The following is a 56,196-nucleotide window of genomic DNA, read 5'->3' as shown; positions in this document are numbered from 1 at the left end:
GAGCTTCGAGCCCGGGCCGATTCGCGGCGGCGAGTACCGCTTTGCCATTGGTACCGCCGGCAGTTGCACACTGGTGTTGCAGACCTTGCTGCCCGCCTTATTGAGGGCGCCGCAAGCCAGTCGGATTTGGATCAGCGGTGGCACCCATAACCCATTGGCGCCACCGACCGATTTCCTCACCCGAAGCTGGTTGCCGTTGTTACGACGCATGGGCGCCGAGGTTGATCTGAAGCTGCTGCGTCATGGATTCGTTCCTGCGGGGGGCGGCGAAATCGAGGCTACGGTGCAGCCGTCGAAACTGTCAGCGTTGCATGTGTGCGATCGCGGCTCGCCGCTTTCACAAAAGGCGTTTGCGCTGACGGCAGGTCTCGCTTCGGACATCGCCAGACGTGAGCTTGACCGTGTGGCCCGGCGTTTGAATATGCCGCCAGCGGCGATGAACGCGATCAGTCTTGATCCGGAGTGCGGGCCGGGTAACGTGCTGTTGCTGGAATATGCGTTTGAACACGTCACGGAAGTATTCAGTGCGTTTGGCCAGGCTTCACTGCGCGCAGAGACCGTTGCGGACGTTGCGGTCAATCAGGCAGACGCTTGGTTGCGCAGTGGTGCGGCGGTGGCTGAGCACCTGGCCGATCAATTGTTGTTGCCGATGGCGCTAGCCGGAGCTGGTTCGTTTACGACGCCCGGGATGACCGAACATTTGCACAGTAACATCGCAGTGATCGAGCGCTTTCTGCCAGTCTCCATTGAATGTCGTGAAGAAAGCACCGATAGGTTGAGGATCGAAGTCAGCCCCCGAGACCAATAGGCGGCAAACTGCTGGCCCCCGAATGTTTCCGGCACCGGCAAACTCGCCTTTTTTCAAAAGGTTAGGCTGGCCCTATGCGGACGACTGTCATCACCGTTGCAACGCTTTCCCTGGCTCTCTTCGCGCTGGGCGCCCAGGCGAGGGAACTGAGCAAGAGCCATCGTTTTGCTTGTACCTGGGGTTCGGACATCGCAGCCGGCGCGCAGCAATCGAAGCTGTCGGGGATTTCCCTCTATGGCGCCCGCAAGCGCTTGCAGGTACGCAGGTTTCAGCAACCATGGATGCGCATGACTGCGATGGGCATCACCGAACAGACCTACAACAGTACCTCGCGCCTCAAGCCTGCAGCCGTCAAACAGACCTATTACGAACAATGCGTGAGACATGAACTGGCTCAGCGATAAACACTAAGCCCGACCTGAAGAGGTCGGGCTTTTTCATGTCCGGCGCAATGGCTGCATCACTTGTCGCTTTCGCAATTGACCATCCATGACACGCCAAAACGATCCACCAGCATGCCGAAACGCGCGGCCCAGAAGGTCGCTTCCAGTGGCATGTCTACTCGACCGTCTCTGGCCAGGGCATTGAAGACTCTTTCAGCCTCGGCGACGGTGTCGACGTTCAAGGACACCGAGCAACCGCTCATGCCCTGGGTCGGACGGTCGGGCGTGGTGTCCGATGCCATCAGCATCTGATCACCAACCTTCAGGCAGGTATGAATGATCAGATTGTGATGCTCTTTCGGAACATGCTCTGCGGCGGGCGTTTCGCCGAAAGTCATCATCGCTTCAAGCTTGCCTTGCAGGCATTGCTCGTAAAACGTGAAGGCCGCACGGCAATCGCCGTTGAAGATCAGGTACGGGTTGATTTTCATGGTGGTGCTCCCGAACAGGCAGTGAAACGCAGCGCGGCCGGGTGTGCCGAAGCTGCGTCATGGATTGACTCCATCCAGCAAAGCGTTAGATCGACGGATTGCCAGTCAGTGCTGCAATTATTTACGCCGGGATGACCGATGGTCTCTGTTTTCAGGAATCGCGCGCGCCTTGCAACAACGTTGCGCCTGCGACGCGTGCGGCGGGCTTGGTTTGCATCAATGCATCGATCGCCTTGCGATAGTTTTGTCCGCCAAGTGCCATGCTGTTGTTGTGCGTCCCGCCGGGTACCAGCAGCAATCGTTTGGGTTGGCTGGCGGCCGCGAACAGTTGCTCGCTGAAGCGTGACGGCACAAACGCATCGGCCAGGCCGTGCACGACCAGCAATGGCATATGGATGTCGGCAATCTTGTCGATGGAGTCGAACTTCTGCGACAACAGCCAGCGAACGGGCAGGGACGTGTTGGCCACCGCAGCGGCGACGTCGGCCAGTGAGGTAAAGGTGGACTCAATCACCAGACCCCGGACCGGCAGCGGTGTATGGTTTCTGGCGGCGTCCCGGCCCAGCTCGGCAGCCAGGTCGATGGCGACCGCACCACCGAGGGAATGTCCGTAGATCAGGCGTTTGCTCGGGTCGGGTTGAAGTTGCTGGAAGCGTTCCCAGGCCACCCGTGCATCCTCATAAACGGTGCTTTCTGACGGCAAGTCACCATGACTCTGACCAAAGCCTCGGTAATCGATGGCCAATACCGAATACCCCGCCGCGCGCAGCTGTTCGATGCGAAACAACTGCCCGGTCAGGTTCCAGCGCACGCCATGCAGATAAAGAATGGCCGGGGCATTGGCCCGTTCCGCCGGCCACCACCACGCATGAATGTTCTGCCCGGCCTTGAAGCTTTTGGGTTGCAGGTCAAGTTCCTGAACGCTGCCGGGCAAGCCGTGATACCAGCCGGCCGTGCCCGGTTCGATGCGAAACAGCAGCTTGCGTTCGGTGTGTTCCAGTACGGCGCAACTCGCCGGCAGACCGATGATCAGGGCGGCCATGCACGCAAACGCCAGGCGCCGGCGTCGAAGTCGGGTCATGAAGGCAAGGAACATTGAACGTTTCACCAGTGCGCGGACAAAGAAGGCTTTTTACCAGATGCCTCGGTCCGCGCGTGACATTTTCGACCGTCGTTCGCCTGCAATGATTACAAAACGATGCTGTGGCTCACGCCACGTTCAGCACGATCTTGCCGATGTGATCACCGGCTTCCATGTGCGCATGGGCCTGGGCCGCGTCGGTGAGCGGGTAGACCTTGTCGATGATCGGCAGGCAGCGCCCGGCGGCCAGTACCGGCCAGACGTGCTCGCGCAATTGATCGGCGATGGCAGCCTTTTCCGCAGAAGTGCGTGCGCGCAACAAGGAACCAGTGACCACGGCTCGTTTGCCGAGAATGGTCAGCAGATCGACATCGTTGGCACGGGCGCCGCCAAGAAAGCCGAGCATCACCACGCGGCCATCCATTGCCAGTGCGTTGAGGTTGGCGTTCAGATACGAGCCGCCCATGATGTCGAGAATCACATTGACGCCCTGGCCGTTGGTTTTCTCGGCGATGACGGCAGCGAAATCCTGCTCACGATAGTTGATCGGCTCACCGCCCAATTCACGGATGGCCTCACATTTATCGGTACTGCCGGCGGTGGCGAAGGCTTCGATACCAAACTCGCGGCACAGCATCAACGCGGTGGTGCCGATGCCACTGGTGCCACCGTGAATCAACACACGCTGCCCTCGAATCGCACCACCGAGACCGAACAGATTGGCCCATACCGTGAAAAAGGTTTCGGGGATTGCCGCAGCCTGAATCCAGTCCATCCCGTCGGGGATCGGCAGGGCCTGGCCCGCCGGAACCGTGCAGTATTCGGCATAACCGCCGCCATTGGTCAGCGCGCAAACCCTGTCGCCCACGGCAAAAGTGCTGACACCTGCACCCAGCGCCACGACTTCACCGGCCACCTCCAGACCGGGGATCGGGTTCATCCCGGGTCTCATCGGGTACTTGCCTGCACGTTGCAAGGCGTCCGGCCGATTGATGCCGGCGGCGTGCACGCGGATCAGCAGTTCGCCTTCTGTGGCGACCGGCAGCGGGACTCGTCTGGATTGCAGAACCTCGGGCCCGCCCGGTTCAGTGATTTCGATGCGGGTCATTTCAGTGGGCAACGTCATTTTCGATTCCTCTTAATACAAGTGATCAGTAGATGGGAGCGCACTCAGGGCGCAATGATTCCCGTCATTGGGCGCAGCAGCGTTGCTCGACGGAGGAGGGCAGCAGTTTTATGGCGTGCTCAAGTATCAGAGCGATCACAATGGCACCGCCGGCAATCACGAAGAGCAGCACGTGCTGTCCGCCCATGGCGTTGAACAGCGCCGAATAGGCGAATCCGGCCAGCGCCTGAAACGTGGCGAACGACACCGTGGCGCGGCTCCACGCCACCTGTTGGCGATGATGATCCGGCATCAGCTCATGCACCCGGGCCAACGCCAGCGGAACGATGCCCGGTGGAAACGAACCGAGCACTACCGCCAGCAGCGCCAACGCCAGGAACGAATGCGAAATGGCCAGCAAGCCAAGGGTGATCGCCTGGACCACCAGCACCAGACGAATGCCGGTTCGTGCGCCGAGATGATCGGCGAGAAAGCCATAACTCACCGGGCCGACGATGGCACCCAGACCGTACATGACCCAGATCAGCGCGCCGACGTGCGCCCCGGCGCCCAGTCCACGGGCGACGTAATCCACCAGAAAGACCATGGCCGGCACCAGCCCGGCGGCCATGAATGCGTACTGGGCAAACAGCAGATAAACAGCAGGCGGTGTCGGCTCGACCGGCTCCACCTGAGCCGTTGCGGTGGTTACATGGGGCAGCTCCGAGGGCCAGCCGAACCAGCTTAATGCCGTCAGCGCCAGCGACAGCACGCCCAATCCAAGCCAGGTCGCTTGCAGGCCCAGACTCAACAGCAGCGGAACGATCGTGCCCGAGCCGGCGATGCCCAGACCGATGCCGAGGAAAATCGCCCCACTGGCCAGGCCCTTGCGCGCGGCCGGTACATGGGGCAATACGGTCGAGGCAACCAGCACCATGATCGCGCCGCCCGCGATTCCGGACAGCAGACGCCAGCCGAAATACCAGCTCACCGACACGGGGTACGCACAGGCGAAAAACGCCACGGTCACCGCCAGCATCATCAGACGCAGAGCGTTTCTCTGGGTAAACCTGCGTGCCAGCGGGCGGCCGAGGAGGGCGCCGATCAGGTAACCGACCAGGTTGGCCGCGCCGAGATAGACCACATCATGGGCGGAAAACCACTGCGCCTGAATCAGCGAAGGGATCAGCGGCGTGTAGGCGAAACGCGCCAGACCGATGCTGACCAGGCTGGCGCAGAGTCCGGCGAAGATCGCCAGCCAAACACTCGTGTCCGGACGCTCGGGCAAAGTAGTTGAAGTGTGCATGACGGCAATCCTGTGAAAGGTTTATGGCGCCCAGCATATCGGCTATCTTTGCTGCGTTAATGCAGCGAGTTTACGTTATGGTGATGCGTTTATGCATCAGTGGAGAATGGTATGAACTGGGATGACGCGCGGGTGTTTCTTGCGGTCTGCCGCGAGTCGACATTGCGTGGCGCTGCGCGTGTACTGGGCGTGGATCAGGCGACGGTCGGGCGACGCATCACAGCACTGGAAAAGTCGCTGGGCGCGACCTTGTTTCTGCGCACCTCCGAGGGCTATGCACTGACGGCAGTCGGTGAAGCCGCGCTCAAGTCGGTGGAAAAAATGGAGCATTCGGCGCTGGAGCTGGAGCGGCGTATCCAGGGCCTGGACGATCGCCTGACCGGCAGTGTACGAATCAGCACCACCGATTCGCTGGCCATCGATTTCCTGATTCCGGCCATTGCGCAGTTGCACGAACAGCATCCGGACGTGCGCGTGCACCTGGACGCCTCCACGCAGATCCTCAGCCTGGCCAAACGTGAAGCGGACATCGCGGTGCGCAATACCCGCCCGGACAACCCGGACCTGATCGCCCGGCGCATCGCGCGCTGGCCGGTGGGGCTGTTTGCCTCGCAGAGCTATGTCGACAGCCATGGCGTGCCGGCGCCAGGCAGTGCGTTCGAGGGCCATGATCTGGTGGTGTACCAGCCGTATCTGCAAGGCAACAAAGACTTGACCCTGGTGACCGAACCCGTGACTCGCGGGCGTATCGTCGCCGGTCTGAGCTCCAGTCTGCTGGTACGACGCTCGATTGCCGCCGGACTGGGTGTAGGAGAAATCCCGGTCTACATGGGCGAACGCGACGGTCTGGTCAGGCTGTGGCCGGAGCGCACGCGTCCGTTGCCTTATGAAGTGTGGCTGGTGACCCACGCGGATTTGCGCCATACCGCGCGGGTCAGGGCGGTGATCGAGCAAATTGTCGAGGCGTTTGCGCTGGAGAATGAGTAGTCCTTGATGCTGTGTAGGACGGCTACATCAGCTGACGATCTTGCCTACAACAGCGCCAGAATCCGCTGGCTTGTGAGTTTTTTGGCCGGGTCCTATCGTTTCTCACACCCGGAGTGAGCAGGTGAAACCCTCCGAGGTGATCAATCCAGGGAAGTATTGATAAACGTCAGAGGTGCGGAATTGATTGCAAGGGAAGTCAGCCAATTTCAAGCAAGCGACATGGCCGGGCAAACGGATAGTACGGAGTCTATGACCTACATAACGCGAGACGAATTCAGCGCCAGGATCGAAGTCATCGAGACAAGAATCGATGCGAGGATCGAGTCCATGTCCGCCAAGATCGATGGCTTTCTGACCCAGCAGGCCGAGCGGGACCAGGCACGGCTGGAGGTCGAAAAAAGTCAGGAGCAGGCCCGGCTGGAGCAAAAACGATCCATGGAGGAAGCCCGGTTCGAGTGGGAGCGGTCTCAGGAGGCGGCGCGGGTGGAGCGGGAGCAGGCTCGGGAGGCGGCGCGGCTGGAGCGGGAGCGGTCTCAAGAGGTGGCGCGGCTGGAGCAGAAGCGAGAGCAGGAGGCTGCACGGCAGGGATGGGAGAAGGCTCAGGCGGTAGCGCGGCTGGAGCAGAAGCGAGAGCAGGAAACTGCACGGCAGCAGTGGGAGCAGTCTCAGGAGAAGTCGCGCCTTGAGCGGGAGGAGGCTCAGAAGAACGTTTGCCTTGAGCGCGAGCAGGCTCGGGAGAAGGTGCGTCAGGAGCGGGAGCAGGCTCAGGAGAAGGTGCGTCAGGAGCGGGAGCTGGCTCTGGAAAAAATTCAGCTGGCGCATGAGCAGAATCTGGAAAACCTGCGGCAGGAGCGCTTGAAGGCTCGACTGGGGCATGAAAAGGTCTTGGAGACGGCCCGACAGGAGCGGGAAACGGCTAGGGTCGAGCGAGAGAAAGTCTACGAAAAAGTCAGACTGGAGCAAGAAAAGGCTCACCTGGAACGCGACCAACGTTACGCGGTCATCTCGGCTCGCATGGACAGGTCTCTGGAGCGAATTGACGAAGCAATCAGGCAGGTCTCGACGATCAAGGCGAATTACTGGGCGGCAACGGCCGTACATTTTCTCGGGATGGTTGCCATACTCGCGGGTTCTTACTACGCGAATCAGGCAAACGTGCTTGTAACGATGCAGACCACTCTGGCCATGATTCAATCGGTGAAAGAGGCTGGAAATTCTGCGCCGGCAGTGCTGATGACCCTGCCTGCAGAATGAAAAACGGCCTTCAACGAAGGCCGTTTTTTGTGAGCGATGAACACCAACGACTCATGGCATTTCCGGCAACTCCTGCGGCCGCAGATCAAACACCAGCACTTCGGCATCCTGACCATTGCTCAGGGTCAGTGCCTGTTCTTCACGAACCCGCACACCGTCGCCTTCCTTCAACTGCACGCCGTTCAGTTCAACGCTGCCGCGAGCAACATGCACATAGGCGTAGCGGTTTGCAGGCAGCTCGAGTGTGGCGCTTTCCTGGCCATCGAACAGCCCGGCATACACGCGTGCATCCTGGCGCACTTTGAGCGAGCCGTGGGTGCCTTCGGGCGAGATGATCAGTTGCAGGCGACCGCGTTTTTTCTGCTCGCTGAAGTGCTCCTGTTGATAGCGTGGTTTGGCACCACTGACGTCCGGCACGATCCAGATCTGCAGGAAGTGCACAGGCTTGGTCGCCGAGTGGTTGAACTCGCTGTGGGCCACGCCGCTGCCAGCGCTCATCAGTTGCACATCGCCCGGGCGGATGACTGAGCCGGTGCCCAGGGTGTCCTTGTGTTCCAGCGCACCTTCGAGCACATAGGAGAAAATCTCCATGTCGCGGTGCGGGTGCTGGCCGAAGCCTTTGCCGGCGGCGACGCGGTCATCGTTGATCACCAGCAGGTCGGAGAAACCCTGCTCACGTGGGTCGCGATAACTGGCGAAAGAAAAGGTGTGGAAGGACTTCAACCAGCCATGATTGGCCAGACCACGGTCGGAAGCTTTGCGAAGGGTCAGCATGATGAAATCTCCTTTCAGGACGTTGATTCGTCCGAGTGAGGAGAAGGTTACTGGTTACTCTTGGGTGCAATAAGTAGATGAAAATTGAAATACTGTCCCCTCAGGGTTGACAGTTGTGTGAGTCAGTTCACGCATTCTTCTCCAACGTTTGCGCTGTACTTGGTCATAATGCGCAAACTTATAACCGTTCATTGATTTCAGTGATGTCTGCTCATGAAAACCGTGGCAATGGTGTTGTTTCCCGAGTTTCTTCTGCTCGATATGGCCGGGCCGCTGGAAGTGTTTTCGGTTGCCAACCGATACCTGAAGCCGGACGCCCATTATCAACTGACGCTTCTGGGCACTGAGCGTGGTCCGCTGCGTGCCTCCAACGGCGTGCTGGTGCACACAGACCGGCACATCGACGAAGCCAGTGAGCGATATGACCTGCTGTTGGTGCCGGGCGGTCCCGGGGCCTACAACGAAAAATGCCCGCCGTTGCTGGCCTGGCTCCAAGGTGCGGTCGGCCGTGCCGAGCGCTACGGTTCGATTTGCACGGGGGCCTTTGTGTTGGGTTATGCCGGGTTGCTCGACGGTTATCGCGTGACCACCCACTGGAATTACACCGAACGCTTGATCAAGGGTTTTCCGAACGCGGATGTCGCCACCGACCAGATCTTTGTCGAGGACCGAAACCTGATCACGTCCGGCGGCGTCACGGCCGGCATCGATCTGGCACTGGCAGTGGTGGCCCGCGATCACGGCAAGAAACTCGCCCAGGACGTGGCCAAAGTGCTGTTGGTGGTGACGAAGCGTCAGGGCGGACAGGCGCAATTCAGTCCGCTGATGGCGGCGGTTTCGCCCCAGGAAACGCCCATCACCCGGGTACAGAATCACGTTCTGGAACACCTTGAAGAAAGCTTCACCATCGAACGCATGGCAAGCCTTGCGAACATGAGCGCTCGTCATTTCGCCCGGGTGTTCGCTCGCGAAGTCAACATGACGCCCATGGAGTTCCTGCAAAGTGCGCGCATCGATTGCGCTCGCAATCTGCTGGAAACCAGCGATCTGCCGTTGAAGACGGTGGCCTACAAAAGTGGTTTCGGCAGCGTGCGCCACATGCGTTTTCTGTTCGGCGAAAAGCTCGGGCTGACCCCGGCCCAGTATCGCGAACAGTTCAGCTAGAGCGATTCTGTCCGTTACACGCACCCGGATGTCCGTGCTGCGCCCCGTGTGACGGTTGTACCGTCATCGTGGCCTGCCAAGATAACGGACATGAACAGCCTCAACGAATTGAACTCGGCGTCGGTCCTGCATTTCGGCCCGTACGCGTTCCATTTGCGCCAACGGCTGATCCTCGAAGGGGATCGGCAACTGCGCATGGGCGGTCGTGCGCTGGACATTCTGCAAGTGTTGGTCGAGCGTGCCGGCCGGGTGGTCAGCAAAGAGCAATTGATCGCGCTGGTATGGCCAACGTCGGTGGTCGAGGAGATCAACCTGCGGGTGCACATCGCGGCGTTGCGCCGGGCCCTGGGCGATGGCGAGAACGGACAGCGCTACATCGTCAACGTGCCGCAATGCGGGTACAGCTTCGTTGCACCGGTGCACGGCGACAGCGTTGCCCAGGTGGTGTTCGAAAGTCTGCAAGCTCCGCAGCACAATCTGCCCGCACGGCTGACGCCTGTCACCGGCCGCGATTCATTGGTCGGTGGTCTGGTGCGACAATTGCCGCTGTCCCGACTGATAACGGTGACGGGACCTGCCGGCGTCGGCAAGAGCACCGTGGCGCTGAGAGCGGCGGAGTTGTTGCTGCAGCATTTTCGCGATGGCGTCTGGCGGGTGGATTTATCCCTGATCGACGAGCAAACCTCACTCGTCGATCATCTTTTGCAAACCCTCGATATCGATTTCGCCACACTGGCGGCGCGCCACGCTTTGCTGGTGCTGGATAACTGCGACCCTCTGCACGAAGCCTGCCGGGGCTTGCTGGAGACTTTGCTCGACGCAGCGCCCCGTCTGTCGATCCTGGCCACCAGCCGCGAGCCGTTGCGTCTCGCCCTGGAAGTCCTCCAGCCATTGCCGCCTCTCACCATTCCTAAAACTTCGGCGCTCAACAGCGTCGATGAAGTCATGGGTTATTCGTCTGTGCAACTGTTTGTCAGTCGCGCCCGTGCCCGTCAACACGGCTTCTGTCTGCGTGAGCAGGATCTGGAAACGGTGCGCGATATCTGTCGACGACTCGACGGCCTTCCACTGGCGATTGAACTCGCGGCGGCGCAGATCGACGCACTGGCACTGGTCGGGCTTCAGGCGCAACTGGACCACAGCCTGCAAGTCTTGAGTCACGGCCGCCGGACCGCCGTGCCACGTCATCAGTCGATGATGGCCGCGCTGGACTGGAGTTATCAACGCTTGAGCGAGCACGAACAACGCGTGCTGCAGCGGTTATCGGTGTTCAAAATGGCGTTCACGCTGGATGCCGCCATCGGCGTGATCAGTTGCGTGCAACTGCCACCCTCTACGCTGGTGGCTGTCGTTGAACAGTTGGCGGCCAAGTCGTTGCTGACGGTGGATCGATCCAGCGGGACGCTGCGTTACCGAATGCTCAACACCACTCGCCGCTATGCTCGTGAGCAACTGGAGCAGGGCGGCGAGCTGGGTGATGTCGAGCGTCGGCATGCGCGTTACCTGGGACGCACGCGATCGAACTCACGCCCGCAACTGACTGCGCAATTCGTCGAGCAATAAGCGCACCTTGCGCAAGTCCGGGGTGGCGTAACCTTCGGTGAAGCGCTGGTAGATCGGTGTCAGTAACTCCAGTGCTTCGCGGTAGCGCGACTGGCGCTGCCACAACTGAGCCAGCGATGTCGCACTGCGCAGTTCCCAGGCCAGGGCGCCTTGCGTCTTCGCAATCACAAGCGATTGCTGCAAGGCGCTTTCGACGGTGTGATGGCAGGGCGATTCAGCGGCCAGCAATCGCTCGGCCCGAGCTCGCAGGATTTCCGCGGTGCTCCAGCCAGCCGCGCCGCTTTGTGCTCGTTCGAGCAATGCATCATCAACGAAACCGGTGTCCAGTGTGACCATGATTTCCCTGACCAGGCCGCTATCGGCGGGCGGTATCGCGGGAGCCTTGTCGGCGTCGATCACCTGCGCATAGTGCCGCGCCCACGTGTAGAACAGCAGCACCGAATGTTTCTGCGCCTGTTCGAGCAGCAGTTGCAGCAACGCGCGCGCGTTTTGCCCGTCGCCGTTGTAATGGGCGATCAGGCACGAGGCGAGTGCCAAGGTGTAGCAGATCGAGGTGCCGTGGTTGATCTGTACCGCGATGTCCAGCGCCTGCCGCGCCGTGCGCCAGGCCTGCTCGGGAAATCCTTGCAGCCACAACACCCGTGCGAGAACGGTCAGCGAAGCAACGCTCTGATCGTATTGCACGCCGAAACCGTGGGTGAAGCGGTTGAGGTGGCCGCTGTGGGCCATGCGCTGAATGACTTGTTCGGCATGGATTCGCGCCTGATGCTGATCGCCGGCGTAATGCAGGGCGAGCACCCGCAAACGGTGGGTGCTCAGGGACAACTGCGCATCGCCGTGCAGGCCGAGGCTCTCGAATTGCTCGCTTTGTTCCAGCGCCATCCGGTAATGCCCGCAACTGAGATTGACCGCCATGTGCCCGGACACCGCACGCAATTGCCCGGCCTTGTCGTCGTGCTGTTGCGCCAGCAGGCGGGCGCTGACGAAGGCTTCGATGGTTTCCGGTGTGCCGCCCCAGGTGTGGTAGCAGGCACTGCCGAGGGCCAGTTTCAAGGCGATTTCCAGTCGCGGGCAGGGCTCGTCGGATGACGCCAGCAACGCGAGTGCCCGGCGCACATGAACGCCGTACTCTTTGAGCAGGGACAACTCTTGCCACAACGGTGCCGAAGTCGCCGTCAGGCGCACGCCGAGCGGGCGCGAGCCTTCATCGTTCAGCGTCCACTCCAGCGCCGCCCGTAGGTCTTCGAGGCCACGGGCGTAGCGCTCGATCCACACCTCGGTCGGCGTGTTCTCCCAATCGGCCTGGGCCTGATGCATCAACGCCAGGCAGCGCTCGGCATGACGTTCACGGGTTTCGCCGAGTTCGGCGGCCTGGTCGAGTTTTTCCAATGCATAGCGACGGGTGGTGTCGAGCAGGCGATAGAACACCTCTTCATCGCCGACCTCGACGTTGAGCAACGACTTGGCGACCAGTTGCGTGATCGAGGCGAAGACTTCACCGGGCTCGATGTGCTGGCCGACGATGACCGCTGCCGCAGATTCCAGCGTGAACGCGCCACTGAACACGCCCAGTCGGCGTAGACCGGCCTGTTCGCAGCCGTTGAGCAGGTTGAAGCTCCAGTCCAGCGTGGCACGCAAGGTTTCATGTCGGCCGAGGTGAGTCTGGTTGCCCGCCGGCAAGCTTCCCTGAAGCTGACTCAGCACACCGTCCAGCCCAAGGCTCGCCACCTGCGCGGCCGCCAGTTCCAGTGCCAGCGGGATGCCATCCAGCCGCCGACAGATTTCGACGATCGAGGGCAGATCGGCATTACCTGGCTCGAAATGTTCGTGGGCGGCCATTGCCCGTTCGACGAACAGCTGCAGCGCGGAAAATCCCATCGCCTGATCGCGGTCCAGCACCGCAATCGGCGGCGGACAGTCGAGGGATTCCAGACGCTGCACGTACTCGCCCTCGGCGCGCAGGCTTTCGCGGCTGGTGGCCAGGATGTGCACCTGCGGCGCGCCACGCAGAATGCTTTCGCTGAGCAGTGCTACGGCGTCGATCAAGTGCTCGCAGTTATCGATCACCAGCAGCATCTGGCGCTCGCGCAGGCTGTTGATCAGGCACGCCATCGGTTCACTGTCATGCAGCGAAAGGTCCAGCAGGGCGGCGAGGTGCCAGCAGATCGAGCCGGGATCGTTGAGCGGTGCCAGATCCAGCAGACGAATGCCATCGCGATAACGGCCGATCAACTGTTCGGCGACGCGCAAGGCCACGGTGGTCTTGCCGATGCCGCCGGGGCCAACGAGGGTGATGCAGCGTTGGCGCGGCAGTTGCGTCATCAGGCTGTCGACCACCGGCTGACGGCCGATCATCCGCGTGCGACGCAATGGCAGGTTGTGCCGACCGATGGGGTCGGTTGCGGGGCGTTGTTCGATGGATTGCAACAAGATCGGCGCGACGAAACTGTAACCGCGCTGCGCCACCGTGACGATGTAGCGCTGCCCGGCCTGACCGTCGCCGAGTGCCTTGCGCAGGGCGGCCATGTGCACTCGCAGGTTGATGTCTTCCACCACGCTGTCCGGCCAGATTTCGGCGATCAATTGCTGCTTGCTCACGACCTCGCCGGCGTTGGCCAGCAGGATCAGCAGAATGTCCATGGCGCGGCGGCCCAGGCGCAAAGGCTGGTCGCCTTCAAGCACCAGCCGCTGGCCGGGGTGGATCCGATAGGGGCCAAATCCGATGGCCTGATTCGGGGAAAGACTCAACCGCCCACTCCTTCGATGTTTTTTATGATCCTGACCCGAACAGGGTGAAAAAACCGTGACGGGGTGGTCGGACAGCGACTCGATGGGCATGCAAGCCGTCTAATCCGCAGTATCCGAGCATATTCTTCAGGAATGGGCGTCAACGCAACTTGATTGAAGACCTGACATTTGAGCGTCTGTCCGTGTCGGGTGCTGACATCACTGTATTTAAAGGCTGGAACCTGTGCCGGTTCGCCCGACAGCCGGGAAAAATTAACAACGATTAACTCGTCCGCGCCCGTTCTAGAGCCAAAACTCCAAGGCAATGGAGTGCATACGTCCGGAGGACGCTGCGATGAGCAAGGTAGTGGTGGTCTATCACAGTGGCTACGGGCACACCCGCGTCATGGCCCAGGCTGTGGCGCAGGGTGTGGAACGCCACCTGGGCAGCATCTGCCTGTTGCTGGCGGTGGAAGACGTGGAAGCCCACTGGGACGACCTGCACCGCGCCGACGCCATCATCTTCGGCGCACCGACCTACATGGGCAGCGCTTCGGCGGCGTTCAAGCAGTTCATGGAGGCCACGGCCTCGTTCTATCTTGCCCGGCCGTGGCGCAACAAACTCGCGGCGGGCTTCACCAATTCCGGCAGCCTGTGCGGTGACAAACTCAACACCCTGCTGCAAATGGCGGTGTTCGCCGCCCAGCATTCGATGATCTGGGTCGGGCTCGATCTGTTGCCGGCGCGTGCACGCGAAGGTGTTTTCGACGGCCAGTTGAATCGCCTCGGCAGCTCCCTCGGCGCCATGTCCCAATCCTCGGTCGAGCAACCGCCCGAACAAGCCCCTCCGCTGGAAGACCAGTTGACCGCCGCGCACCTGGGCGAGCGGGTAGCACGACTGGCTCAGCGTATGGCGCGGGAATGAAACCGCCTCAGCGGTTTTTCATGACCTGACACCGCCAGGCAAACGGATTGATTCCTTCGCTGCGGGTGAAGATGTGACAGAAGTGCGCTTGATCGCAGAAGCCGCATTCCAGGCTGATCTGCGTCAGGCTGTGGTTGGTGTGCTGGATCAACAGCTTGGCCCGGGCGATCCGCTGGGTGCGGATCCAGTCTTGTGGCGAGAGCCCGGTGCTGCACTTGAACGCCCGGGAAAAGTGACTGCGTGACAATGAGCAGGCGCTCGCCAGTTCGGTGACTTCAAGGCTGTCACCCAGGCGTTCGAGGATGAGTTGTTTCACCAGCCGCTCGCGCTGCGGGCTGAGGCCGCCGGTGCTGGTTTTGCGGGGTTCGCTGGCAGGGGCGAGGGCGACGGTTTGCTGTGAGTGAGCCATGGCCAATGTCCGTGTCGAGGGGGGAAGGCACGGTCAGCGCTTTCCCTCAGGTCAATAAAACAACGCTGCGCAGAGGGATTCATTGTTTGGCGAGGGGCGAAGGCTGACGAGTTAAACGTTGTTAATTCCGTTACCAAAGCTGATTTCGAATGGCCGCCGATCAAGTAAAGTGCGTAGCACTTGCGCCTGGCCAAAAAGGAAAACACGCCCATGAACCGAAACGATCTGCGCCGCGTCGACATGAACCTGCTGGTGATTTTCGAAGCCCTGATGTTCGAAAAGAACCTGACCCGCGTCGCCGAGAAACTGTTCATGGGCCAACCGGCGGTGAGCGCGGCACTGGGCCGCTTGCGCGATCTGTTCGACGACCCGCTGCTGCTGCGCAACGGTCGCGGCATGGAGCCGACGGCGCGGGCGTTGGCGATTCTTCAGGAACTGCAACCGGCGATGGACGTGATTTCCGGCGCGGTCAGTCGGGCCAAGGAGTTCGATCCGGCCACCAGTTGCGACGTGTTCCGCATCGGTCTGTCGGATGACGCCGAGTTCGGTCTGTTCCCACCGCTATTGCGCCAGTTGCAGGAAGAGGCACCGGGCATCGTGGTCGTGGTGCGCCGAGCCAACTACCTGCTGATGCCGACGCTACTGGCATCCGGGGAAATTTCCGTCGGCGTGAGTTACACCACCGATCTGCCGGCCAACGCCAAACGCAAGAAACTGCGCGACATTCCCTGCAAGGTCCTGCGCGGCGACAACCGCCCGGGCCCGTTGACCCTCGACGAATACTGCGAGCGGCCCCATGCGATGGTGTCGTTCTCGGGTGACCTGAGCGGCAACATCGATGTGGACCTGGCCAAGGTTGGCCGCAGTCGCCGGGTGGTACTCGGTGTACCTCAGTTCAGCGGCCTGCGCGCGCTGTTGGCGGGCACCGAGATGATCGCCACCGTGCCGGATTACGCGGCGTGTGCGTTGGTCGAAGGCTGTGCGTTGCGAGCTGAAGATCCACCGTTTCCAATTGATGCGGCGCAACTGTCGATGGCGTGGAGCGGGGTGCATGACAACGACCCGGCGGAGAAATGGCTGCGGTCGCGGATCAGTCAGTTCATGTCGGTGACGCTGGATATTCCGGTTGCCTGATGCAGCACTGAGAAAACGGCCTGTGGGCCGTTTTGTATTCCTGCAGGAAAACGAGTTTGTACGTCAGAGAGGGCCAAAAACACCACGTTGACCAGTCGTCGCTACTGTCAAAGTTGACAGTGGCGCAATGCTCTCTCGATGGCGCTCCATGGTGCATGCCTGCTGCTGTTTCGACAGAAACATCTGTTCTCGGAAGGAGTGTCTGCCATGAAGAAAATGCCAGAAAAACAAAAGTCCAAAAAGAAAAAGCCAAAAAAACAGAATCCGTTTTTCTCTTTTTTCACGTCTTTTCCTGGTGGGACCCCTTACAAAAATCCTGACAACACTTTACTCAGAGGGCTCGATATGGGCGCTGACGGTCCGCCTGGAAGCCCTCTTGAAATAACCCACACACATAACGGCATTCTTAAAGTTCTGACGCCTCCCGGGAGTGTGTTCAATCCCAGTGGCAGATTCCTGTTACAAGTACTGAATCTTTTTGATGGGTCGCACACCTTCGGCTTGCGTGCAAACTCCAGTTCGTCGCCTTTCCACGAATGGTTATTGAATGTGGGTGCGGTCGAGAAGTTGACGATCGATTCGCTGAAAGGCTTGAACAGCGGAGTGGAGATTCCCTCGGGCACCAGCACTTCCGAAAAGCTGTTTGCACTTAGTGGACAAGCAAGGGCGAGCGCCACCGTTGATTTGTACGACAACGGCATTCTTGTCGCAGGACCGATCGCCGTGGGTCCGCTTGGCAACTGGACCTATAACACCGGCCCTCAGACGCCAGGGCCTCATAGCTATACGGTCAGAGGAAAATACGACTCGGGCCCTGAGTCGACTCCGCCGAGAACATTGACTGTCAGCCTTCCACTCACTGTCGACACATCGCCGATGATCCTCGATGGGGTGATGATCCGGAGTAGTCACTGTCCGTATCCCAATGGCGTCCAACCACCGCGCAATTTTGAAGAGCGAAAAGCTACTGGAGGTGTCGAGCCTTATACCTACCGATCATCCAATACGGCTGTTGCGGTTGTGAGTCAACAGGCTGTAGTCGTGGGTATGAATAATGGTCGGGTCACGATTACGATCGAAGACCAGGTCGGTGCAAAGGTCAGTTTTGACGTAATAGTTTCAAATATTTACGACGTCACCATTTTTCATCGCACGGATTTGACCTACCCCGTTTACACGCAACAGTTGATCCAGAATAACTGGATTGGAATCACCCCGCAGATTCGCGCCGCCCTGCAGACCTGCTACAACCCTCCCTATTTCAATTGGACGGTAAACCCTGATCCTCGCGGTAACCGCGCCTGGACAGGCGTTACCAACGGGGCGGCGGGGGAGGTCTATGACATCACTCTCCGTCTCTTCACCTGGGACGATCAGATCGTGAATCATCCCCTTAGGGGGCTTGGCTTCTGGCTGAAAAAGTAGGATTGGCTAACCTGCTGGGGGTACCGAGATGATCGGCACCGTGCCGGATTACGCGGCGTGTGCATTGATCGAAGGCTGTGCGTTGCGCGCTGAGGATCCACCGTTCCCGATTGACGCGGCGCAATTGTCGATGGCCTGGAGCGGGGTGCATGACAACGACCCGGCAGAGAAATGGCTAAGATCGCGGATCAGTCAGTTCATGTCGGTGACGCTGGATATTCCGGCGGTTTAGTGCGGTGTTGAAAGGTCTTTAGCGTTACTTCCGGTAAGCCACAACGCCTTGCGCCTTTGCCTACGTGTACGCCAGAATCCGCCGGCTTGTGCGCTTTTGGGGTGGGTCTTATCGTTTCCGGGTCGCTGACGAATCAGCGATCGGGTCTCGCAGCCCGCGATCTCTGGACGCACAACATCCTCCGGTTTTATGGCGGCTGTACGTGGGAGACCTTCGGGTCTGCCGGTTCTAGAGTCCCGGTCTGCGACCCGCGTATGGCTGCCACCCCTTCGTATCGCAGCGAATCGTGGCAGCTCAATGACTCTGGAGATGCAACCATGATCAAACCCACGCCAAACCCGCTTGAAACCGACACAACCTCGCCCTACGAAACCCTCGACTCCAAGAAATTCCACGAAGCCGCCGAGCGCGCCCTCGACCACTACCTCAATCCGCTGCTCTCCAGAAAACCGCTGCTCAAACCCAACACCCGCTACCTCATCGCCCCCGGTATCGACAGCGAAGAACTACTGGCCGACGCCTGCGAAACATTGACCTCGGCCAAAATCATGGCCACCGACTTCGCCGGGCTGGTGGATGGCTCGCATCGTCATGTGCTGTTGGGGATTGCGCAATTGATCATGTTGGGGGAACTGGCCGTGAATCGGGCGCTGGATAACCTGGAAGTGGCCGCTGATTCGGCTGCTTGATCCGGTATTGATAAAACGGCCTGCGGGCCGTTTTTTGTGACTGGTCAAAACCTGCCACCTTGGCAAACCACCGCATTGACCATTCGTCGCTACTGTCAAAGTTGACAGTAGCGACACTCCTCTCGATTGGCGTTCGATGGCAAATGCCTGCTGCACTTGAAGCAGTACAGGTTTAGCCATTGAAGGAGCATGTGCCATGACCAAGATCCACTACTGCGAAACACCTGGCGGAACTGAAATCAAGGATGGTGGGGAAACTACGTCCAGAAAAGTACTGTTGAGCGTTGATGGCGGGCCGGCCGATAGCTGGTGGGAAATGGTCCACAACATGGGTTATGCAGAGCGATTCCAGCTCACCTCCAGCGGAGCGGGAACAGTACCTATGGAAAACCTGGTTCCTGGAATGAATCTTTTCCAGGTACGTGAACATTCCAGTGCGTCACCGATATCGCAGTGGGTGGTGAAAGTGAAGGAGGAGACGGCTGAACTGATTGTAGATACTTCTCCGCTCGTCCTGTCCGGCGCTAATTACACGATTAACCATCCGGGCGTTGGCTGGGTTCTGACTGGAATTGACCCACCCGGAACGGCAGAAACACGTGCAGCGTCCGAAGGAGTGCCGCCTTACTTCTATCGATCACTCAACACAACGGTGGCTTCTGTGGACAGCATCGGACGGATCCGCAGCGAAGGTAACGGCCAAACCGAAATCCTCGTTCTGGACAGTGCTAACCAGCAGAAAAAAATCCCGGTTACGGTGCTGAATGTTAAAACGATTTTGTATCAGCTAACTCCTATGAATGTTCAGGAAACAGCCATGTGGGTGCAAAGCGTCGGTGGAGACTTTCTCCCTAGTCGGGATGCGCAAGGAGACTTCACTGCGCGCCTCGCAATAAAATATCGACATCAATTGCCTGCAGGCAGCACGGTTTTGTGGAATACGGGACGCACAGATCCTGTGAATGGCTTTCAGCATTTTGGTGAGTCCAGCCATCCAGGGGGCACAATTTTCGCTCTCGGTGCTGGTCCTTATAACGACGCACGCAAAGGTTTGTGCTTCAAAAAGGACTAGAAACGGAATGTGTTTTTAGAGCAAAAGAGCACACCCATCCAATTTCCCCCCGATCAATCGTTGCACCATTCCCTGCAATGATTGATCAAGGGTGGGCCCATGAACGCTGCACAACGCAATGACCAGGCGCAACACCTCGGCCTGCTGTTCCTGCGGGTCTCCGGCGGGTTGTTTCTGCTGTTCGTCCACGGCTTGCCCAAGCTGCTGGACTTCACCGCGCAACTGCAACTGATCGAAGACCCGTTCCTCCTCGGTGCCCACCTCACTTTGATTCTGGCGATCTTCGCCGAAGTCCTCTGCCCACTGCTGATCGTCGCCGGGGTGCTGGCGCGTCTGGCGTGCTTGCCTATTCTGTTTGTGCTGCTGGTGGCGCTGCTGATCGTGCATCCGCAATGGAGTGTGGCCGAAGGGCAGTTCGGCTGGTTGCTGTTGATCCTCTTCACCACTGTTCTGATCGCCGGGCCCGGACGGCTGGCGCTCAATGTTCGTTTGCCCGGAGTGCTCCGTTATGCCTGATGCCCAGACCCTGAAAACCCCGGGACCCGAAGAAACCGTGACGTTGATCGTCAAGCATCGGGTCAAGGCCGGTTTCGAACAACCGTACGAAGCCTGGCTGCGCAATATCGTCAGCGTGGCGGGGCGCGAAGAAGGGCACCTGGGCGTGGATGTAATGCGCAGCAAGCAGGGCGGCCTCGCATTGTTCACCTGCGTGTTGCGTTATTGCTCGACCGAGGCGATGCAGCGCTGGCTCGATTCACCGCAACGCCAGAAGCTGATTGATGAAGCGGCGCCGATGCTCGCCGACGGCGACCAGACCGAGGTCAATGCGGCCAACGAGTTCTGGTTCACGCCGCTGGCCGATGCCGCCTCGCCGCCACCGCGCTGGAAGCAGGCTGTGGTGACGCTGTTCGTGATTCTGCCGCACACCCTGCTGGTGCCGCTGATCTGGGGGCCGTTGCTGCAACTCAATGCATTTCTCTCCAACTACGTGGTCGCCACGTTCCTGATCACCCTGACCATCGTGCTGTCGGTGGTGTACGTCTGCATGCCGGCCGCGACCCGCCTGTTCGCACCGTGGCTGACAGCCAGTCAGCCCCATGAACACCTGGATTCCAACACCAACCCGCCGCGCTGAGCCGGCAGGTCTGGGCTTCGTTTCACTTATATCGAAGGAACTGCGATGAACGCCAACGCTGATCTGATTCTGTTCAATGGCCAATTTCATACCGTAGACCGCACAAAACCCCTCGCCAGTGCCGTGGCGATCAAGGACGGCCGCTTCGCCGTCGTCGGCAACGATGCGCAAGCCATGGCCCTGCGTGGCGCCGGCACCCAGGTCGTCGACCTCAAGGGCCGCTGCGTGATCCCCGGCCTCAACGACTCGCACTTGCACCTGATCCGTGGTGGTTTGAACTACAACCTCGAATTGCGCTGGGAAGGTGTGCCGTCGCTGGCCGATGCGCTGCGCATGCTCAAGGATCAGGCTGACCGCACGCCGACTCCGCAATGGGTGCGCGTGGTCGGTGGCTGGAACGAATTCCAGTTCGCCGAAAAACGCATGCCGACCCTCGAAGAAATCAACCAGGCGGCGCCGGACACCCCGGTGTTCATCCTGCACCTGTACGACCGTGCGCTGCTCAACCGCGCTGCGTTGCGCGTGGCCGGTTACACCCGCGACACGCCAAACCCGCCGGGCGGTGAGATCGTGCGCGATGCCAACGGCAACCCGACCGGCATGCTGGTAGCGCGGCCGAACGCGATGATTCTGTACTCGACGCTGGCCAAGGGGCCGAAGCTGCCGCTGGAATATCAGGTCAACTCGACCCGCCAGTTCATGCGCGAGCTCAACCGTCTCGGCCTGACCAGCGCCATTGATGCCGGCGGTGGTTTCCAGAACTACCCGGACGACTATCAGGTGATCGAACAGTTGGCCAAGGATGAGCAACTGACCGTGCGCATCGCTTACAACCTGTTCACCCAGAAGCCGAAAGAAGAGCTGACCGATTTCCAGAACTGGACCGGCAGCGTCAAGTTGCATCAGGGCGACGACTTCCTGCGCCACAACGGCGCCGGGGAAATGCTGGTGTTCTCGGCGGCTGACTTCGAAGACTTCCTCGAACCGCGCCCGGACCTGCCGCAGACCATGGAACAGGAACTGGAGCCGGTGGTGCGCCACCTGGTCGAGCAGCGCTGGCCATTCCGTCTGCACGCCACCTATAACGAATCCATCAGCCGCATGCTCGATGTGTTCGAGAAGGTCAACCGCGACATTCCGTTCAACGGTTTGCCATGGTTCTTCGACCACGCGGAAACCATCACCCCGCAGAACATCGAGCGAGTGAAAGCGCTGGGCGGCGGCATTGCGATCCAGGATCGCATGGCGTTCCAGGGCGAATACTTCGTCGACCGCTACGGCAAACAGGCCGCCGAAGCCACGCCACCGATCAAACGCATGCTCGCCGAAGGTGTACCGGTCGGCGCGGGTACCGATGCCACGCGGGTGTCCAGCTACAACCCGTGGACTTCGCTGTACTGGATGGTCAGCGGTCGCACCGTCGGTGGTCTGGCGCTGTACGAAGAAGGTTTGCCGCGCGCCACCGCACTGGAACTGTTCACCCACGGCAGCGCCTGGTTCTCGTCCGAGCAGGGCAACAAGGGCCAGATCAAGGTCGGTCAACTGGCGGACCTGGCAGCGCTGAGCGCGGACTTCTTCCATGTCGAGGAAGAGGCGATCAAGTGGATCGAGTCGGTACTGACCGTGGTCGGCGGCAAGATCGTTTATTCCGCCGGCGACTTCGAAGACCTCGGTCCACGTGCATTGCCGGTGCTGCCGGACTGGTCGCCAGTGGTGAAAGTCCCTGGCCACTGGCGCCCGAATTCGCCGTTGCAGGCGCAGGTGCACCAGTGCAGCGGCCCGTGCGCCGTGCATACCCACAGCCATGAAAAAGCCCGGATGTCGAATGCGCCAGTCAGCGATTTCGCCGGTTTCTGGGGTGCGTTCGGCTGCTCCTGCTTCGCTTTCTGAGTCTTGCAATAAAGCGTCGGCCACCGGGGTCGGCGCTTCACCTCACCACCACCCGAGGAGTTTCAAATGAGCAACGTTCCTTACAAGCGCCTGAACAAAGACGATGCCGTGGTCCTGCTGGTCGACCACCAGACCGGCCTGATCTCGCTGGTGCAGGATTTCTCGCCGAACGAGTTCAAGAACAACGTGTTGGCGCTGGGCGACATCGCCAAGTTCTTCAAACTGCCAACCATCCTCACCACCAGTTTCGACGCCGGTCCAAACGGCCCGATCGTGCCTGAACTGCGCGAACAATTCCCGGACGCGCCGTTCATTCAGCGCCCAGGCCAGATCAACGCCTGGGACAACGAAGACTTCGTCAAGGCCATCAAGGCCACCGGCCGCAAGCAACTGATCATCGCCGGTGTGGTGACTGACGTCTGCGTGGCGTTCCCGACCCTGTCGGCGCTGGCTGAAGGTTTTGAAGTGTTTGTGGTGACCGACTCGTCCGGCACCTTCAACGAAACCGTGCAGCAAGCGGCGTGGGCGCGCATGTCGTCGGCCGGTGCTCAGCTGTTGAACTGGTTCTCCGTGGCTTGCGAGCTGCAGGGCGACTGGCGCAACGACATGGAAGGTTTGGCGAATCTGCTGTCGAATCGTTTGCCGAACTACCGCAACCTGATCAACAGCTACACCAAGTTCACTGCCAAGTAATGGGTTGAAGAAAAATGCCCGCTGAAGAGCGGGCATTTTTTTTGCGGTGTTGATGAGTGTGTATTTCACTTCGAAAACTAGCCCTCACCCCAGCCCTCTCCCGGAGGGAGAGGGAGCCGACCGAGGTGTTTGGGAGAGATACAGTGACCTGGAGGTTTTGAGTCGAACACAGATTTTGAAAGGTCCCCAATCTGCTCCCTTTCACCCTCGCCCCCCTGGGGGAGAGGGCTGGGGTGAGGGGGTTGGATTTCGAAAGTGAAGAAGATTTAAAGTCCGGTGAATTATCGCTTTTGCAGCCACCCCAGAAACCCACCCTTGCGAACCGGCAAAGGCTGGGCCATCAACGCCAGCCGACTGTTCTGCTGCCGTACCGCCTGCAACTTGTTCAATGCCTGGCCGACTTCGCCGCGCTGTTCCATGCACTGGCGGGTCAGGTTCTTGTCGAGCCGATAAATGATCGAAGACGTCAACGCCGTAAACGTTGCCTGCGAAGGCGTATCGGCCAGAATGCTCTGTTCTCCCATGACCTCACTCGGCCCCATGCGCCCGGCTTCGGTGAAACCATTACCGTCCGGCACGCTGGCGCTGACCACGCCGGTGGCGATCACGAACAGGCTGTCCGGTACGTCCTCCAGATTGAGTACAACCTGCCCGGCGCTGTACTGCTGCGCGACCATCGATTCGGCGAGGCGATCGCGTTCTTCATGGCTCAGCGAGCGGAAGATTTTCACTTCATCGAGCAAGGCGCGAGCGCGGGTCGACGGTTCGATCACGCCGTCCGGGTGCCGCGAAATACCGGCCGCTTCGAGATGACGATGGGCGAGGTCGAACAGTTGATTGCGGACTTCAGCCTTTTTGCCCAGCTCGGCGATAAAACCGCTGGCCACGTATTCCGACATCTCTTCGCCGGCCTCTTTCAGCACCGCTTTCGGCGCGGGCGTCAGCAACAGACTGCTGCTGCCTTGCAGCGTGCGGTCGAGGGCGTCGAGTACCCGGCGTGGGCGAATGTGGTTCGGCACCTTGATGCTGATCGACACGCCGTGCAGGTTGTTCGGGCGGCTGAGGTTGACGATCTTGGCCTTGGCCGCCACCGAGTTCGGCACCACGGCCAGGGTGCCGGCGCTGGTCAGCAGGTGCGTGGCGCGCCAGTCGATGTCGAGCACTTTGCCTTCGACGCCGTCGATCACCACGAAATCGTCGACCTGATACGGCTTGGTGGTGTTGAGCACGATGCCCGAGAACACGTCGCTCAAGGTGCTTTGCAGCGCCAGACCGACCACGATGGCGAACACCCCGGAAGTGGCGAGCAGGCCTTTCACCGGCAGCTCCAGTACATAACCGGCGGCCGCGACGATGGCCACCAGAAACACCAGCGCACCGATCACGTCCTGCAACAACCGGCCGCTGTGACCGATGCGGCGCATCAGGATCAGGCCGATCACTTCGGTCAATGCCCGCGCGGCATACAGCCACCAGAAAATTCCCAGCGCCGTCGCGCCCAGTTGCGCTACCTGATCATCGGCAAAGACTGGCGCCTGCAACGGGCTGACGCCGGCATTGATGATCAGCGCGCTGAAGGCCAGAAACAGTACCAGCCGCACACCGACCCGTTGCGCGCGATGCTTGAACGGGGCGAGGTGCCAGAGCAGGGCGTCGAGCACCAGCAGCAGGGCACTCCAGTACAGCAGGTGGGCAGAAAAAACGCTCATGAGGTGAACTCCGGCGGGCACAAAAGAAAACGCCACACCCGAAGGTGTGGCGAGTGGCTGGACTCAGTTCAGATGGGTCTTGAGTTCCGCCGCGGCCTGGCGCACGGCGGCTTTTACTTCCGGAATCTGATTCAGCGGGTTGAGCAGGCCGAAGTCATGAATCATCCCGTTGTAGCGCACCGAGGTCACCGGCACACCGGCCGCGTCGAGGTGGCGGGCGTAGCCTTCGCCTTCGTCACGCAGCACGTCGAACTCGGCGGTCTGCACCAGCGCGGCGGGCAGGCCCTTGAGCTGTTCGGCGCTGGCGTTGAGCGGCGAGGCATGGATCTGCGCACGCTCGGCCGGGTTGGTGGTGTAGCTGTCCCAGAACCACTGCATCATGCCCTTGGTCAGGAAGTGGCCCTCGGCGAACTGCTGGTACGAGCCGTTATCGAACCCGGCGTTGGTCACCGGCCACATCAGCAACTGGAAGCGCAGGGCCGGGGTTTTCTGTTCCTTGGCCATCAGCGCCACGACCGCCGCCATGTTGCCGCCGACGCTGTTGCCGGCCACCGCCAGACGCTTGCCGTCGACACCGATGTCCTTGCCGTGCTCGGCCACCCATTTCGTTGCGGCGTAGGCCTGATTGATTGCAGTCGGGTACTGCGCTTCCGGCGACGGCGTGTAATCGACGTACACCGCGACCGCGCCAGAACCCACCACCAGATCACGAATCAAGCGTTGGTGCGTCGGGAAGTCGCCCAGCACCCAGCCGCCACCGTGGAAGAACATGAACACCGGCAGTTCGCCCTTGACCTTGGCCGGGCGCACCACTTTCAGGTTGATCGTCTGGCCATCGACCTTGATTGCCTTGTCGCTGACTTCAATGCCCGACAGGTCAACCTTCACCGAAGCCTGGGCGCCGGTCAGCACCGCACGGGCGTCTTTCGGGCTCAGTTGCTCAAGCGGTTTGCCGCCGCCAGCGGCGAGGGCGTCGAGGAAGGCCTGGGTGGTGTGTTCGACGCCAGTGCCTTCGGCGGCGAACGCGTTGCCGATGGACAGGGCGAGGAGGGAAGCGGCGAGGGTTTTCTTGATGTTCATGTGCAATTCCTTTTTAAGTCGTTGGAGTTTTTGTATGCCTTGGGATCGGGCTGCTGTGGCGCTGGGCTTCAGGCCTCAGCAACACCGTGAGCACAGATTAATGAGGTGCCGGAAAGTGAAAAAGCGGCTATAAAGCGTTTAACTGTCAACCAGAGAGTGACAATGAACCCGTTCGAAGACATGCGTATTTTTTGCCAGGTGATGGACTCCGGCAGCTTCACGGCGGCGGCCGATCAGTTGGGCCTGTCCAAGCAGTTCGTCAGCCGTCGGTTGATGCAGCTGGAGGAACGCCTCGGCGTGCGTCTGCTCAACCGTTCGACCCGGCGCCTGGACGTGACGCCACTGGGCCAGAGCTATTACGAGTCGGCGCTGCGGCTGTTAAGCGAAGTCGAACAGGTGGAGCAGGGCATCGCCGGGCAGACCGCCGAACCGCGCGGGACGATTCGCGTCAGCGCGCCGCTGTCGTTTGCGGTGGCGCATCTGGGGTGTCTGCTGCCGCTGTTCTTGCAGCGTTATCGCGAGGTGACGGTGGAGGTCGATCTGAGTGACCGGCCGGTGGACTTGCTCGGCGAGGGCTACGACCTGGCGTTGCGCATCGGCGTGCTGGAAGACTCGACCCTGATCGCCCGACGCATCGCCGCCATCGAGCGGGTGTACTGCGCCAGCCCTGCGTATCTGGCCGAGCGCGGTATACCGGTCAAACCGGAAGACTTGCTCAGTCATGACTGCCTGCCTTACGGCCACGGGCGTTCGGTGCAGTGGAGGTTCAACGCGGGGCAGGGCAAGCCGCAGTTGGTGAATGTCACCGGGCGGATGCGGGTCAACAACGGCGAGTTGCTGCGGGATGCAGCGGTGGCGGGGATGGGGATTACCTACTTGCCGACGTTCATTGTCGGGGCCGCGCTGAAGGATGGGCGCCTGGTGCCGGTGCTGGATGATTTGCGTCCGGAGCCGTTGATCCTGTCGGCGGTGTATCCGCAGCATCGTCAGGCATCGCGGCCGGTGCAGGCGTTGATCGAGTTTTTGCGCGAGCGGCTGGATCAGCGTCAGGGGGTGTTGTAGCCCCAGCCGCTCGCACAATCTTCAGCGTTGCTCAGTTGGCGCGCTTGTCATCGCCTGGCTCGCCGCCAACGTGAACCCCGCGATCATCGCCGGGTTCGCCTGCGGCATGTACGCCATGGTCGTCACCGATTTCGCCCGCGCGGTGTACGCCGTGGTCATCACCGATTTCGCCTGCACGATGAACCCCATGGTCATCGCCGATTTCTCCGGCCCGATGAACGCCGTGATCGTCCCCAGCCTCGGCGTGGGTGCCGTTGCGTCCTGAAGAGGCGCTGTCGCCGGAATGGCCCGAACCATGGTCGCTGCCGCTGTGGCCACTGTTTCCACCGCCGCCGCTGCCACTGTTGCCTCCACTGCCGCTGCCACCGTGGCTACCGCCATTGCCGCCACCGCCACTGCCACCGTTGCCGCCGCCCCCTCCGTTGCCACCACCGCCACCCCCATTTCCGCCTCCACCACCGCCACTACCTCCGCCGCCCCCACCACCGCTTCCTCCACCCCCACTGCCACCTTCCTTAGCCTGAACGCTGGACACCCCGGACAGGTTGTCCGGGATCAATACGGTAGACGCCGACAGGACTGCGCCGATGGCCATTGCGAGCATGAGCTTTTGAATGTGCATATCGTTCTCCGTCTTTGTTGTCTTGATTGGGAACCTGGATGTGCGGTGTTGCGCTTGAGTCGACCCGTTCCCGGGGTCAGTGAATGCTTGAAGCGAGTTCGAAGATCGGGATGTACATCAGGATCACGATCACCCCGATCAGCAGGCCGATGAAGGTCATGAGCAGCGGTTCGAACAGCCGCACGAACCACTCGATCCAGCGGCTGATTTCCTCGTCATAGAAATCGGCGCTGCGTTCCATCATTTGCCCGAGGTTGCCGGACTGCTCGCCGGCGCGCAGCAGGCGCAGGGACACGGGCGTCACCAGCCGATTGAGCTCCAGCGCGGTGGACAATGACTGTCCTTCGCGCACTCGTTCGCAGGCCTGGTCGAGTCGCGCCCGCGAGGCTACGGTAAGCAGGCCGCGCACCATGCCCATGGCGGTCACCAGCGGAATCCCGCCTTGCAGCAGAATCCCCAGTGATCGGTAAAACCGCGCCAGCTCATACATGAAGATCCGCTGGTGCACGGCGGGGAGTTTTTCCACCAGCCGATCCAGCCCACGGCGAAACGCCGGTTGTTTTTGCAACACGGCGAGGGCGGTGATGATCGCCGCCAGAATCCCGAAAAACTCACCCTGATGTGCGTGCAAAAACATCCCGCTGCTCATCAGAATCTGCGACAGCCACGGCAGGTTCGAGCCCAGTCCTTCGAACACCAGACTGAAGCGCGGCACCACGTAACCCATCAAAAACAGCACCACGCCACCGCCGACCACCAGCAACAGCAGCGGGTAGATCGAGGCGCTGACGATCTTCTGCCGCACCTCGTCCATGCGCTGGCGATAGCTGACATATCGACCCAGCGCATCGCCGACCGCACCAGTCTTCTCGCTGGACTGCACCAGCGCCACGTACAGCGGCGGGAAAACCGCCGACAGCTGGGCCAACGCCTGGGAGAACGATTTGCCTTCGTACAGCAGCCGCACCAGCTCAGTCAGGGTTTTTCGGGCGGCGGGCGCGGTTTCTTTTTCCGCCAGGCTTTCCAGTGCATCGATCAACGGCAGGCCGGCGTTGAGCAGGGTGGTCAGTTCCTGGCTGAACAGCACGAGGTTGAAGGTTTCGCGTTGGCTCAGGCGCAGCGAACGCCAGTGGCGCTCGGCGTGCAGGCTGACCACGCGCAAGCCCTGATCCTCGGCGATGCGCCGCGCTTCGCTGTGACCGGGCGCCTCGATGTTCAGCGACACCACGCCGGCCTTGCCCACTGCCTTCAGATGAAAACGCATGCCCTGTGCTCCGCTCATTGCCAGTTGGTGACTTCGGCGTTCTCGCCTTCGCCGCCGGGCTGGCCGTCCTTGCCCATCGACAGCAAGTCGTACTCGGCGTTTTCACCGGGGTAGCGGTAGGTGTAATTACGGCCCCATGGGTCCTGCGGCAGTTTTTTCTGCAAGTACGGGCCGGTCCATTTCGCCTCGTCGCTCGGCGCGGTCACCAGCGCCTGCAAGCCCTGTTCGGTGGACGGGTAGTGGCCGACTTCCAGCCGATACAAGTCCAGTGCCTTGCCCAGGCCTTCGATCTGCGCCTTGGCGACTTTCACTTCGGAGCGCCCCAACTGGGCGAAATATTTGGGCGCGACGATCCCGGCCAGCAGGCCGAGCACTACCAGCACCACGAGCAATTCGAGCAGGGTGAAACCCTGTTGGGCGCGCGGACGAACATGCAGCTTCATGATGACCTCCGGTGAGTGGCAGCCGAGTCGCCTGAGGGCTTATGCAATTGCCATGCTCAGCCCCCGATAAATCCTGCGTGCGGGCTGAAGCCCTTGAAATACGGGCTTCTCGAGAGTCGGCACAGTGCTTGCGTACGGCTGATTCACGACAGGTCAGTGGGGCATTTCCCCCAATTTTTCGGGGCCTGTCAGGGGAGGCCCAATGCTCAATCCAATCTGCGCAGGACTGCTTGGCTGCATGCTGTTGACCGGCATCGCCGAGGCCGATGTGTTTGTCTCCGTGGACGCCAAGGGCAGCTACGTGCTGTCCAACGTCCACCGCCCCGGACGCACCTACGAACGGGTGATTCACGAGGCACAAATGCCCGTGGTCAGCCTTGACCGGCAACCGCAATTGATCGCCAACCAGCCCTACGCGGAACTGGTGTCGGCGGCGGCCACGGCCAATCACTTGCCCGAAGCCTTGCTGCACGCGGTGATCAACGCCGAGTCGAACTACAACCCCGGCGCCACCTCGCCCAAAGGCGCCGGCGGGCTGATGCAACTGATGCCCGACACCGCCCGGGAACTGGGGGTGACCGACGTCTACGACCCCAGGGCCAACATCCAGGGTGGGGCCCGGTATCTCAAGCGCCTGATGACCCTGTTCGACAACGATATCGCGCTCGCCGTGGCGGCCTACAACGCCGGCCCCGACGCGGTGCTCAGCCGTGGCCGGGTGATCCCGCCGTTTGCCGAAACCCAGCGTTATGTCCCCAGCGTCCTGCGCCAGTACCGGCGTTTGCAGGGGCTGGCGGCGGACGCGCCGTTGTAAAGCTTCAACCCGGTTTTCCCCACTTTCGGGGCAAATCCGCCGGGTCGGAAAAACGGGGAAACGGGTGGGGAATTTCCCCCGGATTCTCAAATGATTTCTGTAACTGATTGAACAGCAACACGATTTTTTGTGGCATGCGGATTGCTCTGAGGGCTTTGTCGAGAATCATTCCCTGTGAGCACCCACTACGAGGTTTCCGATCATGGTTGGCATTCACCACGCACCGTCCCTGTTGAACTGGCTGCTGTTGCTGGCCTCGATGCTCAGCGTCGAACTGGCCAGTGCCGCCGTGCGCTGCGAACGCAATCTGGTGGCCAACGTCGTGGCCTTCGATCAGCCGCTGATGTTCAACCGCCTCGGTGCGCAGAACGTCAACGGCATGATGTTCGCCTTGCGCCGCGACGTGGTCGATGACCACGACCGGTCACTGGCACAGGGCGGTTCGGCGGTGCCGGGCAAAGTATCGCTGCGCCCGGACAAGCGTCCACGGCCGCTGGTGCTGCGCGTGGCGGCGGGGGATTGCCTGACGATCAACCTGCAAAACCTGCTGGCGTATCAGGCCAACCCGAACCATCACTCCGAGCCTGAGGGTGAAGAGGAAAACGCCAACGTCGGCGAAGCCTTCAAGGCCGACGAGCAAGTCGCCGACCGGCATGTCGGTTTCCAGGTCAACGGCCTGCAAGCGGTGAACAGCATCGATGACATCGCCTCGTTCACCGGGCGCAACGCCAACAGTCTGGTCGCCCCCGGTGCCAGCCGTTCCTATCTGTTGTACGCCGAGCGCGAAGGGGCGTTCGATGTCAGCAGCCGTGGCGCGACGTTCGGCGGGGAGGGCGCGGCCGGCAACAATGCCAATGGTCTGTTTGCCCAGGTGGTGGTCGTGCCCAAGGGCGGCCGCACTTACCGCAACACCCTCACCGAAGAAGACATGCGCCTGGCCAGCACTGGCCGCACCCCCGCCGGACATCCCATCGTCGATTACCAGGCCCGCTACCCGCAGCGCGAGCCGTGGCTGCGCGAAGGCAAGGCCGGCATGCCAATCATCAGCATGGTCGACGGCAGCGAAATCATCTCCAGCGAAAGCGACGCCATCGTCATGGGCAGCAACCCCGACGGCAGCTTTCCGCCGATCACCTATCCACTGGAATCGGTGGGCAAACGCAACCCGGCGTTGCCCAACCGGCTGGAGCCGTTCCGCGATTTCGCCGCGCAGTTCCAGGACGAAACCGCCGTCACCCAGGCGTTCCCGGCTTACTTCGCCGACCCGGTGATGGGCCACGTGCTGGAGCCGACCCGCGACTCGTTCATGATCAACTACGGTGCCGGCGGCATGGGCGCCGAAGTGATCGCCAACCGTTTGGGCGTGGGGCCGATGCACGATTGCCTGTCCTGCGCCTACGAAGAATTCTTCCTCAGCTCGCACACCGTCGGCGACGTGGCGATGCTGGTGGACGTGCCGGCCAACACCGGGCTTGAGAACATCGCCCCCGGCCAGACGCCACGTGCCGATCAGGTCGGCGTGAAAGCCACCATGGCCCTGTATCCGTCTGAGCCATCGAACGTCGCCCACAGCTACATCGGTGACTTCGTCAAATTCCGCAACACCCATAACGGTTACGAGCACCACATCTTCCACTTGCACGGTCACCAGTGGCTGTTCAATCCCAACGATGACAACTCCGATTACGTCGACGCTCAGGGCATCGGGCCGGGGGCTGGCTACACCTATGAAATCGCCAATGGCGGCTCGGGTAATCGCAACCGGGTGGCGGGCGATGCGATTTACCATTGCCACTTCTATCCGCACTTTGCCCAAGGCATGTGGGCCATGTGGCGGGTGCACGATGTGTTTGAAGAGGGCACCCAACTGGAGGTTTCCCAACAGGGTGCCGACGGTTACCACAGCGAACCCTATGCGCTGCGCAGTGGTAAACCCGCCGCCGGTGCCCGCGCCTTGCCGGACGGCGAAATCATTGCCGGCACGCCAATCCCCGCCATCGTGCCGCTGCCGGGCAAAGCCATGGCGCCGATGCCGGGCAAGGTTGTGGTGGTGCCGAAAATCGGCGAAACGATCGTTGCCGCCAGCGATGACGACGATGAGGAAGAAGAGGGCGACGATGAACACCACGGCGGCAACGCTGGCGCTCAGGCTGTTGGTTCTCTGGCCCTGGTGGATCGCAGCGAAGCCAACCGTAACGCTGACGGCAGTCTTAAAAACCCCGGCTATCCATTCTGGATCGGCGGTATGGAAAGTTCGGTCGGGCAGCGTCCGCCGACCCCTCCGCTGGACATGCTCGACGCCGCCACCGCGCAATCGCTCAAAGCCAGCGGCAAGGCGCTGTGGGCCAACCTCGACCCGACGCAATCCGGCGGCTGGGACGGTGGTTTGCCGCGTCATGCACTGGACGGAAAGTCTGCTGGTGGCGAAGCGCTCACCGTGACCACGTCGCTGGATTTCTCCAAGGAAGTCACCCGCGCCAAACCGATTTATCTGCCCGAAGAGGGCACCGAAGTCGAACAGGCGGCGATGGCTTTCCACGCGAAAAAGGATCACCCAAGCTTCGCCTTGCTGCCCGGCAATCAAGTGGTGGCCAAGGCCTTCCGCACCAATGGTGCCTTGCCGATTGCCGGCGCGCCTTACTACGAACCGTGCATGGATGACCGTCAGAAACGTTTGACCAGCAGCGCCGGTACAGGCGAATTCAACAGCGGCGAGCGTCTCGATGGCATGTCCTTCGTCGGCGCCTCGACCTTCACCGCCGACCGGCCACGAGTCTACAAAGCCGCCAACATCCAGTTCGACGCGGTGTACAACAAGGTCGGTTATCACTTCCCGCAGGCGCGCATCCTGGCGCTGTGGGAAGACGCCTTGCCGGTGATCACCAAGCAGCGTCCGCCAGAGCCGCTGGTGATGCGCATGAACACCTTCGACTGCGTGCAATACCAGCAAACCAACCTGGTGCCGGCTGTCTACGAGATGGACGATTATCAGGTGCGAACCCCGACCGACGTGATCGGCCAGCACATTCACCTGCCGAAGTGGGACCTGACGGCGGCGGACGGTTCCTCCAACGGCTGGAACTACGAGGACGGCGTGCTTTCCCCCGGCGCCGTACAGGAACGTGTGCACGCGATCCGCGAATTCAACCAGTGCGCCGGCACCGACCCGCGCGACGGCACCCCGGCCTGCCCGAAAGCCAAGGCGCATCCGTTCTTCGGCCAATACGGGCGAAGCGACTGGATGGGCGCACGCACGGCGATGCAGCGCTGGTTCGTCGACCCGGTGATCAACAGCAAAGGCGTGGATCGCGGCCTGGGCACCATCTTCACCCACGACCACCTCGGCCCATCGACGCACCAACAAATCGGCCTCTACGCCACCGTATTGGCTGAACCGGCCGGTTCCACCTGGTTCCACGCCGAAACCGGCGAGCCTTTGTACAGCGGCGCCCGGCAGGACGGCGGGCCGACGTCGTGGCAAGCGGTGATCAACACCGGCGACCTCGACGGCGACGGTTTGAACGACAGCTTCCGCGAGTTCTTCCTGGAGTACAGCGACTTCCAGCACGCCTATGAGGCCGGGGTGTATGTGGGCGCCGGGCCGAACGGCATCCCGAATGCGCAGGCGTTCCCGGCCACGGCCGACAGCTTCCGCTTTGCGATCAACCCGCCGGTGCGCAACAACGCCGGCAACCTGCTCGAAGCGGTGGTCGAGGCGCGTGGCGGGATCAAACCGGGCTGCCCGAGCCGGCCGTGCCCACAGGCGATTTCCGTGGATGACCCCGGCATGTTCGTCGTCAACTACCGTAACGAACCGCTGGGCCTGCGGGTGTTCGACCCGAACAAGGTCGGCCCGGACGGCAAGCGCGGCATGCAGGCCGACGGCCTCGGCGGTGACCTGGCGTACGCCATGCAGAGCCGCACCGACCGGGCGATCCCGGCGCTGAACCTGGCGCCGAACCAGATCAATTCGGCCACCGGGCCTACCGGCGGCACCACGCTGTTCCCGCCGCACATCAACAAGGGCGGCGCCGAACCGGGTGATCCGTTCACACCGATGCTGCGCACTTACACCGGCGACAACGTGCGGCTGCGGGTGCATGCCGGCGGCCACGAGGAAGAGCACAACGTCACCCTGCACGGCGTGAAATGGCTGCAAAGCGGTTCCGGGTTCGGCAACAGTTCGAACTCCGGGTGGCGCGCTTCGCAGATGGTCGGGATCTCCGAGCAGATGGGCTTCATCGCGCCGGTGTCGATGCTGTCGAGTTCGGCGGCGACCACCGGGGATTATCTGTACTCGATGGACGCCTCGATCGAAGGCTACTGGAACGGCATCTGGGGCGTGATGCGCAACTACACCGCGCAACGCAATGACCTGTTCGCGCTGCCGAACAACCCGAAACCCACCGGCATGCGCAACACCGTGGCATTCGAAGGCACCTGCCCACGGATCAGCGCCAACCCCAACGGCATCGGCACCCGACCCACCGTGCAGCGCAATTATGAAGTGGTCGCGGCGCTGGCCAACGACATCCTGCGCAACCCGCTGGGGCTGACCATCGGCGACTCGGCCGGGCTCGGCCAGCATGTTGGCGGGCCGTTGAATCCGGCGGGCGGCACGCTGGTGTTCAACTCGCGGCCGGTGAGCATTCCGCAGGTGACGGTGACCGATCCAGAGGATGGCGAAACCATCACCATCGGCGGTCAGAGCGGGCCGATCCATGACCCGACCGCGATCCTTTATGTGCGCAAGGCGGATCTCGATCCAGCCACCGGCAAACTCAAACCCGGCATTCCGGTGGAGCCGCTGGTGCTGCGTGCTGCTGCCGGGGACTGCATCAACATCACCCTGGAAAACCGTCTGCCGAGTGTGATGCCCGATCTGGCGCAGACCGCCATCCTGCAAGGCCTGGTCAAACGTGATCGCAACGGTGGTGACGGCTCGACCACCTTCAACAACAACCTGCTGCGGCCGTCCAGCCACGTCGGACTGCACGCGCAGCTACTGGCCTACGACATCACCAAATCCGACGGGGTGAACGTCGGCGCCAACCCGATCCAGACCGTGCCACCGCGTGTCGGTAGCACCGGTGCGTACCCGACCCGTACCTATCAGTACTACGCCGGGCACCTGGAGCGCGAAGGCAAACCGATCACCCAACTGGGGCGCAGCGTCGACAACATCAACGCCACAGCCGTGGAGTTCGGCGGCCTCAACTTCACCCCGGCGGACGTGATCAAACAACCGCAAAAAGGCCTGGGCGGGGCGATGAGCATCCTGCCGGCGGGCGCCACCTGGGTCGACGATGCACGCAAGGTCAGCGCCACGGTGACGGCGGCGGGGCAAACGGCTTATCGCGATTTTGCGATGGTCTGGCAGCGCGCCCTGAACCTGCGCTGGGCCAATGGCCGGCCGGTGGAGGGCATTGCCTCAGAAGGCATGGGCGTGCCGAACGATCCGAAGGACAACGCCGGCATGGCCATCAACTACAAGGCCGAACCCATGTGGTACCGCTTCGGCCTGGCGCCGGACGCACCGTTCGGCCGCGCCGACGGCCACGGTTACGGCGACGTGCCCAACGCGCACATGGCCTACAGCAACGCGCTGGTCGGCGGTGATCCGCAGACCCCGGTGTTCTACGCCAGACCGGGTCAGCCGTTCCGCACCCACATCCTGATGCCGACCGGTGGCAGCCGTGGCTCGACCTTCCAGCTCGACGGGCACCTGTGGTCGGTCAATCCGTTCCAGTCGGAGAAGAGCGATGTCGGCGGCTACCCGATGAACACCCCCGGCGTGGGCTCGGTGAAGTTCGGCTACAACCCGATGTCGATGTACATCGGCGCCCGCGAAAGCGTGCTGCCGGCGGCGCACTTCAGCTTCATGTTGCCGAGCGCCGGCGGCGCCAACGCGATAGCGGGTGATTACCTGTTCCGCGACAACGCTTCGTTCGGCAACACGGCGGGGTTATGGGGTTTGCTGCGGGTGACCAATGAGCCGGAACCGGCCCCTCAGGGCCAATAGCGGGAATGCAGTCGGGGATGTATTGGCAGGGGAGAGCGACATGAACAGGATCATTAACATCATCGGCGTCTGTCTTCTGGCGATGGCCGGGGCGTTGCTCACGCTGAGCGAGATTGCCCTGGCGCAAACCGGGCCCGGGCAGGTGCTGACCCGCGACGGCGTGTCGATTGCATTCAACCTGCAACCGCTGGCTCGCGACGGCAAATTGCGTGAAGGCGAGTTCGCCGACGTGCAGTTTCGCGTCACCGATGGCGCCTCCGGCCAGCCGCTGTCCGGCGTGGCGCCGGGAGCGTGGATCGATCCCGAAACCGTTGCCGCCGACCAGGCCCAGGGCCGCGACAAGAGCTGCAAATCCCGGGTCGGGACGTTCCTCAAATCCAACATCGGCGCGCGGCCGCTACTCGATCTCAACAGCTACTTCCTGCTGGTGATGAACCGCGATGCCAGCGTTTCGGTGATTGATCCGTCGGTGTCGGTCGGCGGCATCACCAGTACGTTGGCGCGGATCGAACTCAAGCAGCCGCCGATGGATTGGGTCACGCCCAGGGACAACAAACGGGTGTTCGTGTCGATGCCGACAGCAGGGGAGGTGGCGGTGATCGACAGCGAGCAATTCAAAGTCCTCGACTCGGTGGCCGCCGGCAGCCAACCGGTGCGGGTTGCGCTGCAACCGGACGAACGTCTGCTGTGGGTCGGCAACAACGCGGCGAAGGCCGAAGAGTCCGGCATCACCGTGATTGACGCCCAAAGCCTGAAACCACTTATGCATCTGGCAACCGGTCGCGGGCACCACGAAATCACCTTCAGCAAGGACAGCCGCTTTGCCTTCGTCAGCAACCGCGACGACGGCACGTTGAGCGTCATCGACATCGCCAGCCTGAGCCTCCTGCAACAGATCAAAACCGGCTCCAGCCCGTTGTCGGTGGCGTATTCGCCGCTGTCCGGGGCGGTATATGTGGCCGATGGCAAGGACGGTACCGTCACGGTGATCGACAGCAACAGCCGCGCCGTGCGGCGGGTGATCAAGCTGCAACAGGGCCTTGGCCCGATGGGTTTCAACGCCGATGGCCGCTTTGGCGTGGTGCTCAATACGCTGGAAAACCGCGCCACGGTGATCGATGCCGCCAACGACGCGGCGATCCATGATCTGGACGTGTCCGCCGAGCCCTATCAAGTGGTGTTCACCAAGGCCTATGCCTACGTGCGCGGCCTGGCCTCGCCGAAAGTCACCATGATCAACCTCGCCTCACTGGGCGAAGGGCGCCAGCCGATCAGCCAGGGTTTCGAGGCCGGGCCGCAGCCGCCACGGCTGGCCGGGGATTTGCCGCTGGCGTCGAGCCTCGCCGTGTCGCGAGATGACAACGCGGTGTTCGTGGTCAACCCGGTGGACAACACCACCTATTTCTACGCCGAAGGCATGAACGCGCCGATGTCCGGTTACCCCAATCGCGGGCAGGTTGCGCGTGCGGCGATGGTTGTCGACCGCAGCCTGCGCGAGGTGTCGCCGGGGCTGTACAGCGCCCGGGTGAAACTGCCGGCGGCGGGGCGTTTCGACGTGGCGTTCCTGCTCAATCAACCGAACATCATTCATTGCTTCAGCGCGCAGGTGGAGTCCGACGGCGCGGCTGAAAAACACGTCGGCCCGCCGAAAGTCGAGTTCCTGCCGGGCAAGACCGCCGTGGCGCTCAACGACCCGTACGTGGTGCGGTTCCGCATCGTCGAGGGCAAGCAAAAGGTGCAGCGCAGCGGCGTGAAAGACGTGCAGTTGCGCTACTTCCTCGCGCCGACATCGCGGCCCCGAGAGGTGGCGGCGCTGGAAGTCGCCGACGGTGTGTACGAAGCCCCGGTGACCCTCGACCGTAGCGGCGCCTGGTACCTGCATGTGCGCGCAGCATCGCTGGGCGCGGGTTTCGACGACAAGACCTTTGCCAGTGTCCGGGTGCTGCCCGGCCAGACTCAGTGACGAGGACAACGCCATGAACCGATTTGCATCATCCGGCCTGCTGACCTTGTGTCTGTTGGCCGCCGGCATTCATCAGGCCCGAGCCCATTCGGCGGACGAACACGCGGGGCACAAGGCACCGGCCGCCAGCACCCAGGAACACACCCAGGTCAAATTCGTCGACGTGCCGCTGCTCGACCAGAACGGCAAGACCGTGCGCCTGGAGCAGGATCTGGTGCACAACAAAATCGTCGTCATGAGTTTCATCTACACCAGCTGCACCACGGTTTGCCCGGTGGTCTCGTCGATCATGGGCAAGGTGCAGAAACAGCTGGGTTCGCGGGTCGGCGGCGAAGTGCAACTGGTGTCGATCAGCATCGACCCGCAGCGCGACGACCCGAAACGGCTGCTGGATTACGCCCGCTCTTTCCAGCGTGGGCCGGGCTGGAGCTGGCTGACCGGTTCGCCGCAGTCGATCAACGCCACGCTCAAAGGCTTGGGCAGTTTCAGCGGTGACTTCAAGAACCATCAGCCGCTGATCCTCGTCGGTGACGGCAACAGCCGCCACTGGACGCGCTACTACGGCTTCACCGATCCGGCGCTGCTGGCCAAGGAAGTGGAAAAACTCAGCGGCCTGCGCACCCACGCCAAACACACCGCGATTGCCATGGAGCAACAGCCATGAGAATGCTCGACTGGATCAGCCTGACTGTGTGCTTCTGGATTCTCGGCAACGTGGCCTTTGCCCACGAAGGCCACGCGCCCGAGGCCCCGGCGACGATGGCCGCTGCGCCGGCCAAAGGTACTCATGACGCGAAAACCTGGTTCACCGACACGCCGTTGCTCGACCAGCACGGCGTCACCCAGCGCTTCTACAGTGACGCACTGCAGAATCGAGTGGTGCTGCTCAACGTGATCTTCACCAGTTGCAACGATGCCTGTCCGCTGATCACCCGCAAGCTCAAGGAAGTCCGCGAGCTGCTGGGCGACAAGGCCGATGGCGTCACTTTCATTTCCCTTACCAGTGATCCGCTGCGCGACACGCCGGCGGTGCTCAAGGCTTACACCTTGAAGCAGGGTGCCGATGACCCTCACTGGCTTTTCCTTACCGGCGACAAGGCGCAGATGGATCTGGTGCTCGGTCGCATCGGCCAGATCGTGCCGACGCCGGAGCAGCACTCGACCCAGTTGATCGTCGGCGATGTGGCCAACAAACGCTGGAGCAAGATCCGTCCCGACGCCCCGGCCGCCGCCATTGCCCAGCGCTTGCTACTGCTGACAATGCCCGTGGCCGGCCGCTGAGTCCGCGCCATGAACCTGCGCCGCGTCCTCGCCCTGATCCTGCTCGCAGGCGCCAGCCTCGGTGCGGCCGCGTTGCCGCTGACCGCTGAAGAAAGCGCCGGCAAGCGCCTGTACCGCGAAGGCCTGTCGGCCAGCGGCGAGGCGATCATGGCGCGGGTCGGCGCGGCGGACGTGTTGCTGCCGGCCACTAGCCTGCCGTGCGCCAACTGCCACGGCGCCGACGGTCTCGGCCGGCCCGAGGGTGGCGTGCGTCCACCGGAGCTGAACTGGTCGCGACTGAGCAGCCTCCACGGTCAGCAACAGATCAATGGCCGCAACTACCCGGCCTACACCGACAGCAGTCTGGCGCGGGTGATTCAGGAGGGGCGTGACCCCGGCAACAATCGGCTCGATCCGAGCATGCCGCGCTTTCTGCTGTCGATGAAGGATCAGCGCAACCTCACTGCCTATCTCAAACGCCTGGCCGATGATCGAGATCCGGGGCTCGATGACCAGACTTTGCACTTGGGCACTTTGCTGCCGAGCCAGGGGCCGCTGGCCGAGGAGGGCGCCACGGTGGCGGCGGTGCTCAACGGCAGCGTGGCGCGGATCAATCAGGCGGGCGGCATTCATGGTCGGCAACTGCGCCTGACCGTGGTCGATCCCGGTCCGGACCGCGCGAGCGCCGAGCAGGCTCTGCAACGGCTGATCGATGAGGAAAAGGTCTTTGCACTGATCGCCCCGCTGGCCCCGGCGCTGGACAACGAACTGGCGCCACGTCTGGAACACGCCGGTCTGCCCCTGATCGGGCCGCTGTCCTTGATGGGCTCGGTGCAGGCCAGTGCGCAGATTTTCGAACCGCTGCCGGGATTGCGCGAGCAGTTGATCGCCCTGGCCGACTACGCCACCGCCAGCCTGAAAGTGCTGCAAGGGCCGACGCTGATCGCCTATCCCGACGACCCGACCCAAGTGCAGGCTGCGCAGGCGCTGGGGCAATACTTGCAGGATCACGGCTGGAAAAATGTCCGAATGCAGGCCTACGACCCGGCAGCGGATGCCTTGCCGCTGGGCTCACGCTCAGTGTTCTACCTGGGCAGCGGCAGTGGTTTCAGTCGGCTGGCGGCGGGGTTGCAGCATGCCGGGCAGGTGCCGTACCTGTTCGCGACGTCGGGCCAGGTGGCGGGCGACCTGCTGCAAGTGCCCGAGGGCTTTTCCCGGCGCGTATTCCTGGCCTATCCCTTCGTGCCCAGCGACTGGACCCAGGCCGGGCGCATGGCCCTGACCCTGCTGCGCGAACATCAGGGCCTCGGCGCGCAGCATGCGGTGCTGCAAGTCGGCGCCTATGCCTCGATGCTGTTGTTCAGCGAAGCCATGAAGCAGGCCGGGCGCGACGCCAGTCGCGAAAAGATGGTGGCGGCCCTCGAAGGCCTGCACGACTTCGACACGGGGCTGACCCCGCGCCTCAGCTTCGGCCCCGGCCGGCGATCGGGCTTGAGCGGGGCGCATGTGGTCACCGTGGACTTGCCCGATCAGCGCTTCTATCTGGTCGCGCCCTACAAACCGATTCTCGCGAGCCCCTGAACGGAGGCCTTGATCATGAAGCTCAAAAGCGTGTTGTGGCTGCTGGCATGCTGGTTGCCGATCGCGTTCGCCAATACGGAGCCGGTGGCGGCGCGGGTCAACGGCGAGGTGATTTCCGAGTATCGTCTGGAACGGTTTTTCGCCGAATACCTGGAAGACCGGGGCCGCGCCGTCGCGAGCATCCGCAGTCCAAAGGCCTATAAACAGCTGCGCCAGGCCGCGCTGGACACGCTGATCGACAAGGAACTGCTGTGGCAGGAGGCGCAAAAACGTGGCCTGAAGGTGGACGATCAAGCGGTGCAGCAACAGGTCGAACAGATTCGCGTCGCCATCGGCGGCAGAGACAACTTCCTGCGGCGCTTGCAGGATGCGGGGTTCGACGAAGCTTCGTTCACCGAGTACACCCGACGTGAACTGGTGGCGCAGCAGATGTTCGCCGCGTTGATCCGCGCCAACACCTTGCAGGCTCGGCATTTGCTGGTTCGGGTGGCGCCGGACGCCGATGCCGCCACAGACGCGGCGGCGCGTCTACGCTTGATGCAGATGCGCGCCTCTGTGATTGAGGGAGCAACGTTCGCCAGCGATGCCGTTCGCTCGCCATTCGGCTGGCATTTGATCTATTTGCAGAACCACTTGGAGGCAGCCGATGTCCCACAGATGCAGGGGCTTGCAACAGTCCGGGTACAGCGTGCCCGACAGCAACAGGTCCAGGCTCGTCGCCAGGTGCTCGCGCAATTGCGGGCGCAGAACAGGATCGAACGAATTGACGACGATTGAAGGTTCCCCCCCAATAGTGGGGAATGGCTTCGATGCCCATTCAGGTGCTTCCCCGTTTCTGGGGAACGGGGTACCGGGACGAGCGGGCATTGTCATCAAATTCAAGGACATGAAGACATCAATTTACCGGCACTCGGCCTGGCATGAAGTGTGCGTTACCTCTTGTGAGGCGCACTCCAGCAGGATCGGGCAGTTGATTTGAAAAGGCCGGATCTGTCGCTGCAAGGAGTAGACCTTGGTTAACAAAGTACTGGTTGTCGAAGACGAACAGCTGCTTGCACAGAACCTTCAGGATTATCTGTCGGCGCAAGGGCTGGATGTCCGGATTGCACATGACGGCGCAGACGGAATCGGCCAGGCCGAGACCTTCGCTCCCGACGTGCTGGTGTTCGATTACCGCTTGCCCGATATGGAAGGGTTCGAGGTGCTCGACGCGGTCCGCCAGAACAGGACGTGTCATTTCGTGCTGATAACGGGTCACCCGACCGCTGAAGTCTGTGAGCGGGCGCGGCAACTGGGGGTCAGTCACATCCTGTTCAAACCGTTTCCACTGGCGGAACTGGCCCGAGCTGTCTGCGACCTTCTGGGGATCCAGCGCGAAGCGAAACCCGGTGCGAGCCCGTCCGAAGGGTTCGTCGAACGACGCCAGAGCAGGACCGAGAGCTTCCCGTTGCAGTTGTACGATGGCAGTTGGGTGCTGGCGGACCGCCGACGAAACCGGTCGGAGGCCATGGCACCGGACGACGATCAAATGCTCACCGGGGAGTAATGGCGCGATAGACGTTCCGGCACTCGCCGAACTCGCCTCCCGCGCCGTCAGGGCCACAAGCCCCGGGTGTTGGAGAGCAAGCCATGGAACGTCTGTCCGTTGTCGTCGAAGCGTTGCAGCCTGCGTGTGCCCCGACACGCTTCTCCAGTGAACAACTGGCCCAGGCCCGGGCGCGGGCCAGCACCTCCGGGGAACGGGTGCTCGACGCACTCAACGTCCTTTGCGAACTGGCGCCGATGCCGTTCATTGCCAGCCTCGGCGCCACCCTGCATTACCCGGTGCTCGACACCGACACCCTGTTTCTGGCGACACCGGTATTCGACCGGGTCACCCTCGCGCAATGCCTCAAACGTGAATTCATCCTGCTGCGCCACAACGAAGAAGTCATCGGTGTGTTCGCTGACCCCTTCGACACTTCGCGCCTGGCCTGGATCGACGAATGCCTGCACGGCGCGCCGCTGTATCTGGTGCATGCCGACGACCTCAAGGCCTATCTGGCCCGCCACGAAGAAAGCTTCCATGCCGTCGAATCGCTCAACGCCCAGGCCGACGCCGGCAGCGAGGTCGACACCCTGCAAAGCCTGTCGCTGACCAGCATCAGCGAAGACTCGAGCGTGGTGGTGAAACTGGTCAACTCGACCCTCTACGACGCGCTGAAAATGCACGCCAGCGACATCCACCTCGGCACCACCGGCAACGGTCTGGTGATCAAGTACCGGATCGACGGCGTGCTCAACAACATCAGCAAGATCCAGGGCAGCGAATTCGCCGAACAGGTGATTTCCCGGGTCAAGGTCATGGCCGAACTGGACATCGGCGAAAAACGCGTGCCTCAGGACGGTCGCTTCAAGATCGGCATCAGCGGCCGGCAGATCGACTTCCGGGTGTCGATCATGCCGAGCATCTTCGGCGAGGACGCGGTGCTGCGGGTGCTCGACAAACAGGACCTGGCCGACAAGGTCTGCGGCGTGCAGTTGCAGGCGCTGGGCTTTGAAGACGAAACCCTGCGCCAGCTGCGGCGTCTGGCCGCCGAACCCTACGGCATGGTGCTGGTGACTGGCCCCACCGGCAGCGGCAAGACCACCACGCTGTACGCGATGATCACCGAGATCAACCACGGTGTGGACAAGATCATCACCATCGAAGACCCGGTGGAATATCAGCTGCCCGGCGTGCTGCAAATTCCGGTCAACGAGAAAAAAGGCCTGACCTTTGCCCGTGGCCTGCGCTCGATCCTGCGCCACGACCCGGACAAGATCATGGTCGGCGAGATCCGCGACCCGGACACCGCACAGATCGCCGTGCAATCGGCGCTCACCGGGCACTTGGTGTTCACGACGATCCACGCCAACAACGTGTTCGACGTAATCGGTCGTTTCACTCAAATGGAAATCGACCCCTACAGCCTGGTCTCGGCGCTCAACGCGATTCTCGCGCAACGCCTGATCCGTCTGGTGTGCAGCAGTTGCAGCGCACCGGCCACCCCGAGCGATGAAGAACTGCGCGCCTCAGGCCTCGACCCGCACAAGGTCGGCCATTACCACTTCGTCCATGGCAAAGGCTGCGGCCACTGCCGGGGCAGCGGTTATCGCGGGCGTACGGCGATTGCCGAACTGCTTCACCTGGACGACGAACTGCGGCAGATGATCGTCGAGCGCCAACCCATCACCCAGATCAAAGCCCTGGCCTGCGCCCGTGGTTTGCGCCTGTTGCGCGAGTCGGCGCTGGAGCTGGTGGAGCACGGTCGGACCACGCTGGAGGAGATCAATCGTGTCACTTTTATCGCGTGATCAATTTATCGCCGTGCTCGGCGCCAGCGGTGTCGGCCTCGGCCAGCGCCGGGGCAGCGACACCCTGTGGCTGGGCAGCGTCGGCTACATCGACGAAGGCTTCCACAGCTACACCGTGGCGCTGGACACCCTCGACCGTCTGCTCGGCGAACACGCTCGCGCAGGTTCCGAGCTGAGCGTGGTGATCTCCGGGCACTTCAGCCGTTTCTGCCTGGTGCCGTGGAGCGAGCAGATCAGCAGCCCTGAAGAACTGCGCGGCTTCGCCCAACTGTGTTTCGAGGACCTGTTTGGTGTACCGACGCAACCCTGGAGTCTGGTGCTGTCAGCCGAGCCGGCCGGTCACGATCGTATCGCCAGTGCTTTGCCGCAGGATCTGCTGGAACGTCTGCGCACCCTGGTCAGCGGTCGCAACCTGCGTCTGAGCTCGGTGCAGCCGTACCTGATGAGCGCCTTCAACCGCTTCGACAAAAGCCTCGACGCTGGCGACTTCCTGTTCGTGGTCGCCGAGCCGCAACGCAGCGTGTTGCTGCTGGCAAGGGAAGGGCGCTGGGTATCGGTGCGCTCGGTGGGCGGCAGCGACAGTGACGCGGCATTGAGTGCCTTGATCGGTCGCGAACGGCAACTGCAAGCCTCCACCAGCGAACGTGCCTTCAACGTTTATTTGCACGCCCCGGCGCGCCTCGATGCGCAACCGGATGTGGCGGGGGTGCACTTGCGCACCCTCGAAGACGACTCGATGACCGTGCGTGACGCCTTGTACGTCATGTCCCGGGCGGTGGCCTGACATGCGCGCCTTGAACCTCGACTTTCAGCCCCGTCCACGTTCCGGCCCGTTGGGCTGGAGCCTGCTCGGCGGCGGTGTGTTCCTCGCGCTGGTGTGCTTCGGCGTGCAGCAGCACCTCGGCGATCAGGCCGAACAGCAGCAAGGTCACTTGCAGCACACCCAGCGCCAACTCACCGGCGACAGCGGCACCAAGACCAGCCTGAGCCCGGCGGAAACCCGCGAGCAGGCGCAGAACCTCGCTGAAATGCGCAAGGTCTCGCAGCAACTGCGCCGCCCGTGGGAACGCCTGTTCGCCATGCTCGAAGCCATGCCGCGCGACGACATCGCGTTGCTGACCCTGACCCCGGATGCCCGCAAGGGGCAGGTACGGATCAGCGCCGAGGCGCGGGATCTGCAAGCGATGCTGGATTTCCACAAACGGCTGGAGGCCAGCGACGAGCTGTCCGACGTGTCGCTGCTGAGCCATGAAATCGTCGTCAAATCGCCGGAGCAACCGGTGCAGTTCAACCTGTCGGCAACCTGGGAGATGGGCGATGCGAATCCCTAGACTGATCGTCCACGAATACCTGCAAGGCCTCGGCGTTCCGGGTCTGGCCGGGCTGGCGCTGCTGCTGGTCACCGTCGCCTGGGCACTCGGTGGTTTGCTGCCGGGCTGGCAATCGCTGCAACAGCTCAGCCAGCAAACCCAGGAGGCCACCGAATACCTGGCCAAGGTCGAGGACGGCAGCATTGCGCCACCGGTGGTGCCGCAACGTCAGCTCGATGATTTCCGCAACAAGCTGCCGGCCCAGCCGCAAGCGACCGTCGCCATCGACCGTATCTACGCCTTGGCCGCGCAGGAACACATCACCCTGGCGCGCGGCGAATACGCCCTTGGCGTCGATCCCAAGACCCATCTGGCGCGCTACCAGATCCTGTTGCCGGTGCGTGGCAGCTATCCGCAACTGCGCCGCTTCCTGCATGCCTTGCTCGGCCAGTTGCCGGCGGTGGTGGTGGAAGACGTCGAGTTTCAACGCAAGAAAATCGCCGACACCGACCTCAACGGCCGGATCCGTATGACCCTTTACCTGTCGAGGTCGTGATGAACACCAAGCGCGTAACAGGGTGGGTGGCGTTCTTTGGCGTGGCGGCGGCGCTGGCCTGGTTGCCCGAATATTTTTCGCCGAGCGACGACGCGGACGCCACTGACGTCGCCGTCTCGACCCCGGCCAAAGCCACCGCCCGTGGCGCCTTGCCGGCCAGCAGCGCCAAGGCTGGCGCAGCCCCGATCAAGGACTTGAGCCCGGCCGGCGACCTGTTCGCCGCCAAATCCTGGAAGGCCGCGCCGACTCTGGCCACCGTCACCGAACAACCCGTCAACCTGACCCCGGTGGTGCAAGCCCCGAGCCTGCCACCGGTGCCATTCCAGTTCGTCGGCCGCCTGCATGACCGCAGCGACCTGCAGGTGTTTTTGCAGGACGGCGAAAAAATCTACGTCGTGCGCAACGGGGATGTGATCGACGACACCTGGAAGATCACCGGCATTTCCGATCTGGAATTGAGCCTGGTCTACCTGCCTCTGCATTTGTCGCAGACCTTGTCTGTGGGGAGTACGCAATGAACAGATCCCGTTTGCTGATGAGCCTTGGCCTGTGCGCCGGGCTGGCTGCGTGCAGCACCGCGCAGGTTGCCAATAAGGAAGCCGCTGACCTGATCGAGCAGGGCCAGTACGAGGCGGGCCTGGCCCGGATCCAGGAAGGCTTGCGGGAAAACCCTCGCGACACCGAACTGCACCTGCTGCTCAACAGCAGCCGGGCCAAGGCGATCACCGCGCTGCTGACTTCGGGCGACACCGATCGTGCTCGCCGCGACTTCGCCAACGCACGCCTGGCCTACAGCCGGGTGCTGACCATCGAACCGAACAACCGCCGCGCTCAGGATGCTCTGCGCCAACTCGACTACCTGCGCAGCATGGACGAGAAGCTTGAGCTGGCCCGTGGCGACCTGCGTCGGGGCGATATTTACGGCGCCGACCGGCAGGTCAAACAGATCCTCGAACTCGACCCGAAAAACGACGGAGCACTGGAGCTGCAAGGCAACATCCGTCTGGTGCAGAGCCGTAACGTCATCCAGTACCCGCAACTGCGCACCCGGCTCGACCGCCCGGTGACCCTGGAATTTCGCGACGCCAACCTCAAGACCATTTTCGAAGTGCTGTCCCAGGTCGCCGGGCTGAATTTCATCTTCGACAAGGACCTGCGCCCGGACATGAAAGCCACGATCTTCGTACGTGACGTGCGTATCGAAGACGCGGTGGCCTTGCTGCTGCAACAGAACCAGTTGCACCAGAAAGTGGTGAATGAAAACACCTTGCTGATTTACCCGGACTCGCCGCAGAAGCTCAAGGACTATCAAGAGCTGGTGATGCGCACCTTCTACCTGACCAGCATCGACGCCAATACCGCGCTGAACATGATCAAGACCATGCTCAAGACCCGCGATGTGTTCGTCGACGAACGCCTGAACACCCTGACCATGCGCGACACCGAAGACGCGATCCGCATGGCCGAGAAACTCCTGCAATCGCAAGACCAGTCCAACCCCGAAGTGGTGCTGGAAGTGGAAGTGATGGAGGTCGCCACCCAGCGCATTCTCGATCTGGGCCTGCAATGGCCGAGCACCTTCGGCGTGCTCAACAGTGACGGTTCGCCCGTCACGCTGCTGGGCCAGCTCAAGGGCATCAACTCCGACCGCATCTCGATCGGGCCATCGCCGCAGGCCAAGATCAACGCACAGGACAACGACATCAACACCCTCGCAAGCCCGGTGATCCGCGTCAGCAACCGTGAGCAGGCGCGTATTCACATCGGTCAGCGCGTGCCGATCATCAGCGCCACCTCGGTGCCGTCCACCCAAGGGCCGGTGATCACCGAAAGCGTCACTTATCTGGATGTCGGTCTGAAGCTTGAAGTGACCCCGACCGTGCACCTGAACAACGAAGTGGCGATCAAGATCGCCCTGGAAGTGAGTAACGCCACACCGCTGGAACCGACCCGTCAGGGCACGATCCCGGTGCAGGTCGATACCCGCAATGCGCAAACCTCGCTGCGTCTGCACGACGGCGAAACCCAGATCCTTGCCGGCTTGGTGCGCAACGATCATGGCGCCACCGGCAACAAGATTCCGGGCCTCGGCGACATTCCGGGGCTGGGCCGGTTGTTCGGCAGCAACAAGGACACCATCGGCAAATCGGAACTGGTGCTGTCGATCACTCCAAGGATCGTGCGCAACCTGCCGTACCAGAGCCCGTCGGACATGGAGTTCCCGACCGGCACCGAAACCAGCATGCACATCCAGGCACCGGATCGCTCGCAGAACTTCGTGATGCCAACGCCTGCCGCGCAGCCTCGGGCCATCGGTGATGCCGCCGTGGCAACCACTCGTGTCACTGTCGAGAAGCCTTGATCATGAACGCCTCCCAGCGCGGTTTTACCTTGATCGAAGTCGTGGTGACGCTGGCCCTGATCGGCCTGCTGGCCGGCATGGCCGCGCCGCTGACCGAGACCCTGGTTCGGCGTGGCAAGGAGCAGGAACTGCGCACCGCGCTGTATCAGATTCGCGATGGCATTGACGCCTACAAGCGTGCCTTCGATGCCGGCTACATCGAGAAGTCGCTGAACAGCAGCGGTTACCCGCCGAACCTCAAGGTGCTGGTCGAAGGCGTGCGCGATGTGCGCAGTGCCAAGGGTGCCAAGTTCTACTTTCTGCGCCGGATACCCCGCGATCCGCTGGTGCCGGCCAAACGTGACGACAACGGCGGTTGGGGCTTGCGGGCCTACGACAGTTCAGCCCAGAACCCGCGCGATGGTGAAGACGTGTTCGACGTCTACTCCCACGCCAAGGGCCGTGGCCTCAACGGCATCGCTTACCGCGAGTGGTGACTCTCATGCGCCGGGAAAAGGGTTTTACCTTGCTCGAACTGATGGTGGTGATGGCGATCATCGCGACCCTGATGACCATCGCCTTGCCGCGCTACTTCAACAGCCTCGAGGCCTCGAAAGAGACCACGTTGCACCAGAGCCTGTCGGCCATGCGCGAGGCGCTGGATCACTACTACGGCGACACCGGGCGTTATCCCGATTCCATCGAGCAACTGGTCGAACAGCGTTACCTGCGCAACGCGCCACTGGACCCGATCACTGAACGCAATGACCAGTGGGTGCTCGTCGCACCGCCGGAAGGTGTGGCGGGCGGCGTGGCGGATATCAAGAGCGGTGCTACCGGGAGGGCGCGTGATGGCAGCCAGTATTCCGAGTGGTAAGCGCGCGGAGCAGGGTGGGTTCACCTACCTGGGCGTGCTGTTCCTGATCGTGATCATGGGCATGGGCCTGGCCAGTGCCGGCGAGCTGTGGTCGACGGTTTCGCGGCGCGATCGCGAGAAGCAACTGCTGTGGGTCGGCACTCAATACGCCCAGGCGCTGCGCAGCTACTACCGCAGTTCACCGGGGCTGGCGCAGTACCCGAAAGATCTGGCCGACCTGCTACAGGACGAACGTTTTCCTGAGCCACGGCATCACCTGCGCCAGCTCTACCCGGACCCGATTGGCGGCGGTGAATGGGCGCTGCAACGGGGCTTCGACGGGCGCATCACCGGGATCAACAGTCCGTCTACCGAGGTGCCGTTGAAACAGGCGGACTTCCCGTCGCAGTGGTCGGATTTTGAAGGCATGCAGCGTTATTCGGACTGGCAGTTCGTGGCCGAGAAAGCCTTTCTCGATGGCACCGGCCCTGGCAACGGATCCCCGGTCAAAGGCCAGTCGGCCCTGCCGCAGGCGTTGCAGCCATGAGCCGGCAATGGTGGTGCGCGTTGATCCTCGCAGCCGTGGCGTCTTTCGCCAGCGCCGCCGAGGAAGACGAAATGATGGGCTTCATCGTCGACGACACGATCTCGCACATCGGCCACGACTTTTACTACTCGTTCAGCGAACGCCTGCGCGACACCAGCCCGATGGATTTCAACCTGGTGGTGCGCGAGCGCCCCGACGCGCGCTGGGGCAGCCTTGTGACCGTGGAATATCAGCAACGCCTGGTGTATCGGCGCTTCCTGCCGCCGAACACCGTAGAACTGAAGGACGAGGCCTACGAGGCCGCCGACTCGGTTCGACTGGAGGTCGTCCGGCGCAAGCTGGAAGCCTTGTTGCAGGACACCACCGACCTTGAGAAGGACGAACTATGAACACGACAACGTTCTCACGGCGCCGCGGATTCTGGATCTCGGGGTTGTTGATCGGGCTTGCCAGCGCCGCCGCCGTCCAGGCCACCGAGCTGGTCTACACACCGGTCAACCCGTCGTTCGGCGGCAACCCGCTCAACGGCACCTGGCTGCTCAACAACGCCCAGGCGCAAAACGATTACGACGATCCGGACCTCAAGAAACGTACGACGGTGGCCGGCACTTCGGCGCTCGAACGTTTCACCAGTCAATTGCAGTCACGGTTGCTGGGGCAACTGCTGGACAACATCTCCACCGGCAACACGGGGAGCCTGTCCACCGACGCTTTTATCGTCAACGTCGTCGACGACTCCGGGGCACTCACGATTGAAGTGACCGACCGAGCGAGCGGCGAGGTTTCCGAAATTCAGGTAAACGGCCTCAACCCATGACGGGATGACGGTTCCGGGGAGTGATGGACATGAAAAAAATAATAGCGCTAGGGCTGATGTTGGCGGCATTACAAGGGTGTGGTCTGCGTGAGCCGATGTCGGCCGAGCAGGACACCGACACTCCGACCCTGACCCCCAGGGCCTCGACCTACTACGACTTGCTGAAAATGCCGCGACCCAAGGGCCGCTTGATGGCGGTGGTGTACGGCTTCCGTGACCAGACCGGACAGTACAAGCCGACCCCGGCCAGTTCGTTTTCCACCAGCGTCACCCAGGGTGCGGCGTCGATGTTGATGGATGCCTTGCAGGCCAGTGGCTGGTTTGTGGTGCTTGAGCGTGAAGGGCTGCAGAACCTGCTGACCGAACGCAAGATCATTCGTGCGTCGCAGAAAAAGCCCAATACGCCGGTGAACATCCAGGCTGAACTGCCGCCGTTGCAGGCGGCGAACATGATGCTTGAGGGCGGGATCATCGCTTACGACACCAATGTGCGCAGTGGCGGAGAAGGGGCGCGGTATCTGGGGATTGATCTGTCCCGTGAGTACCGGGTGGATCAGGTGACTGTGAATTTGCGCGCGGTGGATGTGCGCAGCGGGCAGGTGTTGGCGAATGTGATGACCAGCAAGACGATTTATTCGGTGGCACGCAGTGCCGGGGTGTTCAAGTTTATCGAGTTCAAGAAGTTGCTTGAGGCTGAGGCGGGGTATACGACCAATGAGCCGGCTCAGTTGTGTGTGTTGTCGGCGATTGAGGCGGCGGTGGGGCATTTGTTGGCGCAGGGGATTGAGCGGCGGTTGTGGCAGGTGGCGGGGGATAATTCTTCGCCTGCTGGGGATGAGACTTTGAATCGGTATTTGACTCAGAACAAGGTGGATCCTGAGGCTGAGTGAACTTGGCGGCCTTTGGGCCGACCAGGTTCTTTTGGGGTTGTGTGTATATCCGTTTTTTGGGTGTTGCCACTGGCGGTTTCGCTCTTACAGCGACTCCCTTTGGCAAACGCCCCAAAGGAAGCAAAGGTCTGGGCCCCGGCGTTCGGCCCCTCGCTGGGGCTCGGGGTTCCTTCGCTCCGGGATTCATCCGGGGGCATCGCCTCCGGTTTGCTTCGCTGCACCTCCTCTCGATGTGTTCGACTTCGTCGAACGGCGCTACGCGCCCACCCCCGGATGAATCCCTCCACTCAGCCTGCCGAAGGGGCCAGCACGTCAAAAGCTTTACTTGAGCTAACGCTCATCGTGTTGAGTGGTGAGAGGCGAAAAGCAGAAAGCAGAAAGCAGAAAGCAGAAAGCAGAAAGCGGACTGCTTTTGCTTTGATCGTTCCCGCGCTCCGCGTGGGAATGCAGCCCGGGACGCTCCGCGTCCCATTCTCGAATGTTTAAAAGTTGTGTCTGTTTTAACGATCCTTCCCACAAGGTTTTCAGGTTGTCCGTCGGAAGCGCGGGCTCTAGCCTGTTTCGGTCGCTGCCAATTCAGCGATCGGGCATGGAAACCCGCGTAACAACAGAGCGCACAAGCGCCATTCATAACGTATCCTGCGCACCTTCATGGTGTGCACTTTGTTATGGCGGCTGTGCGTAGGAGACCTCGTGTCTGCCGGGTTGCTCTGTCCCGGGTTTCCAGCCTGCGTACAGCTGCCACCTATTCGCTTGGAAACCGAATAGGGCCAGCTATAACCGTCATACAGGGTAAAAAATCATGAAGAAACCAACACCCAACCCACCCGAAAACCAGGCCAGTCTCGAAACCGACCCAACCTCCCCATACACCTCCATCAACTCGAAAAAACTCCACGAAGCCGCCGAACGCGCCCTCGATCATTACCTCTGCCCCAGCGCCCACATCATGGGCAGTGTCAACGAACCCGCCCCGATGTACCTCGCCAACCCGGCCTACAACACCGAATCCCTGCTCGCCAACGCCTGCGAGTCCCTGGGCTCCGCCAGCGAAATGCTCAACAACTTCGCCGCCACCCTCGACCCCGCCCACCGCAAGACCGCGCTGGGTATCGCACAGATCCTCATGTTGAGTGAGCTGGCCGTAAATCAGGCCTTGGATCATGTCGAGCTGAAGGACTGATCAAGCAACATCCCCAATAAAAAACGCGACTCGGCAATGGGGTCGCGTTTTTCACATTCAAATTGGAGTCACCATGGATCCCCTGATCTCCACAGTCGTTTCAGATTTCGAAAGCGAGGAGCAGGCCGCCAGCTATGACCTCTGGTTTTGTGCCGAAGCCCAGGCGTCAATCGATGACCCGCGTCCAAATATTCCGCATGAGCAAGTGATGGCTGAAATACAGGTATTGATGGAAGAGGCGCATCGCAAGTACGAGGCACTCGAGGCGTCGAAAAAGGACTGCATCGCAGCACCAGATTGATCGTTCCCACGCTCTGCGTGGGAATGCAGCCCCTGACGCTCCGCGTCAGTTTCGCGAGCTGGAACGCGGTGCGTCCCTTGAAGCATTTCCCACTGAGTCGGTTCGACGTGGGAACGATCAACGACTCAAACGTCAGCGCAAAAAAAAGCGCCCCCAAAAGAGAGCGCAATTTTTGCTTCAGTGAGGTTATTCATTCTGTGACCGAGCGCCACATCACGGATATTCCTGACGTGCGTGCACAACACCCAGAATATTTATCCGGCCCACCGCTTGGTAAATAAGCAGGTAGTTGGGATGTACGACCATCTCACGAGTGCCGGGAGTTCGCCCCACTCGATAGAGGTGTGGATGTTTGGCAAGGGTAGCCGTGGCGGTTTCAATAGCGTTTGAAAGCTTGTTAGCCGCTTTGAAATTACGGTCACTGATGTAGTCAAGAATGTGCAGGAGTTCAGCCCGAGCTTCGGGCTGCCACTCAACCTGCATCGTATTTTTTACGCTTTGCTTCCATCAGGGCATGCATTTCGGCCATCACTTGGTCATTAGGAATGCTCGGGCGGGGGTCATTCATGGAAGCTTGTATTTTGGCGATCAACCAACGGTCATAACTCGCAGCCTGTTCCTCGGGACCAAGATCCGAAACAACCGGGCACAGTGGGTCGATCAAAGACGGGTCGATCATGGAACCTCCGGGTTTGGTGCCAGGAAGTCTATTCGGTAATGGTATCGCTGTCGTCGCTGTCTGGATGAATTGCATGTGGGCCAAGCTCCGTGGGGATCAATGTGTCCCGGCAAATCCTAGAGCCTGCACTTCCGACGGCCAACCGCCAGAATTCGTCAGAAAACTCCCCGATTTTCTGAAAACGTTCCGTTTTCCGTAGGACGCCACTCAAGCGTCAGCGCAAAAAAAACCGCGACCCTCAACAGATCGCGGTTTTCCAACACTCAACCCTTACTGCTGCAAAACCGTCGCCTGGTTAGCCGACCCGAACTGCTGAATATTCGCCGTCTGTGTCATCCCGCTCTGATCCACATTGGCAATGTTCCCGGTCCCGCCCTGGGTCACGTACGCCACGTTCATGGTGTCAGCCTGTTTCACGGTGATCATGTTGTCGCTGCCATACAGCTGCGCGGTGTACGCCTGGTTGCCGGTGCCCGACTGGTCGAATTCGGTGCTGTTGCCCGTGCCGTTCGAGGTGCCTTGGGCCAGGTTGGTGGTGCCGCGTTGATCGGAGATCAGGATGTTGTCGCTGCCGTTCTGATCGAAGTACAGCTCGTTGTAGGAATCAGCCTGGCTGACCGTAGTTTTGTTGCCGGTGCCAGTCTGGTGGGTCGTCATGATGTGGCCGACGCCGTCCTGGGTGAAGCTGGCGATGTTGCCGTTACCCGCCTGATTGATCGTCGCACGCTGGTTGCTGCCGAACTGGCCGCCGTGTTGCGGGCCTTTCCAGTTGCTGGCGTAGACTTTGTTGTCGTTGCCCACGGAGGTGGCGTTGAGCGTGTGACCGTCGCCGCTCTGGTAGGTGTAGTGCACGTTGCCGTTGCCGACTTGATAGAGCGACAGCGTCGAGTTGACCGATTCGAACTGGTCGGCGTAGATGGCGTTGGTGTTGCCGACCTGGGTGACGGCGGCGGTGTTGTTTTCGCCGAAGCTCTGGTCGACCACGGTTTCGTTGCTGTCGCCGTATTGGTTGACGGTGGCCTGGCTGGCCAGTTGCGAGTCTTGCCAGATTTCGCTGCCGTTGAGGTTGCCGAACTGGTTGATGGTGATGTTGCCGCCGGTGCCGTTGCGTTGGTCGGCGTAGCCGTAGTTGTTTTCGCCGGCCTGGTTGATGCCGATCTGCCCGCCGTTGTGGGTGACCTGTTCGGCGGTGCCGTAGTTGGCGGTGCCGTATTGGGTGATCACCGAGCTGTTGCCGCTGCCTTCATAGAGTTGCTCGATGTTGGCTTCGTTGCTGTCACCGAACTGGAAGGTCTTGCCTTCGCTGCCGTTCTGCGAGTCCTGGTAGACGAACGAGAAGTTGCCGGTGCCTTGCTGCTGTTGCAGGGCGGTGTTGGGGGCGCCGAAGCCCAGCGACTGGCTGGCGTGGGTGGTGTTGAAGGCGCCGACCTGTTGTTGGGTGATGGTGCCATTGTCTTCGTAAAGTTGTTCGGCATAGGCGGCGTTGTAGTCGCCGACCGCGTCCTGGGTGATGACGCTGCTGGCGGTGTCTTGCACGGCGGCGGCGTCGTTGCCTTGGCCGAGTTGGGTCTGGGTGGCGCTGCTGAACGGGGCCTGGGTCTGCTTCACATTGGCGATGTTGGCAGTACCGACCTGGCTCTGGGTGGACAGGCTGTCGTCGGCCATGGCCTGGGCACTGATCATGACCAGGATGGCGGCGGTGAGGGGCGTCAGTTTGAACATGATGAACTCTCCGATGATTGCAGTGCTTAGCGATATTGCTTGACCGAAACGCTCATGCCGTTGCCCGACTGGGTCACGGCGCTTTGCAGCCCCGTGCCGGCCTGCTCGATGCTGGCGTCGTTGTTGTTGCCGTTTTGCGAAATCTGCGCGCGGTTGTGGCTGCCGTTTTGTGTGATCGATGCGGCGTTGCCGGAACCGTTTTGCGTGATCAACGCCATCAGGTCGCTGCCTTGCTGAAGGATGTACGCCTCTTGATTGCTGCCCGACTGCACGATCTTTCCAAGCAGCGACTGACCGTTCTGCGAGAGCAGCGCGAGGTTGGCCTGGCCGTTCTGGTCGATCAGGGCTTGCTGGCCCACCGGGGGCGGCAGTTCACCGAGGTCGGCGGAGGGCGCCAGGTCGTCGTTTTCCATCAGGTCGTCGGCGCGCACGCCCGCACCGCCGCACAGGGCGAGCAGGCAAAGCAGGGCGGCGGTCGGCGTGTTCATGGCGTTGTCCTGTGGTGTGTCGTGTTGCGCAATCCTGAAATCGTGGCTGAGACCGGCCCCACCCACTCCGCGCCAGGCGGTGTGGGGTGGGTGGGGCGTGGGC

At 61.6% G+C, this 56,196-nt stretch carries 54 protein-coding genes and 1 pseudogene (1 of these 55 running past the window's edge); 39 read left to right on the top strand and 16 right to left on the bottom strand.

The features are described 5' to 3' along the window. Positions 1-808, top strand: partial view of an RNA 3'-terminal phosphate cyclase gene (gene rtcA, locus AC07N4_RS13485; RefSeq protein WP_493066665.1) — the 3' portion only. Its footprint begins 224 nt before the window's first position; the window shows 808 of its 1,032 coding nt (coding positions 225-1,032); its start codon lies off the left edge, out of view; its stop codon occupies positions 806-808. 74 nt (positions 809-882) lie between these two features. After that, the gene (locus AC07N4_RS13480; protein ID WP_096821286.1) at positions 883-1,212 is read left to right on the top strand and encodes a hypothetical protein; all 330 of its coding nucleotides are present in this window, start codon (positions 883-885) and stop codon (positions 1,210-1,212) included. 56 nt (positions 1,213-1,268) lie between these two features. Here the strand turns inward: AC07N4_RS13480 and AC07N4_RS13475 are convergent, their stop codons facing one another. The 4 genes from AC07N4_RS13475 to AC07N4_RS13460 all read right to left on the bottom strand — a co-directional run bounded on the left by AC07N4_RS13475 (position 1,269) and on the right by AC07N4_RS13460 (position 5,174). Further along, a complete protein-coding gene (locus AC07N4_RS13475) occupies positions 1,269-1,682 on the bottom strand; it encodes a VOC family protein (protein ID WP_096821287.1) in 414 nt (137 codons plus the stop codon). A gap of 151 nt (positions 1,683-1,833) precedes the next feature. Further along, a complete protein-coding gene (locus tag AC07N4_RS13470) occupies positions 1,834-2,778 on the bottom strand; it encodes an alpha/beta hydrolase (RefSeq protein ID WP_096821288.1) in 945 nt (314 codons plus the stop codon). Positions 2,779-2,890: 112 nt separating this feature from the next. Continuing rightward, positions 2,891-3,889: an NAD(P)H-quinone oxidoreductase gene (locus AC07N4_RS13465; RefSeq protein ID WP_102621568.1), complete on the bottom strand. Its 999-nt coding sequence runs from the start codon at positions 3,887-3,889 to the stop codon at positions 2,891-2,893. Positions 3,890-3,953: 64 nt separating this feature from the next. Next, entirely contained in the window at positions 3,954-5,174 is a 1,221-nt protein-coding gene (locus AC07N4_RS13460) for a YbfB/YjiJ family MFS transporter (protein ID WP_493066666.1), read from the bottom strand. A 111-nt stretch (positions 5,175-5,285) separates the two neighbouring features. On the opposite strand from AC07N4_RS13460, the gene AC07N4_RS13455 reads away from it, so the two are divergent. Then, positions 5,286-6,161, top strand: a complete 876-nt coding sequence (locus AC07N4_RS13455) for a LysR family transcriptional regulator (RefSeq protein WP_493066667.1) — start codon at positions 5,286-5,288, stop codon at positions 6,159-6,161. A gap of 327 nt (positions 6,162-6,488) precedes the next feature. Continuing rightward, entirely contained in the window at positions 6,489-7,415 is a 927-nt protein-coding gene (locus AC07N4_RS13450; RefSeq protein ID WP_493066668.1) for a hypothetical protein, read from the top strand. Positions 7,416-7,466: 51 nt separating this feature from the next. On the opposite strand, the gene AC07N4_RS13445 is transcribed toward AC07N4_RS13450, so the two are convergent. Beyond that, positions 7,467-8,189, bottom strand: a complete 723-nt coding sequence (locus AC07N4_RS13445) for a pirin family protein (RefSeq protein WP_102621571.1) — start codon at positions 8,187-8,189, stop codon at positions 7,467-7,469. A 213-nt stretch (positions 8,190-8,402) separates the two neighbouring features. Here AC07N4_RS13445 and AC07N4_RS13440 point away from each other — a divergent pair, with 213 nt between their 5' ends. Beyond that, positions 8,403-9,353 (top strand): GlxA family transcriptional regulator, encoded by a 951-nt coding sequence (locus AC07N4_RS13440; protein WP_493066669.1) that lies wholly within the window; start codon positions 8,403-8,405, stop codon positions 9,351-9,353. A gap of 90 nt (positions 9,354-9,443) precedes the next feature. Continuing rightward, positions 9,444-10,916: an ATP-binding protein gene (locus AC07N4_RS13435; RefSeq protein ID WP_493066670.1), complete on the top strand. Its 1,473-nt coding sequence runs from the start codon at positions 9,444-9,446 to the stop codon at positions 10,914-10,916. On the opposite strand, the gene AC07N4_RS13430 is transcribed toward AC07N4_RS13435, so the two are convergent. Then, on the bottom strand, positions 10,878-13,664 hold the full coding sequence (locus AC07N4_RS13430; protein ID WP_493066671.1) for an ATP-binding protein: 2,787 nt from the start codon (positions 13,662-13,664) through the stop codon (positions 10,878-10,880). The two genes, AC07N4_RS13435 and AC07N4_RS13430, sit on opposite strands and share 39 nt — an antisense overlap. Before the next feature lie 334 nt (positions 13,665-13,998). Here AC07N4_RS13430 and AC07N4_RS13425 point away from each other — a divergent pair, with 334 nt between their 5' ends. Continuing rightward, a complete protein-coding gene (locus AC07N4_RS13425) occupies positions 13,999-14,568 on the top strand; it encodes a flavodoxin family protein (RefSeq protein WP_493066672.1) in 570 nt (189 codons plus the stop codon). A gap of 7 nt (positions 14,569-14,575) precedes the next feature. Here the strand turns inward: AC07N4_RS13425 and AC07N4_RS13420 are convergent, their stop codons facing one another. Further along, positions 14,576-14,977, bottom strand: a complete 402-nt coding sequence (locus tag AC07N4_RS13420; RefSeq protein ID WP_085712050.1) for a helix-turn-helix domain-containing protein — start codon at positions 14,975-14,977, stop codon at positions 14,576-14,578. 210 nt (positions 14,978-15,187) lie between these two features. On the opposite strand from AC07N4_RS13420, the gene AC07N4_RS13415 reads away from it, so the two are divergent. The 9 genes and pseudogenes from AC07N4_RS13415 (at position 15,188) to ycaC (ending at position 23,247) form a co-directional block, all read left to right on the top strand. After that, positions 15,188-16,111 (top strand): LysR family transcriptional regulator, encoded by a 924-nt coding sequence (locus AC07N4_RS13415; RefSeq protein ID WP_493066673.1) that lies wholly within the window; start codon positions 15,188-15,190, stop codon positions 16,109-16,111. A 207-nt stretch (positions 16,112-16,318) separates the two neighbouring features. Beyond that, entirely contained in the window at positions 16,319-17,536 is a 1,218-nt protein-coding gene (locus AC07N4_RS13410; protein ID WP_493066674.1) for an immunoglobulin-like domain-containing protein, read from the top strand. Positions 17,537-17,555: 19 nt separating this feature from the next. After that, positions 17,556-17,768: pseudogene (locus AC07N4_RS13405) on the top strand (LysR family transcriptional regulator); the annotation flags it as partial. 317 nt (positions 17,769-18,085) lie between these two features. After that, positions 18,086-18,457, top strand: coding sequence for a DUF6124 family protein (locus tag AC07N4_RS13400; protein WP_493066675.1), 372 nt, complete (start codon positions 18,086-18,088; stop codon positions 18,455-18,457). Between the two features lie 196 nt (positions 18,458-18,653). After that, positions 18,654-19,529 carry an immunoglobulin-like domain-containing protein gene (locus tag AC07N4_RS13395; protein WP_493066676.1) on the top strand — a complete coding sequence of 292 codons (876 nt, stop codon included), beginning with the start codon at positions 18,654-18,656 and terminating at the stop codon, positions 19,527-19,529. Between the two features lie 99 nt (positions 19,530-19,628). Further along, complete coding sequence (locus AC07N4_RS13390; protein ID WP_493066677.1) at positions 19,629-20,045, top strand: DoxX family protein; 417 nt, start codon at positions 19,629-19,631, stop codon at positions 20,043-20,045. After that, complete coding sequence (locus tag AC07N4_RS13385; RefSeq protein ID WP_493066678.1) at positions 20,038-20,664, top strand: antibiotic biosynthesis monooxygenase; 627 nt, start codon at positions 20,038-20,040, stop codon at positions 20,662-20,664. Before AC07N4_RS13390 ends, AC07N4_RS13385 begins: the two co-directional genes overlap by 8 nt. Before the next feature lie 45 nt (positions 20,665-20,709). Beyond that, the gene (locus AC07N4_RS13380) at positions 20,710-22,554 is read left to right on the top strand and encodes an amidohydrolase (protein ID WP_102621580.1); all 1,845 of its coding nucleotides are present in this window, start codon (positions 20,710-20,712) and stop codon (positions 22,552-22,554) included. 66 nt (positions 22,555-22,620) lie between these two features. Further along, entirely contained in the window at positions 22,621-23,247 is a 627-nt protein-coding gene (ycaC, locus tag AC07N4_RS13375) for an isochorismate family cysteine hydrolase YcaC (RefSeq protein WP_493066679.1), read from the top strand. Positions 23,248-23,528: 281 nt separating this feature from the next. Here ycaC and AC07N4_RS13370 read toward each other — a convergent pair whose 3' ends face one another. Further along, a complete protein-coding gene (locus AC07N4_RS13370; protein WP_493066680.1) occupies positions 23,529-24,956 on the bottom strand; it encodes a mechanosensitive ion channel domain-containing protein in 1,428 nt (475 codons plus the stop codon). Between the two features lie 63 nt (positions 24,957-25,019). Then, entirely contained in the window at positions 25,020-26,036 is a 1,017-nt protein-coding gene (locus AC07N4_RS13365; RefSeq protein ID WP_493066681.1) for an alpha/beta hydrolase, read from the bottom strand. A gap of 162 nt (positions 26,037-26,198) precedes the next feature. Here AC07N4_RS13365 and AC07N4_RS13360 point away from each other — a divergent pair, with 162 nt between their 5' ends. Next, a complete protein-coding gene (locus tag AC07N4_RS13360; RefSeq protein ID WP_273539054.1) occupies positions 26,199-27,098 on the top strand; it encodes a LysR family transcriptional regulator in 900 nt (299 codons plus the stop codon). Between the two features lie 31 nt (positions 27,099-27,129). On the opposite strand, the gene AC07N4_RS13355 is transcribed toward AC07N4_RS13360, so the two are convergent. From AC07N4_RS13355 to gspG, 3 genes are all read right to left on the bottom strand, one after another. Further along, positions 27,130-27,720, bottom strand: coding sequence for a hypothetical protein (locus AC07N4_RS13355; RefSeq protein ID WP_493066682.1), 591 nt, complete (start codon positions 27,718-27,720; stop codon positions 27,130-27,132). A 76-nt stretch (positions 27,721-27,796) separates the two neighbouring features. Then, positions 27,797-28,984: a type II secretion system F family protein gene (locus tag AC07N4_RS13350; protein ID WP_096821308.1), complete on the bottom strand. Its 1,188-nt coding sequence runs from the start codon at positions 28,982-28,984 to the stop codon at positions 27,797-27,799. Positions 28,985-28,998: 14 nt separating this feature from the next. Continuing rightward, positions 28,999-29,427 (bottom strand): type II secretion system major pseudopilin GspG, encoded by a 429-nt coding sequence (gene gspG / locus AC07N4_RS13345; RefSeq protein ID WP_102622369.1) that lies wholly within the window; start codon positions 29,425-29,427, stop codon positions 28,999-29,001. Between the two features lie 202 nt (positions 29,428-29,629). Here gspG and AC07N4_RS13340 point away from each other — a divergent pair, with 202 nt between their 5' ends. The 22 genes from AC07N4_RS13340 (at position 29,630) to relB (AC07N4_RS13235) (ending at position 53,204) form a co-directional block, all read left to right on the top strand. Next, positions 29,630-30,241 (top strand): lytic transglycosylase domain-containing protein, encoded by a 612-nt coding sequence (locus AC07N4_RS13340; RefSeq protein WP_102622370.1) that lies wholly within the window; start codon positions 29,630-29,632, stop codon positions 30,239-30,241. Between the two features lie 202 nt (positions 30,242-30,443). Next, complete coding sequence (gene mnxG, locus AC07N4_RS13335) at positions 30,444-36,263, top strand: manganese-oxidizing multicopper oxidase MnxG (protein WP_493066683.1); 5,820 nt, start codon at positions 30,444-30,446, stop codon at positions 36,261-36,263. A gap of 40 nt (positions 36,264-36,303) precedes the next feature. Next, on the top strand, positions 36,304-38,226 hold the full coding sequence (locus AC07N4_RS13330) for a YncE family protein (RefSeq protein WP_493066684.1): 1,923 nt from the start codon (positions 36,304-36,306) through the stop codon (positions 38,224-38,226). A 13-nt stretch (positions 38,227-38,239) separates the two neighbouring features. Next, on the top strand, positions 38,240-38,890 hold the full coding sequence (locus AC07N4_RS13325) for an SCO family protein (RefSeq protein WP_493066685.1): 651 nt from the start codon (positions 38,240-38,242) through the stop codon (positions 38,888-38,890). Continuing rightward, the gene (locus AC07N4_RS13320; RefSeq protein WP_493066686.1) at positions 38,887-39,507 is read left to right on the top strand and encodes an SCO family protein; all 621 of its coding nucleotides are present in this window, start codon (positions 38,887-38,889) and stop codon (positions 39,505-39,507) included. Before AC07N4_RS13325 ends, AC07N4_RS13320 begins: the two co-directional genes overlap by 4 nt. Before the next feature lie 9 nt (positions 39,508-39,516). Further along, positions 39,517-41,067 carry an ABC transporter substrate-binding protein gene (locus tag AC07N4_RS13315; protein ID WP_493066687.1) on the top strand — a complete coding sequence of 517 codons (1,551 nt, stop codon included), beginning with the start codon at positions 39,517-39,519 and terminating at the stop codon, positions 41,065-41,067. Between the two features lie 15 nt (positions 41,068-41,082). Then, positions 41,083-41,844 (top strand): SurA N-terminal domain-containing protein, encoded by a 762-nt coding sequence (locus AC07N4_RS13310; RefSeq protein WP_493066688.1) that lies wholly within the window; start codon positions 41,083-41,085, stop codon positions 41,842-41,844. 235 nt (positions 41,845-42,079) lie between these two features. Further along, the gene (locus AC07N4_RS13305; protein WP_102622377.1) at positions 42,080-42,613 is read left to right on the top strand and encodes a response regulator; all 534 of its coding nucleotides are present in this window, start codon (positions 42,080-42,082) and stop codon (positions 42,611-42,613) included. Positions 42,614-42,696: 83 nt separating this feature from the next. Then, positions 42,697-44,403, top strand: a complete 1,707-nt coding sequence (locus AC07N4_RS13300; RefSeq protein WP_493066689.1) for a GspE/PulE family protein — start codon at positions 42,697-42,699, stop codon at positions 44,401-44,403. Beyond that, complete coding sequence (locus AC07N4_RS13295; RefSeq protein WP_493066690.1) at positions 44,384-45,187, top strand: hypothetical protein; 804 nt, start codon at positions 44,384-44,386, stop codon at positions 45,185-45,187. Before AC07N4_RS13300 ends, AC07N4_RS13295 begins: the two co-directional genes overlap by 20 nt. A 1-nt stretch (position 45,188) precedes the next feature. Continuing rightward, positions 45,189-45,734 carry a PilN domain-containing protein gene (locus AC07N4_RS13290; protein WP_493066691.1) on the top strand — a complete coding sequence of 182 codons (546 nt, stop codon included), beginning with the start codon at positions 45,189-45,191 and terminating at the stop codon, positions 45,732-45,734. Beyond that, a complete protein-coding gene (locus tag AC07N4_RS13285; protein WP_493066692.1) occupies positions 45,721-46,269 on the top strand; it encodes a GspMb/PilO family protein in 549 nt (182 codons plus the stop codon). Before AC07N4_RS13290 ends, AC07N4_RS13285 begins: the two co-directional genes overlap by 14 nt. After that, positions 46,269-46,787 (top strand): hypothetical protein, encoded by a 519-nt coding sequence (locus AC07N4_RS13280; protein ID WP_096821320.1) that lies wholly within the window; start codon positions 46,269-46,271, stop codon positions 46,785-46,787. The genes AC07N4_RS13285 and AC07N4_RS13280 overlap by 1 nt, the downstream gene beginning before the upstream one ends. Continuing rightward, positions 46,784-48,631 carry a secretin GspD/PilQ domain-containing protein gene (locus AC07N4_RS13275; RefSeq protein ID WP_102622382.1) on the top strand — a complete coding sequence of 616 codons (1,848 nt, stop codon included), beginning with the start codon at positions 46,784-46,786 and terminating at the stop codon, positions 48,629-48,631. The genes AC07N4_RS13280 and AC07N4_RS13275 overlap by 4 nt, the downstream gene beginning before the upstream one ends. A 2-nt stretch (positions 48,632-48,633) precedes the next feature. Next, positions 48,634-49,107: a type II secretion system protein gene (locus tag AC07N4_RS13270; protein ID WP_085733232.1), complete on the top strand. Its 474-nt coding sequence runs from the start codon at positions 48,634-48,636 to the stop codon at positions 49,105-49,107. 5 nt (positions 49,108-49,112) lie between these two features. Next, positions 49,113-49,487, top strand: a complete 375-nt coding sequence (locus AC07N4_RS13265; protein WP_096821322.1) for a type II secretion system protein — start codon at positions 49,113-49,115, stop codon at positions 49,485-49,487. Further along, on the top strand, positions 49,462-50,013 hold the full coding sequence (locus AC07N4_RS13260; protein ID WP_096821323.1) for a type II secretion system protein: 552 nt from the start codon (positions 49,462-49,464) through the stop codon (positions 50,011-50,013). The genes AC07N4_RS13265 and AC07N4_RS13260 overlap by 26 nt, the downstream gene beginning before the upstream one ends. Further along, the gene (gene csgE / locus AC07N4_RS13255; RefSeq protein ID WP_248744527.1) at positions 50,010-50,402 is read left to right on the top strand and encodes a curli production assembly/transport protein CsgE; all 393 of its coding nucleotides are present in this window, start codon (positions 50,010-50,012) and stop codon (positions 50,400-50,402) included. Before AC07N4_RS13260 ends, csgE begins: the two co-directional genes overlap by 4 nt. After that, positions 50,399-50,830: a curli assembly protein CsgF gene (locus AC07N4_RS13250; RefSeq protein ID WP_102622383.1), complete on the top strand. Its 432-nt coding sequence runs from the start codon at positions 50,399-50,401 to the stop codon at positions 50,828-50,830. Before csgE ends, AC07N4_RS13250 begins: the two co-directional genes overlap by 4 nt. 29 nt (positions 50,831-50,859) lie before the next feature. Then, positions 50,860-51,720 carry a CsgG/HfaB family protein gene (locus AC07N4_RS13245; protein WP_273537123.1) on the top strand — a complete coding sequence of 287 codons (861 nt, stop codon included), beginning with the start codon at positions 50,860-50,862 and terminating at the stop codon, positions 51,718-51,720. An 802-nt stretch (positions 51,721-52,522) separates the two neighbouring features. Further along, entirely contained in the window at positions 52,523-52,903 is a 381-nt protein-coding gene (locus tag AC07N4_RS13240) for a DUF6124 family protein (RefSeq protein ID WP_493066693.1), read from the top strand. 73 nt (positions 52,904-52,976) lie between these two features. Beyond that, positions 52,977-53,204 carry a type II toxin-antitoxin system RelB family antitoxin gene (relB, locus tag AC07N4_RS13235; protein ID WP_493066694.1) on the top strand — a complete coding sequence of 76 codons (228 nt, stop codon included), beginning with the start codon at positions 52,977-52,979 and terminating at the stop codon, positions 53,202-53,204. 213 nt (positions 53,205-53,417) lie between these two features. Here the strand turns inward: relB (AC07N4_RS13235) and AC07N4_RS13230 are convergent, their stop codons facing one another. The 4 genes from AC07N4_RS13230 to AC07N4_RS13215 form a co-directional block, all read right to left on the bottom strand. Next, positions 53,418-53,687 carry a type II toxin-antitoxin system RelE/ParE family toxin gene (locus tag AC07N4_RS13230; RefSeq protein WP_493066695.1) on the bottom strand — a complete coding sequence of 90 codons (270 nt, stop codon included), beginning with the start codon at positions 53,685-53,687 and terminating at the stop codon, positions 53,418-53,420. Then, positions 53,677-53,883 (bottom strand): type II toxin-antitoxin system RelB family antitoxin, encoded by a 207-nt coding sequence (relB, locus tag AC07N4_RS13225; protein WP_085613439.1) that lies wholly within the window; start codon positions 53,881-53,883, stop codon positions 53,677-53,679. Before relB (AC07N4_RS13225) ends, AC07N4_RS13230 begins: the two co-directional genes overlap by 11 nt. Before the next feature lie 270 nt (positions 53,884-54,153). Then, complete coding sequence (locus AC07N4_RS13220; protein ID WP_493066696.1) at positions 54,154-55,605, bottom strand: curlin; 1,452 nt, start codon at positions 55,603-55,605, stop codon at positions 54,154-54,156. Positions 55,606-55,631: 26 nt separating this feature from the next. After that, a complete protein-coding gene (locus tag AC07N4_RS13215; protein WP_102622387.1) occupies positions 55,632-56,093 on the bottom strand; it encodes a curlin in 462 nt (153 codons plus the stop codon). Positions 56,094-56,196: the final 103 nt, after the last annotated feature.

Source organism: Pseudomonas sp. GW821-FHT09E04, assembly GCF_059416185.1.
Note: the sequence above shows the minus strand (reverse complement) of the source record. Positions and strands in the feature narration are given on the sequence as shown.

What these genes read in the sequence shown, in the direction of transcription:
- AC07N4_RS13450 (WP_493066668.1), top strand. Translation starts at nt 6,489, where the DNA reads ATGTCCGCCAAGATCGATGGCTTTCTGACCCAGCAGGCCGAGCGGGAC.
- AC07N4_RS13300 (WP_493066689.1), top strand. Translation starts at nt 42,697, where the DNA reads ATGGAACGTCTGTCCGTTGTCGTCGAAGCGTTGCAGCCTGCGTGTGCC.
- AC07N4_RS13240 (WP_493066693.1), top strand. Translation starts at nt 52,523, where the DNA reads ATGAAGAAACCAACACCCAACCCACCCGAAAACCAGGCCAGTCTCGAA.
- AC07N4_RS13355 (WP_493066682.1), bottom strand. Translation starts at nt 27,720, where the DNA reads ATGCACATTCAAAAGCTCATGCTCGCAATGGCCATCGGCGCAGTCCTG.
- AC07N4_RS13230 (WP_493066695.1), bottom strand. Translation starts at nt 53,687, where the DNA reads ATGCAGGTTGAGTGGCAGCCCGAAGCTCGGGCTGAACTCCTGCACATT.
- AC07N4_RS13410 (WP_493066674.1), top strand. Translation starts at nt 16,319, where the DNA reads ATGAAGAAAATGCCAGAAAAACAAAAGTCCAAAAAGAAAAAGCCAAAA.
- relB (WP_493066694.1), top strand. Translation starts at nt 52,977, where the DNA reads ATGGATCCCCTGATCTCCACAGTCGTTTCAGATTTCGAAAGCGAGGAG.
- AC07N4_RS13350 (WP_096821308.1), bottom strand. Translation starts at nt 28,984, where the DNA reads ATGCGTTTTCATCTGAAGGCAGTGGGCAAGGCCGGCGTGGTGTCGCTG.
- AC07N4_RS13385 (WP_493066678.1), top strand. Translation starts at nt 20,038, where the DNA reads ATGCCTGATGCCCAGACCCTGAAAACCCCGGGACCCGAAGAAACCGTG.
- AC07N4_RS13460 (WP_493066666.1), bottom strand. Translation starts at nt 5,174, where the DNA reads ATGCACACTTCAACTACTTTGCCCGAGCGTCCGGACACGAGTGTTTGG.
- AC07N4_RS13475 (WP_096821287.1), bottom strand. Translation starts at nt 1,682, where the DNA reads ATGAAAATCAACCCGTACCTGATCTTCAACGGCGATTGCCGTGCGGCC.
- AC07N4_RS13445 (WP_102621571.1), bottom strand. Translation starts at nt 8,189, where the DNA reads ATGCTGACCCTTCGCAAAGCTTCCGACCGTGGTCTGGCCAATCATGGC.
- AC07N4_RS13275 (WP_102622382.1), top strand. Translation starts at nt 46,784, where the DNA reads ATGAACAGATCCCGTTTGCTGATGAGCCTTGGCCTGTGCGCCGGGCTG.
- AC07N4_RS13440 (WP_493066669.1), top strand. Translation starts at nt 8,403, where the DNA reads ATGAAAACCGTGGCAATGGTGTTGTTTCCCGAGTTTCTTCTGCTCGAT.
- AC07N4_RS13400 (WP_493066675.1), top strand. Translation starts at nt 18,086, where the DNA reads ATGATCAAACCCACGCCAAACCCGCTTGAAACCGACACAACCTCGCCC.
- AC07N4_RS13465 (WP_102621568.1), bottom strand. Translation starts at nt 3,889, where the DNA reads ATGACGTTGCCCACTGAAATGACCCGCATCGAAATCACTGAACCGGGC.
- AC07N4_RS13370 (WP_493066680.1), bottom strand. Translation starts at nt 24,956, where the DNA reads ATGAGCGTTTTTTCTGCCCACCTGCTGTACTGGAGTGCCCTGCTGCTG.
- AC07N4_RS13455 (WP_493066667.1), top strand. Translation starts at nt 5,286, where the DNA reads ATGAACTGGGATGACGCGCGGGTGTTTCTTGCGGTCTGCCGCGAGTCG.
- AC07N4_RS13290 (WP_493066691.1), top strand. Translation starts at nt 45,189, where the DNA reads ATGCGCGCCTTGAACCTCGACTTTCAGCCCCGTCCACGTTCCGGCCCG.
- AC07N4_RS13250 (WP_102622383.1), top strand. Translation starts at nt 50,399, where the DNA reads ATGAACACGACAACGTTCTCACGGCGCCGCGGATTCTGGATCTCGGGG.
- AC07N4_RS13360 (WP_273539054.1), top strand. Translation starts at nt 26,199, where the DNA reads ATGAACCCGTTCGAAGACATGCGTATTTTTTGCCAGGTGATGGACTCC.
- AC07N4_RS13340 (WP_102622370.1), top strand. Translation starts at nt 29,630, where the DNA reads ATGCTCAATCCAATCTGCGCAGGACTGCTTGGCTGCATGCTGTTGACC.
- relB (WP_085613439.1), bottom strand. Translation starts at nt 53,883, where the DNA reads ATGATCGACCCGTCTTTGATCGACCCACTGTGCCCGGTTGTTTCGGAT.
- AC07N4_RS13425 (WP_493066672.1), top strand. Translation starts at nt 13,999, where the DNA reads ATGAGCAAGGTAGTGGTGGTCTATCACAGTGGCTACGGGCACACCCGC.
- AC07N4_RS13265 (WP_096821322.1), top strand. Translation starts at nt 49,113, where the DNA reads ATGCGCCGGGAAAAGGGTTTTACCTTGCTCGAACTGATGGTGGTGATG.
- AC07N4_RS13390 (WP_493066677.1), top strand. Translation starts at nt 19,629, where the DNA reads ATGAACGCTGCACAACGCAATGACCAGGCGCAACACCTCGGCCTGCTG.
- AC07N4_RS13365 (WP_493066681.1), bottom strand. Translation starts at nt 26,036, where the DNA reads ATGAACATCAAGAAAACCCTCGCCGCTTCCCTCCTCGCCCTGTCCATC.
- AC07N4_RS13380 (WP_102621580.1), top strand. Translation starts at nt 20,710, where the DNA reads ATGAACGCCAACGCTGATCTGATTCTGTTCAATGGCCAATTTCATACC.
- AC07N4_RS13330 (WP_493066684.1), top strand. Translation starts at nt 36,304, where the DNA reads ATGAACAGGATCATTAACATCATCGGCGTCTGTCTTCTGGCGATGGCC.
- AC07N4_RS13470 (WP_096821288.1), bottom strand. Translation starts at nt 2,778, where the DNA reads ATGTTCCTTGCCTTCATGACCCGACTTCGACGCCGGCGCCTGGCGTTT.
- AC07N4_RS13270 (WP_085733232.1), top strand. Translation starts at nt 48,634, where the DNA reads ATGAACGCCTCCCAGCGCGGTTTTACCTTGATCGAAGTCGTGGTGACG.
- ycaC (WP_493066679.1), top strand. Translation starts at nt 22,621, where the DNA reads ATGAGCAACGTTCCTTACAAGCGCCTGAACAAAGACGATGCCGTGGTC.
- mnxG (WP_493066683.1), top strand. Translation starts at nt 30,444, where the DNA reads ATGGTTGGCATTCACCACGCACCGTCCCTGTTGAACTGGCTGCTGTTG.
- AC07N4_RS13280 (WP_096821320.1), top strand. Translation starts at nt 46,269, where the DNA reads ATGAACACCAAGCGCGTAACAGGGTGGGTGGCGTTCTTTGGCGTGGCG.
- AC07N4_RS13315 (WP_493066687.1), top strand. Translation starts at nt 39,517, where the DNA reads ATGAACCTGCGCCGCGTCCTCGCCCTGATCCTGCTCGCAGGCGCCAGC.
- AC07N4_RS13285 (WP_493066692.1), top strand. Translation starts at nt 45,721, where the DNA reads ATGCGAATCCCTAGACTGATCGTCCACGAATACCTGCAAGGCCTCGGC.
- AC07N4_RS13395 (WP_493066676.1), top strand. Translation starts at nt 18,654, where the DNA reads ATGACCAAGATCCACTACTGCGAAACACCTGGCGGAACTGAAATCAAG.
- AC07N4_RS13480 (WP_096821286.1), top strand. Translation starts at nt 883, where the DNA reads ATGCGGACGACTGTCATCACCGTTGCAACGCTTTCCCTGGCTCTCTTC.
- csgE (WP_248744527.1), top strand. Translation starts at nt 50,010, where the DNA reads ATGAGCCGGCAATGGTGGTGCGCGTTGATCCTCGCAGCCGTGGCGTCT.
- AC07N4_RS13245 (WP_273537123.1), top strand. Translation starts at nt 50,860, where the DNA reads ATGAAAAAAATAATAGCGCTAGGGCTGATGTTGGCGGCATTACAAGGG.
- AC07N4_RS13320 (WP_493066686.1), top strand. Translation starts at nt 38,887, where the DNA reads ATGAGAATGCTCGACTGGATCAGCCTGACTGTGTGCTTCTGGATTCTC.
- AC07N4_RS13215 (WP_102622387.1), bottom strand. Translation starts at nt 56,093, where the DNA reads ATGAACACGCCGACCGCCGCCCTGCTTTGCCTGCTCGCCCTGTGCGGC.
- AC07N4_RS13435 (WP_493066670.1), top strand. Translation starts at nt 9,444, where the DNA reads ATGAACAGCCTCAACGAATTGAACTCGGCGTCGGTCCTGCATTTCGGC.
- AC07N4_RS13260 (WP_096821323.1), top strand. Translation starts at nt 49,462, where the DNA reads ATGGCAGCCAGTATTCCGAGTGGTAAGCGCGCGGAGCAGGGTGGGTTC.
- AC07N4_RS13325 (WP_493066685.1), top strand. Translation starts at nt 38,240, where the DNA reads ATGAACCGATTTGCATCATCCGGCCTGCTGACCTTGTGTCTGTTGGCC.
- AC07N4_RS13420 (WP_085712050.1), bottom strand. Translation starts at nt 14,977, where the DNA reads ATGGCTCACTCACAGCAAACCGTCGCCCTCGCCCCTGCCAGCGAACCC.
- AC07N4_RS13220 (WP_493066696.1), bottom strand. Translation starts at nt 55,605, where the DNA reads ATGTTCAAACTGACGCCCCTCACCGCCGCCATCCTGGTCATGATCAGT.
- gspG (WP_102622369.1), bottom strand. Translation starts at nt 29,427, where the DNA reads ATGAAGCTGCATGTTCGTCCGCGCGCCCAACAGGGTTTCACCCTGCTC.
- AC07N4_RS13310 (WP_493066688.1), top strand. Translation starts at nt 41,083, where the DNA reads ATGAAGCTCAAAAGCGTGTTGTGGCTGCTGGCATGCTGGTTGCCGATC.
- AC07N4_RS13415 (WP_493066673.1), top strand. Translation starts at nt 15,188, where the DNA reads ATGAACCGAAACGATCTGCGCCGCGTCGACATGAACCTGCTGGTGATT.